Origin of the sequence: Pseudomonas sp. NBRC 100443 (assembly GCF_030268185.1) — a bacterium.
GTDB classification, from domain to species: Bacteria; Pseudomonadota; Gammaproteobacteria; order Pseudomonadales; family Pseudomonadaceae; genus Pseudomonas; species Pseudomonas citronellolis.
In genome coordinates this window covers 1-57,671 of record NZ_BSQE01000034.1, presented here as the reverse complement: position 1 = coordinate 57,671, position 57,671 = coordinate 1, and the positions used below count along the sequence as shown (strand labels likewise).

General features: G+C 61.2%; 48 protein-coding genes and 2 tRNA genes (1 of these 50 running past the window's edge). 47 read left to right on the top strand and 3 right to left on the bottom strand.

Features of this window, described 5'->3' with window-relative positions; translation table 11 throughout:
* The 27 genes from mutY to QSJ95_RS30255 form a co-directional block, all read left to right on the top strand.
* Positions 1 to 71: the end of an A/G-specific adenine glycosylase gene (mutY, locus tag QSJ95_RS30385; RefSeq protein ID WP_058070793.1), read on the top strand. 997 nt of this gene lie to the left of the window's left edge; the window shows 71 of its 1,068 coding nt (coding positions 998–1,068); the start codon falls outside the window, past its left edge; the stop codon is at positions 69 to 71.
* The gene (locus tag QSJ95_RS30380; RefSeq protein WP_009613840.1) at positions 68 to 340 is read left to right on the top strand and encodes an oxidative damage protection protein; all 273 of its coding nucleotides are present in this window, start codon (positions 68 to 70) and stop codon (positions 338 to 340) included. Before mutY ends, QSJ95_RS30380 begins: the two co-directional genes overlap by 4 nt.
* A gap of 77 nt (positions 341 to 417) precedes the next feature.
* Positions 418 to 493 (top strand) — tRNA-Phe (locus QSJ95_RS30375).
* 161 nt (positions 494 to 654) lie between these two features.
* Positions 655 to 1,974 (top strand): tyrosine-type recombinase/integrase, encoded by a 1,320-nt coding sequence (locus tag QSJ95_RS30370; RefSeq protein ID WP_285647392.1) that lies wholly within the window; start codon positions 655 to 657, stop codon positions 1,972 to 1,974.
* Positions 1,971 to 2,735, top strand: a complete 765-nt coding sequence (locus tag QSJ95_RS30365) for a hypothetical protein (RefSeq protein WP_285647390.1) — start codon at positions 1,971 to 1,973, stop codon at positions 2,733 to 2,735. Before QSJ95_RS30370 ends, QSJ95_RS30365 begins: the two co-directional genes overlap by 4 nt.
* A 94-nt stretch (positions 2,736 to 2,829) precedes the next feature.
* Entirely contained in the window at positions 2,830 to 3,057 is a 228-nt protein-coding gene (locus QSJ95_RS30360; RefSeq protein ID WP_285647388.1) for a helix-turn-helix transcriptional regulator, read from the top strand.
* Positions 3,058 to 3,338: 281 nt separating this feature from the next.
* Positions 3,339 to 3,503, top strand: a complete 165-nt coding sequence (locus tag QSJ95_RS30355; RefSeq protein WP_285647386.1) for a hypothetical protein — start codon at positions 3,339 to 3,341, stop codon at positions 3,501 to 3,503.
* Complete coding sequence (locus QSJ95_RS30350) at positions 3,490 to 3,774, top strand: hypothetical protein (protein WP_285647384.1); 285 nt, start codon at positions 3,490 to 3,492, stop codon at positions 3,772 to 3,774. The genes QSJ95_RS30355 and QSJ95_RS30350 overlap by 14 nt, the downstream gene beginning before the upstream one ends.
* A gap of 93 nt (positions 3,775 to 3,867) precedes the next feature.
* The gene (locus QSJ95_RS30345; RefSeq protein WP_502945334.1) at positions 3,868 to 4,788 is read left to right on the top strand and encodes a toprim domain-containing protein; all 921 of its coding nucleotides are present in this window, start codon (positions 3,868 to 3,870) and stop codon (positions 4,786 to 4,788) included.
* Complete coding sequence (locus QSJ95_RS30340) at positions 4,778 to 6,031, top strand: AAA family ATPase (RefSeq protein WP_285647380.1); 1,254 nt, start codon at positions 4,778 to 4,780, stop codon at positions 6,029 to 6,031. The genes QSJ95_RS30345 and QSJ95_RS30340 overlap by 11 nt, the downstream gene beginning before the upstream one ends.
* Positions 6,031 to 6,324: a hypothetical protein gene (locus tag QSJ95_RS30335; protein WP_285647379.1), complete on the top strand. Its 294-nt coding sequence runs from the start codon at positions 6,031 to 6,033 to the stop codon at positions 6,322 to 6,324. Before QSJ95_RS30340 ends, QSJ95_RS30335 begins: the two co-directional genes overlap by 1 nt.
* The gene (locus QSJ95_RS30330) at positions 6,321 to 6,551 is read left to right on the top strand and encodes a helix-turn-helix domain-containing protein (RefSeq protein WP_285647377.1); all 231 of its coding nucleotides are present in this window, start codon (positions 6,321 to 6,323) and stop codon (positions 6,549 to 6,551) included. The genes QSJ95_RS30335 and QSJ95_RS30330 overlap by 4 nt, the downstream gene beginning before the upstream one ends.
* A 114-nt stretch (positions 6,552 to 6,665) precedes the next feature.
* On the top strand, positions 6,666 to 6,878 hold the full coding sequence (locus QSJ95_RS30325; protein ID WP_285647374.1) for a hypothetical protein: 213 nt from the start codon (positions 6,666 to 6,668) through the stop codon (positions 6,876 to 6,878).
* 2 nt (positions 6,879 to 6,880) lie between these two features.
* On the top strand, positions 6,881 to 8,722 hold the full coding sequence (locus tag QSJ95_RS30320) for a ClpP-like prohead protease/major capsid protein fusion protein (protein WP_285647373.1): 1,842 nt from the start codon (positions 6,881 to 6,883) through the stop codon (positions 8,720 to 8,722).
* Between the two features lie 1,108 nt (positions 8,723 to 9,830).
* Positions 9,831 to 10,742, top strand: coding sequence for a hypothetical protein (locus QSJ95_RS30315; protein ID WP_285647371.1), 912 nt, complete (start codon positions 9,831 to 9,833; stop codon positions 10,740 to 10,742).
* Between the two features lie 63 nt (positions 10,743 to 10,805).
* Positions 10,806 to 11,042, top strand: coding sequence for a hypothetical protein (locus QSJ95_RS30310; RefSeq protein WP_285647369.1), 237 nt, complete (start codon positions 10,806 to 10,808; stop codon positions 11,040 to 11,042).
* Between the two features lie 363 nt (positions 11,043 to 11,405).
* The gene (locus QSJ95_RS30305; protein WP_502945333.1) at positions 11,406 to 13,715 is read left to right on the top strand and encodes an LTA synthase family protein; all 2,310 of its coding nucleotides are present in this window, start codon (positions 11,406 to 11,408) and stop codon (positions 13,713 to 13,715) included.
* A 291-nt stretch (positions 13,716 to 14,006) separates the two neighbouring features.
* Positions 14,007 to 14,780 (top strand): ABC transporter ATP-binding protein, encoded by a 774-nt coding sequence (locus QSJ95_RS30300; RefSeq protein ID WP_043268338.1) that lies wholly within the window; start codon positions 14,007 to 14,009, stop codon positions 14,778 to 14,780.
* 14 nt (positions 14,781 to 14,794) lie between these two features.
* Positions 14,795 to 15,547: an ABC transporter substrate-binding protein gene (locus QSJ95_RS30295; protein WP_285647363.1), complete on the top strand. Its 753-nt coding sequence runs from the start codon at positions 14,795 to 14,797 to the stop codon at positions 15,545 to 15,547.
* Positions 15,548 to 15,601: 54 nt separating this feature from the next.
* Positions 15,602 to 16,297 (top strand): ABC transporter permease, encoded by a 696-nt coding sequence (locus QSJ95_RS30290; RefSeq protein ID WP_253392091.1) that lies wholly within the window; start codon positions 15,602 to 15,604, stop codon positions 16,295 to 16,297.
* Positions 16,294 to 16,986 carry an ABC transporter permease gene (locus QSJ95_RS30285; protein ID WP_009613854.1) on the top strand — a complete coding sequence of 231 codons (693 nt, stop codon included), beginning with the start codon at positions 16,294 to 16,296 and terminating at the stop codon, positions 16,984 to 16,986. Before QSJ95_RS30290 ends, QSJ95_RS30285 begins: the two co-directional genes overlap by 4 nt.
* A 68-nt stretch (positions 16,987 to 17,054) precedes the next feature.
* Complete coding sequence (locus QSJ95_RS30280) at positions 17,055 to 18,266, top strand: methyltransferase (protein WP_285647359.1); 1,212 nt, start codon at positions 17,055 to 17,057, stop codon at positions 18,264 to 18,266.
* 402 nt (positions 18,267 to 18,668) lie between these two features.
* On the top strand, positions 18,669 to 19,139 hold the full coding sequence (locus tag QSJ95_RS30275; RefSeq protein WP_043268330.1) for a MarR family winged helix-turn-helix transcriptional regulator: 471 nt from the start codon (positions 18,669 to 18,671) through the stop codon (positions 19,137 to 19,139).
* 3 nt (positions 19,140 to 19,142) lie between these two features.
* A complete protein-coding gene (locus QSJ95_RS30270) occupies positions 19,143 to 20,621 on the top strand; it encodes an efflux transporter outer membrane subunit (protein WP_285647357.1) in 1,479 nt (492 codons plus the stop codon).
* A gap of 12 nt (positions 20,622 to 20,633) precedes the next feature.
* Entirely contained in the window at positions 20,634 to 21,821 is a 1,188-nt protein-coding gene (locus tag QSJ95_RS30265) for an HlyD family secretion protein (protein ID WP_061563041.1), read from the top strand.
* A 13-nt stretch (positions 21,822 to 21,834) separates the two neighbouring features.
* Positions 21,835 to 23,373 (top strand): DHA2 family efflux MFS transporter permease subunit, encoded by a 1,539-nt coding sequence (locus QSJ95_RS30260; protein ID WP_285647354.1) that lies wholly within the window; start codon positions 21,835 to 21,837, stop codon positions 23,371 to 23,373.
* 71 nt (positions 23,374 to 23,444) lie between these two features.
* Positions 23,445 to 23,520: transfer RNA gene (locus tag QSJ95_RS30255), tRNA-Thr, on the top strand.
* Positions 23,521 to 23,871: 351 nt separating this feature from the next.
* Here the strand turns inward: QSJ95_RS30255 and QSJ95_RS30250 are convergent.
* A complete protein-coding gene (locus tag QSJ95_RS30250; protein WP_285647352.1) occupies positions 23,872 to 25,401 on the bottom strand; it encodes a glucosyltransferase domain-containing protein in 1,530 nt (509 codons plus the stop codon).
* Positions 25,402 to 26,223: 822 nt separating this feature from the next.
* Entirely contained in the window at positions 26,224 to 27,210 is a 987-nt protein-coding gene (locus tag QSJ95_RS30245) for an IS5 family transposase (RefSeq protein ID WP_069863073.1), read from the bottom strand.
* Positions 27,211 to 27,561: 351 nt separating this feature from the next.
* Between QSJ95_RS30245 and galE the strand changes: the two genes are divergently transcribed.
* The 18 genes from galE to QSJ95_RS30155 all read left to right on the top strand — a co-directional run bounded on the left by galE (position 27,562) and on the right by QSJ95_RS30155 (position 54,154).
* Positions 27,562 to 28,584 carry a UDP-glucose 4-epimerase GalE gene (gene galE / locus QSJ95_RS30240; protein ID WP_082996410.1) on the top strand — a complete coding sequence of 341 codons (1,023 nt, stop codon included), beginning with the start codon at positions 27,562 to 27,564 and terminating at the stop codon, positions 28,582 to 28,584.
* A 154-nt stretch (positions 28,585 to 28,738) separates the two neighbouring features.
* The gene (locus QSJ95_RS30235) at positions 28,739 to 29,725 is read left to right on the top strand and encodes a glycosyltransferase family 2 protein (protein WP_167361043.1); all 987 of its coding nucleotides are present in this window, start codon (positions 28,739 to 28,741) and stop codon (positions 29,723 to 29,725) included.
* A gap of 337 nt (positions 29,726 to 30,062) precedes the next feature.
* The gene (locus tag QSJ95_RS30230; protein WP_269962113.1) at positions 30,063 to 30,890 is read left to right on the top strand and encodes an ABC transporter permease; all 828 of its coding nucleotides are present in this window, start codon (positions 30,063 to 30,065) and stop codon (positions 30,888 to 30,890) included.
* The gene (locus QSJ95_RS30225) at positions 30,880 to 32,214 is read left to right on the top strand and encodes an ABC transporter ATP-binding protein (protein ID WP_058488098.1); all 1,335 of its coding nucleotides are present in this window, start codon (positions 30,880 to 30,882) and stop codon (positions 32,212 to 32,214) included. Before QSJ95_RS30230 ends, QSJ95_RS30225 begins: the two co-directional genes overlap by 11 nt.
* A complete protein-coding gene (locus QSJ95_RS30220; protein ID WP_269962112.1) occupies positions 32,211 to 34,334 on the top strand; it encodes a glycosyltransferase in 2,124 nt (707 codons plus the stop codon). Before QSJ95_RS30225 ends, QSJ95_RS30220 begins: the two co-directional genes overlap by 4 nt.
* Positions 34,331 to 36,019 (top strand): glycosyltransferase family protein, encoded by a 1,689-nt coding sequence (locus tag QSJ95_RS30215; RefSeq protein ID WP_285647347.1) that lies wholly within the window; start codon positions 34,331 to 34,333, stop codon positions 36,017 to 36,019. The genes QSJ95_RS30220 and QSJ95_RS30215 overlap by 4 nt, the downstream gene beginning before the upstream one ends.
* A 112-nt stretch (positions 36,020 to 36,131) precedes the next feature.
* Positions 36,132 to 39,470 (top strand): glycosyltransferase, encoded by a 3,339-nt coding sequence (locus QSJ95_RS30210; RefSeq protein WP_160329395.1) that lies wholly within the window; start codon positions 36,132 to 36,134, stop codon positions 39,468 to 39,470.
* A gap of 363 nt (positions 39,471 to 39,833) precedes the next feature.
* Positions 39,834 to 40,892, top strand: coding sequence for a dTDP-glucose 4,6-dehydratase (gene rfbB / locus QSJ95_RS30205; RefSeq protein ID WP_269962110.1), 1,059 nt, complete (start codon positions 39,834 to 39,836; stop codon positions 40,890 to 40,892).
* A complete protein-coding gene (rfbD, locus tag QSJ95_RS30200; protein WP_285647346.1) occupies positions 40,889 to 41,785 on the top strand; it encodes a dTDP-4-dehydrorhamnose reductase in 897 nt (298 codons plus the stop codon). The genes rfbB and rfbD overlap by 4 nt, the downstream gene beginning before the upstream one ends.
* Positions 41,786 to 41,793: 8 nt before the next feature.
* The gene (rfbA, locus tag QSJ95_RS30195) at positions 41,794 to 42,675 is read left to right on the top strand and encodes a glucose-1-phosphate thymidylyltransferase RfbA (RefSeq protein ID WP_285647344.1); all 882 of its coding nucleotides are present in this window, start codon (positions 41,794 to 41,796) and stop codon (positions 42,673 to 42,675) included.
* The gene (gene rfbC, locus QSJ95_RS30190) at positions 42,675 to 43,220 is read left to right on the top strand and encodes a dTDP-4-dehydrorhamnose 3,5-epimerase (RefSeq protein WP_058488093.1); all 546 of its coding nucleotides are present in this window, start codon (positions 42,675 to 42,677) and stop codon (positions 43,218 to 43,220) included. Before rfbA ends, rfbC begins: the two co-directional genes overlap by 1 nt.
* Before the next feature lie 107 nt (positions 43,221 to 43,327).
* Positions 43,328 to 45,139, top strand: coding sequence for a sensor histidine kinase (locus QSJ95_RS30185; protein ID WP_285647341.1), 1,812 nt, complete (start codon positions 43,328 to 43,330; stop codon positions 45,137 to 45,139).
* Positions 45,136 to 46,530 carry a sigma-54-dependent transcriptional regulator gene (locus tag QSJ95_RS30180; protein ID WP_285647338.1) on the top strand — a complete coding sequence of 465 codons (1,395 nt, stop codon included), beginning with the start codon at positions 45,136 to 45,138 and terminating at the stop codon, positions 46,528 to 46,530. Before QSJ95_RS30185 ends, QSJ95_RS30180 begins: the two co-directional genes overlap by 4 nt.
* A gap of 590 nt (positions 46,531 to 47,120) precedes the next feature.
* Positions 47,121 to 48,569, top strand: coding sequence for an arginine-ornithine antiporter (gene arcD / locus QSJ95_RS30175; RefSeq protein ID WP_081884577.1), 1,449 nt, complete (start codon positions 47,121 to 47,123; stop codon positions 48,567 to 48,569).
* A gap of 17 nt (positions 48,570 to 48,586) precedes the next feature.
* Positions 48,587 to 49,843 (top strand): arginine deiminase, encoded by a 1,257-nt coding sequence (arcA, locus tag QSJ95_RS30170; RefSeq protein WP_009613904.1) that lies wholly within the window; start codon positions 48,587 to 48,589, stop codon positions 49,841 to 49,843.
* Positions 49,844 to 49,952: 109 nt separating this feature from the next.
* On the top strand, positions 49,953 to 50,963 hold the full coding sequence (locus tag QSJ95_RS30165) for an ornithine carbamoyltransferase (protein WP_009613905.1): 1,011 nt from the start codon (positions 49,953 to 49,955) through the stop codon (positions 50,961 to 50,963).
* A 70-nt stretch (positions 50,964 to 51,033) separates the two neighbouring features.
* Positions 51,034 to 51,966: a carbamate kinase gene (gene arcC / locus QSJ95_RS30160; RefSeq protein ID WP_043268297.1), complete on the top strand. Its 933-nt coding sequence runs from the start codon at positions 51,034 to 51,036 to the stop codon at positions 51,964 to 51,966.
* 283 nt (positions 51,967 to 52,249) lie between these two features.
* Positions 52,250 to 54,154, top strand: a complete 1,905-nt coding sequence (locus QSJ95_RS30155) for a beta-ketoacyl synthase (RefSeq protein ID WP_009613907.1) — start codon at positions 52,250 to 52,252, stop codon at positions 54,152 to 54,154.
* Positions 54,155 to 54,502: 348 nt separating this feature from the next.
* On the opposite strand, the gene QSJ95_RS30150 is transcribed toward QSJ95_RS30155, so the two are convergent.
* The gene (locus QSJ95_RS30150) at positions 54,503 to 55,327 is read right to left on the bottom strand and encodes an HDOD domain-containing protein (RefSeq protein WP_285647399.1); all 825 of its coding nucleotides are present in this window, start codon (positions 55,325 to 55,327) and stop codon (positions 54,503 to 54,505) included.
* Positions 55,328 to 55,570: 243 nt separating this feature from the next.
* Here QSJ95_RS30150 and QSJ95_RS30145 point away from each other — a divergent pair, with 243 nt between their 5' ends.
* On the top strand, positions 55,571 to 56,767 hold the full coding sequence (locus tag QSJ95_RS30145; RefSeq protein ID WP_285647331.1) for a class I SAM-dependent rRNA methyltransferase: 1,197 nt from the start codon (positions 55,571 to 55,573) through the stop codon (positions 56,765 to 56,767).
* Between the two features lie 330 nt (positions 56,768 to 57,097).
* Positions 57,098 to 57,671 (top strand): dihydroxy-acid dehydratase domain-containing protein (locus QSJ95_RS30140; RefSeq protein WP_285647329.1); only part of this gene is annotated, 574 nt, incomplete at its 3' end.

The following is a 57,671-nucleotide window of genomic DNA, read 5'->3' as shown; positions in this document are numbered from 1 at the left end:
GTCTCGCGGCCCCGGTCAAGAAGCTGCTCAAGCGGGCAGCCGACGCGTTGAATGCAGGAGAGATGACATGAGCCGAATGGTGATGTGCCGCAAGTACAAAGAACAGCTGCCCGGCCTCGATCGCCCGCCCTACCCCGGCGCCAAGGGCCAGGACATCTACGAGCACGTGTCGAAGCAGGCCTGGGACGAGTGGCAGAAGCACCAGACCATGCTGATCAACGAGCGCCGGCTGAACATGATGAACGCCGAGGACCGCAAATTCCTCCAGGGCGAGATGGACAAGTTCCTCTCCGGCGAGGAATACGCCCAGGCCGACGGCTACGTCCCGCCGAGCGCGTAAGCTCCGGTATTAACTGAAAATTTTTTCGCGGCACGCTTGACACCCTTTCGGAAAACCTTTTTAATGCGCGCCACGTTGCCCAGGTAGCTCAGTTGGTAGAGCAGGGGATTGAAAATCCCCGTGTCGGCGGTTCGATTCCGTCCCTGGGCACCAAGAACACCGCTCCGAATGATCCTGAATCATCCCGGAGCCCAAGAAAACCGGCCTCTGAGCCGGTTTTTTTGTGCCCGCATGAATCCGTATGGCGATACACAAACCGGATTTTTAGGGGTACAAATAGGGGTACGGCCCGATTCGATATTGAGCGTACCCCTATGGCTCGACCAGTCGTCCCCCTCTCCGACTCCAAATGCGAGGCCGCGAAGCCCCGCGAGAAGCCCTACAAGCTCGCCGACGGCCAAGGCCTATACCTGCTGGTGCGCCCCACTGGCAGCAAGGTCTGGCGGATGAAGTACAACCGCCCCAATGGCCAGGAGAACACGCTGACCTTCGGCGAGTACGGCCGGCAGGGTATATCCCTCGCCAAGGCCCGCGAGGAGCGTCGGAAGGCCCGCGACTTGCTCGCCCAAGGCATCGACCCGGCCGAACAGGCCAAGCTCGAGGAAGCCAAGGCGAAGAACGCCACCACCTTCGAGGCCGTCACCCGCGAATGGCACGCTGCCCAGGTGAAGCGCGGCAAGTGGTCGGCCGGCCACGCGGAGCGCGTGCTGCGCGAAATGGAGGCGGATCTGTTCCCGGCCCTCGGTAAGCGCCCCGTCGAGAAGTTGAAGACCCGCGACCTGCTGGCGCCCCTGCTCGAAGTCGAAGCCCGCGACGCCCTGGACATGGCCGCCAGGCTGAAGCAACGCCTGTGCGCCGTGATGCGCCACGCCACCCAGACCGGCCTGCTCGACTACAACCCTGCCCAGGACCTCGGTGGCGCGATTTCCACCCGCAAGGCTACCCACCGCCCTGCGCTGCCCCTGGAGCGTCTTGGCGAGCTTCTGGAGCGCATCGACGGCTATGCCGGCCGCACGCTTACGAAGTACGCCCTGCAACTCACCCTGCAGGTATTCGTGCGATCGAGCGAGCTGCGCATGGCCAGGTGGCGGGAAATCGACTTCGACCGCGCCCTTTGGATCATCCCGCCAGAGCGCGAGGCCCTGCCCGGGGTGAAGCACTCCACCCGCGGCAGCAAGATGCGCGACGAACACCTGGTGCCGCTGTCGCCCCAGGCCCTGGCCATCCTGCGCCAGCTCCACGAACTCACCGGATCGGGCGACCTGGTGTTTCCCCACGACGCCTACGCCAGCAAGCCGATGAGCGAGAACACCGTGAACGCCGCCCTTCGGCGCCTCGGCTACGACACCAAGGTCGACGTCTGTGGCCACGGTTTCCGCACCATGGCGTGCTCTGCCCTGGTCGAGTCCGGCCTGTGGTCGAAGGATGCCGTGGAGCGCCAGATGAGCCACAAGGAGCGCAACGGCGTGCGCGCCGCCTACATCCACCGCGCCGAACACATCGAGGAGCGCCGGCTGATGCTCAACTGGTGGAGCAACTTCCTCGACGAGAACCGTCGCAAGACCATCACCCCGTTTGAATACGCCCGGCCAGCAGGGAAGAATGTTACGGGCCTACGGAGAGCAGCGACATGAGCCGATTGAACAAGTTCAAACAGTTCCTCACTCAAGAAGAGGCTGCAGCCCTATTGGGACTTCTGATTAACGAAGAAGTATCAGCTTCCGATATCGAGAGACTCCAGAATGACTGGGAAATTGGAAGGGCTGTTCAAATCCCCTATGGCCAACTAGTAAAACTTGAACCATGCAGGGCCACTGTCAAAAGCGCCGAGGTAATGCGTATAGGCGAGGTGGTCGGAGAATGCTATGGATTCCACTACCCATGCGAAACGGTAACTGTAGGAGACGACCTACAGGTCTGCTCGCTTCGGGGCGCCAGCGGCACCTACTATGCCGTAGCAGTGCCGCCTGGAAATCTCATAACACTCGCGGACTATGAAAACTCCGGCATTGAGTCAAAACTAATTGATCCGCGAGAAATTTATAGAATTGCAAAAATAGCGAATGACGACAATCAAACGAAACCATTTAAAGTTGCCCCACTGCTGAACTTTCTGACTGTATGCGAAGAGGAAATTTATGACTTCCTTCCTGGGGAAGAACCGCCGAAGCATGCTCCGCCAAAACTGAAACTAGTTAAGCAGACAAACTCTCAGCTATTGGCCATTGCCTCGCTCATAGATATCGCACGGGAAAGATCAGGGAAGAACAGCACTCAAGATGCACTGATTGAAAAGATACTAAAGCGCGCCGATGGCAAAAGAGGGCTGAGTGAAAGCGGCCTGCAGAAGCTGTTCGCTGACGCGAACAACGCCGCCAAGGACTGGAAGGACTAAGGAGTTTGCAATTGCAAAACGGATTTTTGCAGTTGAAATGACTGTACATCCAGACAGTTAAATCATGCCTCCGTGTTCATACGGAGGCATACAGATGCAACCCACCCCAACCCCGGCCAAGGCCCTGATCCGCAAGAACGCGCTCTGCGCCTGGCTCGATATCACCCCTGGCGGCCTGGACAAGCTGAAGGCCAAGGACGCCACCTTCCCCAAGCCCATCAAGGACAGCCCCACCCGCCAGGCCGCTGCGTATTACGTGGTTGCCGAGGTCGAGGCCTGGCTGCAGCGCAAGATCGCCCAGCGCGACGGGGCGGCCGCATGAAGCCCCTTGCGCAAGCCCGTCGCCGGCGCTATGGTTCGTGCGTCGCGGTAAATCCCGCGATCGACCTTGGCCGGTCGAGTAAATGTAGGCGCACAGGCGCCCAATCTTTCATTGCAGGCGCTTTTTTTGCGTCCGCAGTGCCGTGTTATGGCGGCAGTGCGCGGGACACCTTCGGGTGTGCCGGGTACCTACATTCCCGGTCGGCCAACCCGCGTACTGCTGCCTCCCTCACTCGCTTGGCCGCGAGCGGTGGCAGCTCCCAAAATGTAGGAGCTTCGCCCATGAATGCCCGCAATCCGTCTGCGCACGCCTCCGCCTGGAAGGCCCGCGCTCTTTCCGCCCTTCGCAGTAACTCCTCCCTCTCCGTCCGCCTGGCTCGCTACAACGCCGCCATGGCCCGCGCTCGCGCTCTGGAAGCGCAGGAGGTGGACCATGCTCAGCGCTAAGCATCACGGCTTCATCGATATCGAGGTCCTGGCCGCCGCCACCCTCTCCGGCGAAGACATGGCCTACATGAACGCCGCCCGCGAGGAGTTCCAGAAGCTGGACACCCTGATCCGCCAGGTAGTGATTCCGGCAGCAGGTGGCTACGGGACACCGATGGCCCGCGAACTCGACGCACATCTGGAAAACGTCCGAATGCTCTCGGCCAACTTCTGCTGGCGTCATCGTCACCTTGGGGCCTCCCACAACGCCAAGGAGGTGCGCCATGCGTAACCTCGCCGCCCTGGTCGACTTCGACGACTGCCGTGCACACGAGCTGAAAGCCCAGCCCGCCACCCCGCAAGACCAGGAGTAACCGACATGACCATGAAAAACGGCGCCAATGCGCCGATGGCCCCGCTCGGCCTGGAGAAAGTGGAAATGGCCTTCCGGGACGCGCTGCAGGTTGTGTTCGGCCGGCTCACCTGGCTGCCCCTTGCAGACGGCATCATCCATCGCTTCCACGTCCCGGGCGACCGCGCCGGAAGCCTCAACGGCTGGTATGTGCTGTTCGGTGACGGCTCGCCGGCGGGCGCTTTCGGCAGTTGGAAAACCGGGGAAGCCCACCACTGGAGTGGCGGCGGGAAGGTTTCCTCCGATGGAGTAAACCAGATACGCGAGCGCATCGAGCAGGCTCGGCGCCAGCGCGAAGCCGAGCAGCACCAACGCCAGCAGCAGGCCGCCGAGCTTTCCCACCGCTGGTGGAATAGTGCCCGGTGCGCCGCGCCCTCCCACCCCTACATGCAGGCGAAGCAGGTTCACCCCTACAGCCTGCGGCAGCGTCACGGGGAGCTGCTGGTGCCGCTGTACTTCGACGGCGAACTGGTGAACCTGCAGCGGATCGGCGCGGACGGCAGCAAGCGCTTCCTCCGCGGGGGCCGGATCACTGGCTGCTACTCCCCGCTGGGCAGCATCTCCCCAGGGCGCCGGCTGTACGTCTGCGAAGGTTGGGCGACCGGCGCCAGCATCCACGAGAACACCGGCAGCCCCGTCGCCTGCGCCATGAACGCCGGCAACCTGAAGCCTGTGGCGCTGGCGCTCCGCTCCAAGTACGGCGACCTGGTGGAGTTGGTCATTGCCGGCGACGACGACCGCCAGACCCCGGGCAATCCGGGACGCACCGCCGCGGTGGCCGCTGCACTGGCTGCCGGCGCCCTGGTCACGTTCCCCGACTGGCCTGACGACGCACCGCCCTCCCTCTCCGACTTCAACGACCTCGCCTGCTGGAGGATCGCCCATGTCCGCTGATCCCATCACCATCATGAAGGCGCCTGTGTCGCCTCTTTGGCGCGCCGAACTCACGCCGGCCTCCTCCATCGTTCCCAAGCCGATCCGCTGGCTGTGGCCTGGCTGGATCGCTAGGGGCAAGCTCACTCTGCTGGCTGGTGCTGGTGGCAGCGGCAAGACGACGCTCGCCATGGGGCTGATCGGCACCGTCACCAGCGGCGGGCGGTGGCCGGACGGAGAGCTTTGCCAGGAGCCCGGCAACGCCCTCATCTGGTCCTCCGAGGACGACCCGGCCGACACGCTGGTGCCTCGCCTGATGGCGGCCGGCGCCGACCTCAGCCGCGTGCACATCATCCAGGGGCGGATTAACGCCCTGGGCGAGCGCGAGCCCTTCGATCCGGCCAGCGACTTCGACCTGCTGCGCGAGGCCGTGGAAGCAATCGGCGGCGCCTCTCTGCTCCTCCTTGATCCCGTGGTCAACGTGGTGAAAGGGGACATGCACCGCGCCAACGAGGTCCGGCGCTCGCTCCAGGCCGTGGTGGACTTCGCCGAACAGCAATGGTGTGCCGTGCTGGGCATCAGCCACTTCAGCAAAGGGAGCGGCGGCGCCTCGCCGGCTGATCGGGTGATCGGCAGCCAGGCCTTCGGCGCGCTGGCGCGGGCGGTACTCGTTGCCGCCAAGCAAGAAGATTCGGACGTCCGGGTGCTGGCGCGGGCCAAATCCAACATCAGCGACGACCAAGGCGGCGTTGGCTACCTGGTGGAGACCTGCACAGTCGGCGACGGCCTGGAGACCACCCGCGTGCTGTGGGGCGACCGCATCGAGGGAAGTGCGCGCGAGATCCTGGCCGACGTCGAAGGAAGCGGTGAGGACGACAGGCGCTCGGAAATGGATGAGGCCTGCGATTTCCTCCGCGACCTGCTGGCGGACGGCCCTGTGCCAACGAAGAGGATCAAGGCCGACGCCGATGGCGCTGGCCATGCCTGGGCGACCATCCGTAGAGCGCAGAAGGTCGTAGGCGCGGAAGCCGTCCGAATCGGCGAGGAAGGCAAGAAAGGGGGCGGCACTTGGTACTGGGAATTAAGTTGCTCATCGACCTCTGAGCACCTTAATCGTACTCGGAATGAGCACCTTAAAGACGCCCAGCAACCACGGGGCTTCCAGGCGTATTTGGATGACGACGAAGGGTTAAGGTGCTCAGGAAATACTGTGAGCACCTTAATTGAAAATCCGGTCATTGGGCCGGATGAGGAGGGGTTCTGATGGCCGCCATCGACTTCCTCCGCGATCAAGGTTTGACCGTCCGCCGAGTTGGGATGCGGGTAGTCGTCGGCCCCAAAGGCAGGATCACCGACGACTTCCGAAAGTACGTCAAAGCCCACCGCCTGGAGCTACTAGCCGAGCTGGCGGCGAACGATGGCCAGGAGCGGCGCTGCCACTGGCAGATCACCCTGGGCGGGAAACCGCTCTGCACGATGATCGGCGAGCCCATGACTCACGCCGAAGCCTTGAACGCTGCTCGCTGGCGCTGGCCTGGCGCGGAGGTGTCGCCATGAGCATCGACGACGAGATCCGCGCTCACCTGGAACGCCTGGGCGTGGAGCCGCTTCTCGGCGGACTCATCCCGGAGAACGCGACCGCCGAACTGCTCGGCTACGCCCCTTCCTACCTCCGCCGACTCGCCGCGGCCGGCCAGCCGCCTCTGCCCTTCGTGCGCCGCGGCAACCGCAGGTTCTACAAGGTCGACGACATTCGGAGATTCGTGACGGAAACCGTCGGATGACGGCGGTTTGTTCGATTGAGGCCCCCAACTGCTGCCCTCACCGTAAGGGCAGCAGAAATCTGCTCGGCATGACGCCGGTTAGAAACCTCATATCACCGCCCTGGAGGCTCAAGAATGACCCAAGCAAAAGGGATGACCGTTCACCTGGATGAAGGCTGTGTCGCAGCCCTCACCCAACTGAAGCGGCAGATCGACGCCACTGCACCGGCCGGCATGCCGGTCTTCTCCATCCAGGCCCTGGCCCGCCATGCGATCCGCAAGTGGTGCGATCACGTCGCGGCTCCGGTTCCGCATCCTGCCGACGAGCAGGCCGGCAGCGAGGGCTGATCGTGGACATTCAACTTTATGACGTGATCGACGCGGCGAGCGCCCAGCAGGTGAAGGTTGCCCTGGTCGGCCAAATGCCGGTGACGCTCCACATCAACAGCCCAGGCGGCAGCGTGACCGACGCCCTGGCGATCTACAGCAGCCTGCGCAAGCACCCCGGGTGCGTCACTGCCATCGTCGACGGCCTGTGCGCCAGCGCGGCAACCATCGTCGCCATGGCCGCCGATGAGATCGTGATGGCCGAGCACAGCCTGCTGATGGTCCATAACCCCTGGACAGTCGCCTCTGGTGACGCGGGCGAGATGCGGAAAACGGCCGATGCCCTGGAGAAAGCCGCCAACGAAATGGCCGCGCTCTACACCGAGCGGACTGGCCTGGCCGAGGACAAGGTGTCCGCGATCATGGGCGCCGAAACCTGGTTCAACGCCTACGAAGCCGTAGCCGCGGGCTTCGCGCATCGAGTGGACGAGGCCGAGCGCAGCAAGCCGCGTCTGGCCGCCACCGCCATGACCTTCCTCGCCTCTGTCATCCGGTCGCCGGAGGACATCGCACAGTGCCGCAGCCGCCTGGCGCAGAGCCGGGAGGAGCACCGCCGCAACCTCAATGCGCTCCTCGAGCCCTTCGCGGGCATGCGGGGCATCGACCAGCTACGGGAGAGTAACGAACTGATGACCTACAACACCGACAAGGCCCGCGAGCGTCTACTGCTCGCCCTGGGCGAAGGCACCCAGCCGGCGAACCCGCCCGGCGCGGGCGCCCACATCTTCGCCGGCAATGGCAACATCGTGCGCGACGGCATGATCGACGCCCTCAGCGCCCGCCTGGGCCTCGCTCAATCGCGCGATGCGCGTAACCCCTACCGCACCATGTCGCTGGTCGACATGGCTCGGGCGTCGCTCACTGAGCGCGGCGTGGGGGTGGCCACCTTCGGCAGCAAGATGCAGTTGGTCGGCGCGGCCTTCACCCATACCACCAGCGACTTCGGCCAGGTGCTGATGAGCGTGTCCGAGAAGGCCATGCTGCGCGGCTGGCAGAATAGCGGCGAGACCTTCCCGCTGTGGACCAAGGCCGGCGAGCTGACCAACTTCCACACCGCCCACCGCGTCGGCATCTCGGGCTTCCCGACCCTGCCGAAGATCCCGGAGGGCGCCGAGTACAAGTACGTTACCTGCAGCGATCGTGGCGCCCCCATCGCGCTGGCGACCTATGGCGGCCTCTTCGGCATCACCCGCCAGGCGATCATCAATGACGACCTGAGCGCCTTCAGCACGCTGCCCAACAACCTGGGCCGTGCTGCCAGCCGCACCATCGGCGACCTGGTGTATGCCGTGCTCACCGGCAACGCCCCGTTCGTTGACGGCAAGGCACTGTTCCACTCTGACCATGGCAACACCGACGAGACCGGGGCAGGCATGTCCCCTGCGCTGCTGGGCGAGCTGCGTCGCAAGATGCGCCTGCAGAAGGACGCCTATGGCGACTCGCTGAACATCGCCCCGGCGTTCGTGATCGTGCCCGCCTCCCTGGAGTCTGCCGCCATCCAGGTGCTGCACAGCACGTCCGTGCCTGGCGCTGAGACCAACAGCGGCATAGTCAACCCGGTGAACCAGATGGGTCAGTTGATCGTTGAGAGCCGCCTGGATAGCGCCCCGGCACCGTACTGGTACGTGGCCGCAGAGCAAGGCTCCGACACCGTAGAGGTGGCTTATCTGGATGGCGTCGACACCCCCTACCTGGAGCAGCAGGAAGGCTGGACTGTCGACGGCGTGAACTTCAAGGTCCGCATCGACGCTGGCGTCGCTCCGCTGGACTACCGTGGTCTGGCTCGCGCCAAGTACAGCGCGTGAGCCTGACGGGGCAGGCGGCCGGACCGAACTCCCCGGCCGCCTGCCCTTCTTTCTTTCCGGGTCCTCCCCGGCATCCCCCCGCCAGAGGGTAATTCGAGCCCCGCGCGCCAGCTATGTATGACCAATTTCCGGGTGTTGGTTGTTGTTTAGTCCCGCCGCCAGAACCCGCGCCGCGCCTCACTCCCCGCCGATAGACATACCAACTTAACCCCCACTCGGAACCTGGTCGCTTTCGCTTTCGGTTCCAATGCCACCTTACGATCGCTGCCCTTCGTTTCGCCCCGATGCTTTACCTGCAATGCAGAGCCGATTGCGGTTGCTGCGGTCACGCTGGCACCGTGACAAAGAGGAAGCGCAGCGCGACAGCATGGCCCACAACTGGACCATCCGCGGCGATCTGTCGATCCCGCAGGTTTTGCCCCTATCGCGCAGACAGGCGCTAGATCGCGTGAACCGTTTCCCTCTATCGAGACCAATGGCGGCGCGGCCTGTAGCGACTCTTCGCATCCAACAGAGTGGAGGATTTGGAGCTGGTCGAGATGGCTCCAATCTGAGCTATCTACCCAACACCGCAAAACCGAAGGACATTTCCTCAAATTGAGGAAATGTCACGCCAATCAGCTTTCCTCCGGTGGAGGAAACCCAGGCCAATCCTCAAGCTGAGGCCGGACCCTCGCCAACCTCTGGTGATGGGATAGGTGAAGCCCAGCTCCAAGGTGGAAGCTAACCTGCTCACATCAGCCGCTGGCTGAGGTCTCCACAATCTGCGGAGCCCCATGGCCAACCTGGTGGCGCAGAACTGCGCCACCGCCCCCTGGGTGGGTCCTCCCCAGGGGTAGGGCCGTCGAGGGTAATTCGAGCCCCGATCGCGGACTACATGCCAGCTTTTTGGAGCCGCCCCGCTTCCGGTTCCGGTTTGACCTGAAACTCGCATGGCTTCTGGACTCTACTGCTGGCGTCAACCGGAAGCGCCTCGTCTATGCGGATCGCTTGAACGGCATAAGACTTATGTCAACAGCAGCGCAATCACACTGCCAATACCACACTCCGGAATGGCAGCCGCCGTACGAATACGCTAGATTCGGCGCCACGCAAGGAGAGCATCGCCGTGTCTGAATTGATCACCTATTCCCTACCACTCTCGTTTTACTTTGAGACCAAGCAACCGGTTCCAATTGACGAGCTAGTGAAGTCCCTGTTGGCGCTTGAGAAGCTCGCAGCCAAGGTACCTATACTGCTGGGCGAGCTCAGCGACACGGCAATCGACCTCCAAGAACTGAAAGTCTCGAAGATCGAATCCGGAAGCCTAAAAGAGGTACTGGAGGTGACTCTTTCGTTCCTCAGTGAAGAGGACAAGGCGAAATTCAAGGCATGGGTGAGCGACACCAAAATGGGACGAGCTACGAAACTTGCAGCTGTCGGTGGCCTCGCAGCGCTTGGCGTCTTGCTAGTGGCAAGCTCCGCTATCACCGCGTATGACTCTTTCACGAAAAGCGATACGCCGAGCATTCAGGCCAACAACAACACAATCATCAACATCGGCGCCGATGCTATCGGGGTCTCCGCAGATAGCCTGAAGAAGGCCGTTGATGCGGCCATGGCTGGCGATAAAAAGAGGGTGGTGTCCGCTGCTCTCGACTTCGTTAGCCCTGCCTCTGGTGAAAATGGTGGTGGCATCTACGCAGGAACAGAAAAGGCCGGCGTTTCGTTTTCCCACCAAGCGGCAACAGATGCCCCTGCCCAGGCTGACTTCCGTGCTCGCGACGTAGAGGTTGCCTACGAAAAGACAACCGTGGAGATCAGGGTTCTCGACCGGGATCGTACCGAGGGTGGCTGGAAAGCAACGTTGCCGACGATAACTGGCGATAAGAGGCTGCCACTGTATTTCGCAGACGGTGTACCTGCCGACAAAGCTATGGCTGAAGAAAAGATCAGCTCCGACGTTGTTGTCACCTACGCCCAAGACTTCAACAAGGGCGTTCTGGTCCCCAAAAGCATTCTCGTGAAAAAGATCTACTAATCCGGGACTCCCCAAGCTGCTCTGTCAGCTGAGCCTCCCGCCTGAATACCAAGGAGTCGGTAAATGGCCTTTCAGCGATACCCCAATCTGAGCGGACGCTCGAACGTGGTGGCGTTTGAGATCACTGACGATGCGATCACCGTACAGTTTGCCAGTGGCAGATGCCGATACTACGTCTACAACTCGATGACTCCGGGAGCAATGGTTGTAGCCGAGTTGAAACGTCTTGCGCTGGCAGGCCGAGGCTTGAACAGCTACATCGCCCGCGGACGCGGCTTGCCTTACTACAGCAAGCGCTGAATCGTCGTATAGCCCCCTGGAAGGTGCATTGGAGTTTAGGGGTACGAATAGGGGTACAGCGGAAATTCAAAGCGCCAAGAACTGCGAATAAAGGGCAGCCGAGCAATACTTTCGATTCCGTCCCTGGCACCAAGACTCCGAAAGGCCCCTGCGTTCACCAGAACCAGGGGCCTTTTGCATTTCCGCCCTCAGCCGATCACGGCCGCGCTTCCGCCACTGGTCGCCCGCCCGGCGAAACTCCCGCGGTTTCCGTTGTCTACTGGCGCGTAGCACAACGTTTTTTCAGAATGATGACATTCCGGATGATTTCCGCCCGAGGGATGGGATACTTTCAGGCCCTCGATGCCTGAAAAGGGAGTGCTCGTGCATCCTCTAAAACGCTGGTGGCAACAACGCGGCAACCTCGCGACGCTTGCCATCCTGTTCCTGGCGATCCCGCTGGCCAGCCGCCACGCCTTTGGCTGGGGCAACCTGTATGGCTACCTTTCGGATCTGGCCATCGGCAGCCTGCTGGTCCTGCTGCTGCACCGCCTGCGCCTGTTCGTAGCCCTGCCGATCATGCTGCTGTGGGCGCTGATGACGATCGGCAACGCCGAGCTGGTCAGCGCCGTGGGCCGCATGCCCGATCCCAGCGACCTGCACTTCATGGCCGACCCGACCTTCGTCGGCAACTCCACTCAGGGCGGCGGCATCGCCCACCCGTGGCTGGCCGGCGCGCTGCTCGGCGCCATCGTGCTCTGCGCCGTGCTGTGGCGGCGCCGCGAACAGCGCCTGTCGCGCTTCGCCTATGCCGTGCCGGTGGCCCTGCTGGGCGCCCACTTCGGCCTGCAGTACGTGATCCCCAACGACGTCGACGTGTGGAAGCAGTTCAACCTGCCGCACCGCCTGCTGGCCGGCGCCGCCAGCCAGGGCCAGCTCGCCGTCGAGGACTGGCTGGCCGGCGACCAGGGCGACACCCCGCCCGACGTCACCGGGCTGACCCAGCTCGACCTGTCCGGCACCCCGCTGCTGTCCGGCCCGGGCACGGCGAAGAACGTGCTGATCATCACCATGGAAGGCATCCCCGGCGCCTACGTGGCGACCAACCGCGCGGCGCTGAGCAGCAGCTACGAAGAATCCATGATGCCCAGGCTCAGCGCCTGGGCCGAACGCTCGATGACCACCCCGGACTACGTGGTGCACAGCCACCAGACCATCCGCGGCCTCTACGCCCTGCTCTGCGGCGACTACAGCAAGCTGGACAACGGCACGCCCAAGGGCGTCGAGCTGCTGTCCAACCCCGGCCGCGCCGCCGAGTGCCTGCCGGCGCAGCTGCGTCAGCACGGCTTCAGCACCCACTTCCTGCAGGGCGCCGGCCTGCGCTTCATGGCCAAGGACAAGGTGATGCCGGCCATGGGCTTCGACAAGACCCTCGGCCGCGACTGGTTCAAGAAGAAGCCTTACCTGGAGTTCGCCTGGGGCATGGACGACAAGGCCTTCTTCGAGGGCGCGCTGGACTACGTCGGCGAGCTGCGCAAGGACAAGAAGCCGTGGATGCTGACCCTGCTCACCGTCGGCACCCACCAGCCCTACTCGGCCACCCCGGAATACCTGGCCAGGTACCCCACGCCGCGCCAGGCCGCGGTGGGCTACCTGGATGACGCCGTCGACGCCTTCCTCGCCGGCCTGGAAAAACAGGGCGTGCTCAAGGACACCCTGGTGATCGTCACCTCCGACGAATCCCACGGCATCGACAACGTGCGCCTGGCCTCGTCCTGGGGCCTGAACCTGGTGCTGGCTCCCGAGCAGGCGGCGCTGCCGCCGGTGAAGAGCGGCGTCTACGGCCACGTCGACATGGACGCCTCGATCCTCGACTACTTCGGCTTCACCCCGCCGAAGGACGTTTCCGGCCGCTCGCTGTTCCGCGAGTACGACAAGGGCCGCGAGATGGTCTCCTTCACCAACGGTATGCTGCGCTTCCACGACGGCAGGCAGACCTTCACCGAATGCGACTTCCAGCAGGTCTGCCGGCGCTACAAGAGCGATGGCTTCATCGCCGACAGCGCCCAGTTCGTCGGCCGCTTCAGCGGCCGCGATGCGCGCCTGGTCGCCGCCCGCGCGGGCATCCTGGATCATTCGGTGATCGGTAACCCGATGGGCCGCGAATACCAGTTCGCCACCCAGGAGAAGATCCGCATCAAGCCGCAGGTCACCAACGAGTACACCGACAACCTGATCGGCGCCCAGTACCTGGAGTTCCCGGCCGACAGCCACACCACCGTGAGCCTGAAGATCCGCGCCCTGCAGATGGACAAGGCCGGCGCCAGGGTGCAGCTGAAGACCCGCGAGTTCGAACGCCCGGTGAACCTGCCGATCCCCGAGTTCCCGCTGCTGACCCGCGACAAGCCGCTGCAGGTGACCTTCGGCTTCGACAACGAGCGGGCGCGCAAGGCCTTCTCCTTCCACCTGCTGGCCGAAGGCAAGGGCATCATCGAGATCACCGATTTCCACGTGCAGACGCAGCCGCGCAAATCGGCCATCGATGCCAGCGAGCATCCCACCCGCCTGGCCGACGGCAGCGTGCTGCCCGGCCCGCGCATCGGTGGCCGCCCGGCGCTGATGGCCGGCCAGCTCGACCAGCTCGACGAAGAGAGCCGCGACAGCAACGCCGCCGAGCCGCAGATCACCCAGTGAACCCGGGCCCCGACCAATGTCGGGGCCTGCGGTCTTTTCCCCCGTCGGCGAAGCTGGCACTATCGCGCCCCTCGTTTCGCCGGCCCCCTCGTCAGGCTTCCGGGCCCCCGGTGTTCAGCCCAGGCGACAAGGCACTGCGGCAATGCGACAAGATGCCACCATCCAGGCCCGGCGCGGCCCCCGGACGCTTGGCGCCCCCCGGGTCGCGTGATAGGTTGCGTTCGCCAGGAAGGCCCTACCCCCTGCCGCGGCGCGCCGCGAAGCATCCGAACAACAATAGAGGAGCCCCCAATGGCCGAGGCCATACCCGCACTGGAAATCCGTAACCTGCACAAGCGTTACGGCGACCTGGAAGTGCTCAAGGGCATTTCCCTGACCGCCCGCGAAGGCGACGTGATCTCCATTCTCGGCTCCTCGGGTTCCGGCAAGTCGACCTTCCTGCGCTGCATCAACCTGCTGGAAAACCCCCACCAGGGCCAGATCATCGTCGCCGGCGAAGAACTCAAGCTGAAGAAGGCCAAGGACGGGGCGCTGGTCGCCGCCGACAACCGCCAGATCAACCGCCTGCGCAGCGAACTGGGCTTCGTCTTCCAGAACTTCAACCTCTGGCCGCACATGAGCATTCTCGACAACATCATCGAGGCGCCGCGCCGCGTGCTGGGCAAGAGCCGCGCCGAAGCCATCGAGATCGCCGAGGCCCTGCTGGCCAAGGTCGGTATCGCCGACAAGCGCCACAGCTTCCCCGCGCAGCTCTCCGGCGGCCAGCAGCAGCGTGCGGCCATTGCCCGCACCCTGGCCATGCAGCCCAAGGTCATACTGTTCGACGAGCCCACCTCGGCACTGGACCCGGAAATGGTCCAGGAAGTGCTCAACGTGATCCGCGCATTGGCCGAGGAAGGCCGCACCATGCTGCTGGTCACCCACGAAATGAATTTCGCCCGCCAGGTTTCCAGCGAGGTGGTGTTCCTCCACCAGGGCCTGGTCGAGGAACAGGGTTCCCCCGAGCAGGTCTTCGGGAACCCGCAGTCCGCGCGCTGCAAGCAGTTCATGTCCAGCCACCGCTAACGGAGCAACTTTGCATGAAGAACTATAAGAAGATCCTTCTGGCCGCTGCCGCCACCCTGGCCTTCGGCGCCCACGCGGTCGCCGCCGAGAAGCTGCGCATCGGCACCGAAGGCGCCTACCCGCCCTTCAACGGCATCGACGCCAGCGGCCAGGTGGTCGGCTTCGACCTCGACGTCGGCAAGGCCCTGTGCGCCAAGATGAAGGTCGAGTGCGAGGTGGTCACCTCCGACTGGGACGGCATCATCCCGGCGCTGAACGCCAAGAAGTTCGACTTCATCGTCGCCTCCATGTCGATCACCGACGAGCGCAAGCAGGCGGTGGACTTCACCAACCCCTACTACACCAACAAGCTGCAGTTCGTGGCGCCCAGGTCGGTGGACTTCAAGACCGACAAGGGCTACCTGAAGGGCAAGGTGATCGGCGCCCAGCGCGCGACCATCGCCGGCACCTGGCTTGAGGACAACATGTCCGACACCGTCACCATCAAGCTCTACGACACCCAGGAAAACGCCTACCTGGACCTGTCCTCGGGCCGCCTGGACGGCGTGCTGGCCGACAAGTTCGTGCAGTACGACTGGCTCAAGAGCGACGCCGGCAAGGACTTCGAGTTCAAGGGCCAGCCGGTGTTCGACAACGACAAGATCGGCATCGCCGTGCGCAAGGGCGACCCGCTGCGTGACAAGCTGAACGCCGCCCTGAAGGAAATCGTCGACGACGGCACCTACAAGAAGATCAACGACAAGTACTTCCCCTTCAGCATCTACTGATGCCAGCCCGGCGCGCCCTGTGACCCAGGGCGCGCCCCTTCAGGCGCGATCCCCATGATTTTCGACCTGCACGGTTTCGGCCCGCAGCTGGCGGCCGGCACCCTGATGACGCTCAAGCTGTCCCTGGCCGCGGTCTGCCTCGGCCTGCTCCTCGGGCTGCTCGGCGCCATCGCCAAGACCTCGAAGAATGCCTTGCTGCGCATGCTCGGCGGCGCCTACACCACCCTGGTGCGCGGCGTGCCGGAAACCCTCTGGGTGCTGATGATCTATTTCGGCACCGTGGCCGGGCTGAACGCCGTGGGCGACCTGTTCGGCAAGCCCGACCTGGCCCTGAGCCCCTTCGCCGCCGGCACCTGCGCCCTGGGCCTGTGCTTCGGCGCCTACGCCACCGAAGTCTTCCGCGGCGCCCTGCTGGCCGTGCCCAAGGGCCACCGCGAGGCCGGCCAGGCGCTGGGCCTGTCGGCCCCGCGGATCTTCTGGCGCATCGTCCTGCCGCAGGTGTGGCGCGTGGCCCTGCCGGGCCTGGGCAACCTGTACCTGATCCTGCTCAAGGACACCGCCCTGGTCTCGCTGATCACCCTTGACGAGATCATGCGCAAGGCCCAGGTCGCCTCCAACGCGACCAAGGAGCCCTTCACCTTCTACATGACCGCCGCGCTGATCTACCTGGGCCTGACCGTGTTCGTCATGGCCGCCCTGCACTTCCTGGAGCGCCGCGCCGGCCGCGGTTTCGTGAGGAACGAGCTATGACCGACATGGAGCTGATCCTCAAGTGGCTGCCGAAGATGCTCCAGGGCGCCGGGCTGACCCTCGAGCTGCTGGCCTTCGCCGTGGTCGCCGGCCTGGCCCTGGCCGTGCCGCTGGGCATCGCCCGCGCCTCGCGGCACTGGTACGTGCGCGCGCTGCCCTACACCTACATCTTCTTCTTCCGCGGCACCCCGCTGCTGCTGCAGCTGTTCATCGTCTACTACGGCCTGGCGCAGTTCGACTCGGTGCGCCAGGGCCCGCTCTGGCCGTACCTGCGCGACCCATACTGGTGCGCGCTGCTGACCATGACGCTGCACACCGCGGCCTACATCGCCGAGATCCTCCGCGGCGCCATCCACGCCATCCCGGTGGGTGAAGTGGAAGCCGCGCGGGCCCTGGGCATGTCGCGCCGCCAGGCGCTGCTGCACATCATCCTGCCGCGCGCCGCGCGCATCGCCCTGCCGGCCTACAGCAACGAGGTGATCCTCATGCTCAAGGCCAGCGCCGTGGTCTACACCGTGACGCTGTTCGACATCATGGGCATGACCCGCACCATCATCGCCCGCACCTACGAGGCCATGCTGTTCTTCTGCCTCGCCGGGGTGTTCTACCTGGTCATCACCCTGGTCCTCACCCGCCTGTTCCGCCTCGCCGAGCGCTGGCTGCGGGTGGACTCCATGCAGGGGCGCTGACCGGCGCTTCCCGGAGGTGGCGGGGCCGCTATAATCGCCGCCCCGCCACTCACTCCCAGCGCACCGCCGTGGCCAACCGCCTCACCGACGACGTCCTGCTCCAGCGCTTCCAGGCCCTGGACGCCTTCCTGCTCGCCCACCAGGGGCTGTGGCGGCCCAAGCCCTTCACCCTGCCGGAGCTGCCCTGGGAAGCCGAACACCGGGAACTGGCCGCCTGGCTGCGCGGGCGCGAGCTGGAACAGGCCGACGTCGCGCACAACCAGCCCGAACGCCTGCCCGCGCCGGCGCCCTTCCCGGAGCTGGCGAACCGCGCCGCGCAACTGAGCGAAGTCGAGGACCTGCCGTCACATCCGCTGCCCAGGCTGCCGGCGCAGTTCCAGGTCGACGTGCCTGGGCGCAAATGGCATCAGATCGAGGCCTTTGCCAGCCGCCTGGACTTCGCCACACCCTCCGTGCAGTGGCTGGACTGGTGCGCCGGCAAGGGCCACCTCGGACGCCTTCTGGCCCATGGCGGGCAGCCGCTGCTGAGCCTGGAGCGCGACCTCGCGCTGGTCAGCGACGGCCAGCGCCTGAGCGACCGCCTGGGCCTGCGCGCCATGCACGTCGAGCAGGACGTGCTCGCCGAAGGCGCCGCCCGCTACCTGCATCCCGGCCAGACCGCCGTGGCCCTGCACGCCTGCGGCGACCTGCACGTCCAGTTGCTGCGCCTGGCGGCAAGTAAGCGCTGCCGGCAACTGGCGGTGGCGCCCTGCTGCTACAACCGCATCGCCAGCGAGCACTACCAGCCGTTATCCACAGCCGCGGGCGCTTCCCGCCTGAAGCTGGATCAGGACGACCTGCGCCTGCCGCTCGCCGAGACGGTCACCGCCGGTGCCCGGGTACGGCGCCAGCGCGACAACTCCATGGCCCGGCGCCTGGCCTTCGACCTGCTGCAGCGCGAGCTGCGCGGCGAGGACAGCTACCTGCCGGTGCCCTCGGTGCCCACCGACTGGCTGCACAAACCCTTCGCCGACTACTGCCGCGACCTGGCCGCGCTCAAGGGCCTGCCCCGCCCCGCCGAGCGTGACTGGAGCGCGCTGGAGGCCCAAGGCTGGCGGCGCCTGGCCGAGGTGCGCAATCTCGAACTGGTGCGCGGCCTGTTCCGCCGCCCGCTGGAACTCTGGCTGCTGCTCGACCGCGCGCTGTTCCTCGTCGAACAGGGCTACCGGGTACGCCTGGGGCGCTTCTGCGCCAGCCAGGTCACGCCGCGAAACCTGCTCATTCTCGCCGAGCACGTCTAGTACGAGCGTTCCAGAGAGAAGCCCACAGAACCTGTGGATAACTCTGTTGAGAACACCGGGAAAATCGCTCACGCGGCCCGCTGCTGGCCTGTCGGCGCGGCTCTGTTCGAATTTTGAACAGACCAGATAATTTCTTTTAAAAACACATACTTAGGTAAAAACTGGAAAACGCTGAGGCTTTTTTAGCACTAGCCGCCAAGCCATGCCCCGGCATTGTGCATAAGCACTGCTGCCGGGGCCGCGTCGCACACCGAGCGGGCACATCCTGTTTCGCGGAACGCTCGCATAGTGCTTTCAGGAACGGATTGTTGCCCATTTGCAACAATCCGCTATTTGTCATTAGCTGCCTAGGCAGTATTATTTCGAAACAGATTTCCTGCCTAGACAGTTATTAGCCTTGCCATGGATCACTACCGCGTCACGGACTTCCCGTTCAGGGGCTCGATCGGCCAGTTGCTGGGGCTGGCGGCCATCCTCAAGGACCGCCTGCTGGACAAGCACCTGATCCACCTGGACATCACCGCCGCGCAGTTCAAGGTGCTGTTCTTCATCGGCCAGAACCGCGCCAACACCCCGGGCGAGCTGTGCCGCGAGCTGTCCATCGACAGCGGCTCGATGACGCGCATGCTCGATCGCCTGGCGAAGAAAGACCTGCTGCTGCGCCAGCCCTGCCCCAACGACCGGCGCAGCGTGCGCCTGCAGCTCAGCCCCGCCGGCGAGGCGGTGAACGCCCAGGCGCCACAGATCGCCGTGCGGGCGATGAACGAACTGGTCGGCTGCCTCAGCCCCGAGGAACTGCTGACTCTCACCCGGCTGCTGGACAAGATCCTCGCCAGCCATGGCGTCGCGCCCGGCGCGACCCAGGAGAAGTAGGCCATGCGTGCATTCCGCTTACCCGCCGCCACCCTGCTGGCCAGCGCCGTGGCGCTGGCCGGTTGCGTCAGCTCCTCGGGCCTGGCGCCCAACGGCAAGGCGCTCGACAGCGCCTCGCTGCAGGCTGGCCGCAGCCTCGACGGCACACCGCTGTCCAGTGCCGCCTGGCCACGCCGGAACTGGTGGAGCAGCCTGGGCGACGCCCAGCTCGACAGCCTGATCGACGAGGCCCTGAAAGGCACGCCGGACCTGCAGATCGCCGACGCCCGCGCGCGCCAGGCCGCCGCCGCGGCCAACGCCGCCGATGCCGAGCGCATGCCCACGCTCAACGGCAAGGCCAGCTATGCGGGTATCCGCGCGCCCACCAGCGTGCTCCCCGCGCCAACGGGCGGGCATTATTCGGCGGTGAAGTACCTGTCCCTGGGCTTCAACTACGATTTCGACCTCTGGGGCGGCCAGCGCGCCGCCTGGGAAGCCGCCCTCGGCCAGGCCAACGCCGCCGAGGTGGACCGCCAGGCCGCGGCCATCACCCTCTCGGCCAACGTCGCCCGCGCCTATAGCGAGCTGGGCCACGCCTTCGCCGTGCGCGACCTGTCCCGCGACGAGCTGGAACGTTCGCAGCGCCTGTTCGAGCTCAGCCGCAAACGCATGGACGCCGGCCTGGACAGCAAGGTGCAGTTGCAGCAGACGCAAACCCAGGTGGCCAGCGCCCGCCAGCAGCTGGCCGCCGCCGAACAGCAGATCGCCAGCGACCGCATCGCCCTGGCTGTGCTGCTCGGCCAGGGGCCGGACCGCGGCCTCGACCTGCAGCGCCCGCAAGCGCTCAAGACCGACGCCCTGAGCCTGCCGCCGAACCTGCCGGCGGAACTGCTCGGCCGCCGCCCGGACATAGTCGCCGCACGCTGGCGCGTCGAGGCCGCGAGCAAGGACATCCAGGCGGCGAAGACGCAGTTCTACCCGAACCTCAACCTGGGCGCGATGGTCGGCCTGGCCAGCATGCACACCAGTGACCTGCTGGAGGCGCCGAGCCGCTTCTTCCAGGTCGCCCCGGCCATCTCCCTGCCGCTGTTCGACGGCGGCCGCCTGCGCGCCAACCTGGCCGGCAAGGATGCGGACTACGACCTGGCCGTGGCGCAGTACAACAAGACCCTGGTCGGCGCCCTGGGCGAGGTCAGCGACGACCTCAGCCAACTGCGCTCGCTGGAGCAGCAACTGGTCGACCAGCGCGAGGCCCGCGACATCGCCAAGTCCAACTTCGAACTGGCCATGCGCCGCTATGGCGAAGGCGTCGGCAACTACCTCGACGCCCTCAGCGTGCAGCAACAGCTGCTGCTCGCCGAGCGCCAGCTGGCCAACCTGGAAGCCCAGCGCATCGACCTCTCCGTCCAGCTGGTGCAAGCCCTGGGCGGCGGCTTCCAGGCCGACTCCGTTCCCCCGTCTTCCGCCCCGCTCGCCCAGGCGGGCGCAGCTGCCGTGCACTAAGAGGCAACCGCCATGACCACCGATACCCAAGAAACCACCGGCGGCAACCCCCAGCGCAAGCGCTGGCTGCTGATCCTGCTGGTCGTCGTCATCCTCGCCGGCATCGCCGCGGCGCTCTGGGAGTTCCTCTACGGGCGCTGGCACGAAGACACCGACGATGCCTACGTCAACGGCAACGTGGTGCAGATCACCCCGCAGATCACCGGCACCGTGGTCAGCATCGGCGCCGACGACGGCAACCTGGTGCACAAGGGCCAGGTCCTGGTGAAGTTCGACCCCAGCGACGCCGACGTGGCCCTGCAGCAGGCCGAAGCCAACCTGGCGCGCACCGTGCGCCAGGTGCGCGGGCTGTTCAGCAACGTCGACGGCTACAAGGCCGACGTCGCCGCGAAGAAGGTCGCCCTGGCCAAGGCCGAGGCCGACTTCAAGCGCCGCCAGCACCTGGCCGACGACGGCGCCATCTCCCGCGAGGAGCTGGCCCATGCCCGTGACGCCCTGGACACCGCGCGCAGTTCGCTGACCAGCGCCGAGCAGCAACTGGACACCAACCGCGCGCTGGTGGACGACACCGTCGTCGCCTCCCACCCCGACGTCAAGGCGGCCGCCGCCAAGCTGCGCCAGGCCTACCTGGACGACGCCCGCGCGGTGATAGTCGCGCCGGTGACCGGCTACGTGGCCAAGCGCACCGTGCAGGTCGGCCAGCGCGTGCAACCGGGCACCGCGCTGATGGCGGTGATCCCGCTGGAGCAGGTGTGGATCGATGCCAACTTCAAGGAAACCCAGCTGCAGCACATGCGCATCGGCCAGCCGGTGGAAATCCGTTCCGACCTCTACGGCAGCTCGGTCAAGTACCAGGGCAGCGTGGAAAGCCTGGGCGTGGGCACCGGCAGCGCCTTCTCCCTGCTGCCGGCGCAGAACGCCACCGGCAACTGGATCAAGATCGTCCAGCGCGTGCCCGTGCGCATCCGCGTCGACGCCAGGCAACTGGAAGAACACCCGCTGCGCATCGGCCTGTCGATGGACGTCAACGTCGACCTGCACGACCAGAGCGGCCCAGCCCTGTCGCAGCAGCCGCCGAAGGAAGCGCTGTTCTCCACCGACGTCTACCAGCAGCAGCTGGCCTCGGCGGACCAGCTCATCGAGCAGCTGATCCACGCCAACATGGCCGACGGCCGCGGCCGCAGCACCGCCGCGCGCTGAGTCCGGAAGCATCATGAGCGAGAACAGCAGCAACGGCGCCTTCAGCCCGCCCAGCCTGGTGATGGCCACCATCGGCCTGTCCCTGGCGACCTTCATGCAGGTGCTGGACACCACCATCGCCAACGTCGCCCTGCCGACCATCTCCGGCAACCTCGGGGTGAGCGCCGAGCAGGGCACCTGGGTGATCACCTCCTTCGCGGTGAGCAACGCCATCGCCCTGCCGCTGACCGGCTGGCTGAGCCGCAAGGTCGGCGAGGTGCGGCTGTTCATCGCCGCCACCCTACTCTTCGTGATCGCCTCCTTCCTCTGCGGCGTGGCCCAGCAGATGGGCATGCTGGTGGGCTTCCGCGCCCTGCAGGGCTTCGTCGCCGGGCCGCTGTACCCGATCACCCAGACGCTGCTGATCTCCATCTACCCGCCGGCCAAGCGCGGCATGGCCCTGGCGTTGCTGGCGATGGTCACGGTGGTGGCGCCCATCGCCGGGCCGATCCTCGGCGGCTGGATCACCGACAGCTACAGCTGGCCGTGGATCTTCTTCATCAACGTGCCGATCGGCCTGTTCGCCGCCTTCGTGGTCTACCAGCAACTGAAGAAACGCCCGGTGGTGATCAAGCACGCGCCCATGGACTACATGGGGCTGATCCTGCTGGTCCTCGGCGTGGGCGCGCTGCAGATCGTGCTCGACAAGGGCAACGACCTGGACTGGTTCGAGTCGAACTTCATCGTCGGCGGCACCGTGGTGTCGGTCATCGCCCTGGCGGCCTTCGTCATCTGGGAACTGACCGACAAGCACCCGATCGTCAACCTGCGCCTGTTCGTGCACCGCAACTTCACCTTCGGCACCCTGGCGCTGGTGGGCGGCTACGCCGGCTTCTTCGGCATGAACCTGCTGCTGCCGCAATGGCTGCAGACGCAGATGGGCTACACCGCCACCTGGGCGGGCCTGGCCGCGGCGCCGATCGGCATCCTGCCGGTGTTCCTCTCGCCGCTGGTCGGCCGCTACGCCAACAACTTCGACCTGCGCATCCTCGCCGGCCTGGCGTTCCTGGTGATGTCCGTCACCAGCTTCATGCGCGCCGCCTTCAACACCGAGGTCGACTACTACCACATCGCCCTGGTGCAGACCCTCATGGGCCTGGGCGTGGCCTTCTTCTTCATGCCCATCCTCAGCATCCTGCTCTCCGACCTGCCGCCGGACCAGATCGCCGACGGCTCGGGCCTGGCCACCTTCCTGCGCACCCTGGGCGGCAGCTTCGCGGCCTCCCTCACCACCTGGATCTGGGATCGCCGCGCCACGCTGCACCACGCCCACCTGACGGAAAGCCTGAGCACCTACGACCCGGCCACCCGCGACGCCCTGGACCTGCTCGGCGGCGCCAACCAGCACGGCGCGGCCATGCTCGACCGCATTGTCGAAAGCCAGGCCTACATGCTCTCCACGGTGGAATACTTCACCCTGCTCGGCTGGCTGTTCCTGACCCTGCTGGCCATCATCTGGCTGGCCAAGCCCCCCTTCGGCGCCAAGCCGGGAGCCGCCGCCAGCGGCCACTGAGCGAACGGGCACAGGCTGAAAAATCAGAGGTTTACACCGCCCGGCGCGTGGCTATAATGGCGTCCCTCCTTGCCGGTATAGCTCAGCTGGTAGAGCAACTGACTTGTAATCAGTAGGTCCCGGGTTCGACTCCTGGTGCCGGCACCATTTCAAAGGCCTCGCAGCAATGCGGGGCCTTGTCATTTTCGCCGAACGTACAATTAGACGTACAAAATCGGCTTTCTCGTCCATGCCCTATTGGCGTGGAGTCACTGAGACGTTGTACTCTCCTTTCTGCCCTTTTGCGGCCGTGAACTAGAGCAAGTTCGTACGTTACGTCGAAGGCAGATATCTGTTGATCAACGACAACCGTACCGCCTACCCCCCTCCCTGCCTGTTAGGGAAACTCTGAAAAAGCCTGCCTTTTTCGAGTTTGCAGGCCTGTAAGCCGCGTGGCTACTGGGGCGCATTTTCGAGTAGGGGCTTTTTCAGACCATCCTTAGGAATACTTATTAAATCCTACCTTTCAAGGCAAACTACGGCTAACTCACCACGAACAAATACAGAGTCCTTATCTGGCCAAGGACTTCTTTCCGCACAAAGTTCAGTGCCAATTTTTATATCGGTAGCAGATGGACGACCAAAATTATATCCAGTGGACTCGAGAACCAATGGCACTTTAGACCACTCTGCGGAAAACGCAGAAATATTCATATCACCCTGAAGAGTCCTTAGGCCAATCGGATAGCCCCATCCCCCCCCATTCACATACAATCTCTCTATATCTTTAAAGTCTGGCATTCCTTCGAGCCTCCCAACAATGCGATTCACCTTAAAGCGATCCCACTGGGCAATTTTTTGCTGATCGGCAAACACCTGATTATTTATAAAAACAAACCCAAGCAATATCAGAGATCCACCGACCATAAAGAATCTACCAATTAAGTTACACGCCCCCTGAGAGATGGTTTTTTCGGCTGCAAGAAAAAGCAGACCAAATAGTAATGAGACATGAGCAAGAACCCTGGGAACAGGCCACCAATCATTGAAAGGGATTATTATTCCTATGGATAACAGCGGAATCAATGACAGCAAAAACAACCCAAAAACCAAATTCCAATAATTACGAAAACCTCTTAGCAAATTAGCCAAAACAAGCAGAATAGCGGTGAGAGTTATAACCATAAAAACTGCTTTCAAACCAATCGGAAAAATCGGTTCTGATTTTAAAAAAATTATATACAGAGCACTGGATACCTCTTCAACCCTTTTTGAAAGCTGATTGATCCCAATGAATTTAGCTCGCGCGGTGACATCGCCAACTAAACCGAGATGCTTTACAAGGGATAGCGTAGCCAAGAATAAAGCGGCCCCTAAAAAAGAAAACAGCAGAAGCCACCATCCCCGGGACCTCATGGCATGGTACTCAAGCTCGCTCTCAGTGTCTTTCCTCTTGAATATGACACTCATAAGCAAACAACCATAGGCAGCAACCAATAGATAATTCAAAGAGGCTTGATAGGTCATTAGCGCGGCAGCAATAGACAGCATCGCAACAACTTTAACCCCAAATCCCTTGGAGCCCTCCCTAGCAGACTCAATTGCAATTATGGTAAAAACGAGCGCCAGCGCGTAAATTGGCAGAATCACTTTAAAGGTCAGTAGTTCGGCAGAGTAAGGATACAGCGAAATCAATCCGCCGATTATTCCAGCACTAATTAATGATGAATACCCAACAAAACGCATCACAGAAACAACAAGAGCCGCCTGCAAGGCGATCACAAGCAAGGCCGACGCGAAATATGTATCATTGAGATTTACCCCAATGGCATCTATGACATACGCAGTAAGCCACCCCAGAAACCTCCCCTGGGTTAAGAAAAGCTCAAGCTGTTTATCTGAAACGCCTAAGGAAAACGGGTAATCATCTATCGACACGCCCCGGAATGCCGCCGCTCCCTTGGCAATAATAGAAAAAAAGAATATTAGAGCGAAGAGCCTCATATCATCTCGAGACCATACAAAATAAAGATATTTTTTATTAATCATTAAGATCTCCATCCAAGAGTCGCAACACAAGCTACGAAAGCAGTTAGCCTCACACGACAAAAAACATGGCTTCTGAGGACACCTTAGTCATTTCAGATATTCTTTGGCCATATTAGTATCGGATTTCTTAAGCCAATCAATCCATCATGCTCAATATCATCGCTACGGCCAGCATCTCCTCTGCTACGGAACACTCACTTATAACCATCTACAAATTTCGGCGCGCCATTCAACGTTTCGACAGAGCGAACAAGCTGATTCATTTACGTCGATTTTTTGGACGCCCCCTTCCCGCAACACGCTTTAGTGTAGCCAAACTGCCGTTTGATCACGCGACAGTTTGATCTTGGAGACGAAACTGGGCTTTGGCGTTCTCGATTTTGCGCAGTACCTTGCACGAGGGGCATCCTTGCCATACGTCTTGTACTGGGCTAAGTCGCGACCTGCCAGACGACTTGGCGACCCACAGGTCGCTCGACTCCAGTACGGTCGGCGTCAGCAAACACCACACTTTCCTTGCCGTATAGCTATTCGCACACTAGCGCCATACGCCCCCTTTATCGGAATCAGTACGGGCTATCGTATCCAAGTAATACTGATTCTCCTTCTTGGCTTGGTGTGTCTCCGGGTTACGCTTGCCGCCCTGATCCTTGATCGAGCTCGGCGCCCAGATGAGCAAGGCGCCGCGACGGACCTTGCTCCCCTAGGGAAGCTCCGAACAAGTCAGTCACACGCAACTGATTGGCGACCTGACTCCTTTTTCAGCCCAGCCTTCGGGGGCTGATTCACCCGAAGCCAGGCTTTTGCCCTGGCTTCTGTGTTTTACAGGCGCACCTCTCCTGCGCCGGCCAGCAAGTGCCGACGGGCCATCCATAGGTTCGACAGGGCGAACAGCGTCACCAGTTGCGCGGTGTTCTTGGCCAGTCCCCGGAAGCGCACCTTGGTGTAGCCGAACTGGCGTTTGATTACCTGGAATGGATGTTCGACCTTGGCCCGTACCTGCGCTTTGACCTTCTCGATCTTGCGCCTGGCCTTGTATAGAACACTGCGCTTGCTCAGGCGCTGGTAGGTACTCCGCCGTGCCGCGATCTGCCAGATGACCTCACGCCCTTCATGTTCCGGGCGTTTCTCCACGCCGGTGTAGCCCGCATCGGCACACACCCCGTTCTCCTCGCCGTGCAACAATCGGTCGACCTGGGTGACATCGGCCACGTTGGCCGCCGTCCCCACCACGCTGTGCACCAGGCCGGACTCGGCATCGGCGCCGATATGCGCCTTCATCCCGAAGAGGTGCTGGTTGCTCTTCTTCGTTTGGTGCATCTCAGGATCGCGTTTGCATTCCTTGTTCTTGGTCGAGCTCGGTGCATGGATGATAGTCGCATCGACGATGGTGCCCTGGCGCAGCGACAGCCCTCGCTCGCCCAGATGGCCATTGATTACAGCCAGGATGCCCGCCGCCAAACCATGCTGCTCCAGCAGGTGGCGGAAGTTCATGATCGTCGTGTCTTCCGGGATGCTGCCCTGGGTCAGCGACAGCTTGGCGAACTGACGCAGCGAGGTGATCTCGTACAGCGCTTCCTCCATCGCCGGATCGCTGAGGGCGAACCCGCTTTGCAGCAGGTGGATGCGCAGCATGGTTTCCAGCGGATACGGCGGACGACCATTGCCAGCTTTGGGATAGGACGGCTCGATCAACTCCAGCAACCCAGCCCAAGGCACCACTTGCTCCATCTCTGCCAGAAAGCGCTCGCGCCGGGTCTGTTTGCGTTTGCCAGCGTACTCGGCATCGGAAAAGCTCATTTGGGTCATGCGACAGGGCTCGGGTTCAGCGGGGGTGCCATTTCATCAGATCAGCCGGGACTTTTCCGGAGTTTCCATAGAGTCAAGCCAAAAACCTGGCGCAAGGGAATGCCTCGTACAGTTCATCCTTCATCGTCGGATCGCTGCAGCCACACCAGTTCAGCTGCTGAGGTATACGATCATCAGCGGCCCGGAGGACCTTGGCCAGGAGATGACGACTTGTTCTGAACTCTCTTGACGAGGCGCACTACTTCGTACAGCCGTCTCTAATAGATCAATGGTTAGCTCGGGGCAGAACGCTCCCTAGTCGGAGGATGGATAGCCGGGTTAAGATATCACCTTTTTAAAGTGGGACTTTCGATGATTTTCGTCACTGGTGGCGCCGGCTATATCGGCTCGCATACCTGCCTAGAATTGCTGGCATCTGGCCACGAAGTCGTTTGTTTCGACAATTTCTGCAACAGCCACCATGAATCGTTGCGCCGAGTAGAGGAACTGACCGGCAAATCACTCATCGTCGTGGAGGGTGACATACGCGATCAGGCGGCCATCGAATCCGCGCTACAAGCTTACAGTTGCGATGCAGTGATTCATTTTGCCGGCCTGAAGGCTGTCGGCGAATCAGTCGAACAGCCACTCGCCTACTACGACAATAATGTCGTCGGCACACATCGACTACTCAATGCAATGAATAATTGCGGGGTACGTCGATTGGTATTCAGTTCATCAGCCACCGTATATGGTGAGCCCCAGCGATTACCGCTGACCGAAGACCACCCACTATCGGCCACCAATCCCTATGGCCGAAGCAAACTGATCGTCGAAGATATGCTGCGCGATCTATATTGCTCCGACCCTTCATGGCAGATAGCCATCTTGCGTTATTTCAATCCAGTTGGCGCCCATCCAAGTGGACGCATTGGCGAGGATCCGCGAGACATTCCGAACAATCTGATGCCTTTCGTCGCACAGGTCGCCGTTGGTCGGCGCGAGCAGTTGATGGTTTGGGGCAGTGATTACCCTACACCAGACGGAACAGGTGTACGCGACTACATTCATGTAGTCGACCTAGCACACGGCCACCTGAAGGCACTAGAGCGGTTGGACCACCCACAATGCTTCGAGACTAACCTTGGCACCGGCACCGGTTACAGCGTACTCGACGTGGTTCGTGCTTTCGAACAGGCTAGTGGCCGACCTATTCCTTATCAGCTAGCGAACCGACGCCCCGGCGATGTTGCTTCCTGCTATGCCGATCCGAGTCATGCCGCGCAGTATCTTGGCTGGCACGCAGAGAGGGACTTGTTAAGCATGTGCATTGATGCTTGGCGCTGGCAGACGCAAAACCCGAACGGCTATCTAACCGGTCTAGACGAGTCCTGAGGAAACCAAAGACGTGAAATTTTTCATTGTTTGACGAAATGAACACTGCTTTGAAAGGTCGTGGTAGCAAACTTTGCCTCTCGTGGGCCTCCATCCGGATAACCTCTGTACGTGTTATCGGGAAAGAGAACACGAGAGACTCATGGAGCGTTTAATGCCTGCCGCCAACCGACAAGAAAATCATCAAGTGGTAGATTGCCCCCACACACATACTGGAACATTGCCGAAAGTAGCAATTCTTCTGGGAACTTACCAAGGCCAATTGTACCTACCGGAGCAACTTGATTCATTTGCCACCCAGACACACAGCAACTGGGAAGTTTGGGCCTCAGATGACGGATCCAGTGATGGAACACATGCAGTCTTTGAGGCCTATGCACAACGATGGTCCACTGACCGCTTAAGGATACTCGAAGGACCAGGCAAAGGGTTTTCTGCTAATTTTCTATCATTGACTTGTAACGCTGATATCAAAGCAGACTATTACGCCTATGCCGATCAGGATGACATTTGGGAGGCGGATAAGCTGGCGCGAGCCGTACTATGGCTAGAGACCGTTTCCACCGACAAACCTGCTTTATATTGCTCCCGCACCAGACTCGTTGATGCAGATAACAATGAAATCGGCTTATCACCACTATTTTCTAAACCCCCCTGTTTTGCTAATGCACTAGTGCAGAGCATCGGCGGTGGTAACACAATAGTCTTCAACAATGCAGCCCGAGCACTGCTCAGCGACGTAGGATGTGACACACCCGTGCCCTCCCATGACTGGTGGTCCTACCTTGTGGTTAGTGGTTGTGGCGGTTCGGTCTTTTTTGATCGATATCCTTCTCTGCGCTATCGTCAGCACGACAGAAACCTAGCTGGCATGAATACAACTTGGCAAGGGCGCCTCAAGCGGATTAGCCAATTAAATAAGGGCCATTTCAGTCGTTGGAATGACGCCAATGTCGCGGCACTTTATAAGCTCCAAGACAAGCTGACGCCACAAAACCTGGAAATACTTGAGCATTTCAATAAAGGACGTCATATGAGCCTTGTGCCCCGCCTATATCATCTAAAGCACAGCGGAATCCATCGTCAAACCTTGCTGGGAAACCTTGGACTGGTCGTTGCAGCAATCTTTAAAAAAATATAGTCCATGCTAATTCTAGTTACCAGCAGGGTGGATTTTATTGACAGTAATTTCGTATTGGCCGACTGGTCATCTTCAAGAGATTCGTTACTAAAAAACATATCTTGACGCTATCGCGGCAAAAATTGGAACACATAAACCAGACAGTCCAGAATAAAAATACATAGAGCCAGGCTGATTTAAAACATAGAATGCAGAGTAAAAATAAAATTAAAGCCTATGTGAGCAAAGCCAATTATGACTAACGCACACATCGGCAAGAAAACTAGACGACAACAGCTCGATGAATATGCAGCATGTTGCTGGCCTATTGGCACTCTAGAAACTCAAAGGAATATATATGAACCCCCATGCTATCAGATCAATATCGCCATTGGCTTTTGGGCGTTCGATCTTGGCCCACCGAAGCCTGATACTCAACTTAATCAAGCGTGAAGTTATTGGAAAATATCGCGGCTCGGTAATGGGGCTTTTATGGTCATTCTTCAACCCAATATTGATGCTAACAGTTTATACATTCGTGTTTAGCGTAGTTTTCAAGGCGCGCTGGCAAGGAGGAGGCGGTTCGCGGGTCGAGTTCGCCCTGGTATTGTTTGCTGGCCTGCTGATATTCAATCTCTTTTCCGAGGTGGTCAACCGGGCACCAAGCCTGATTCTAAGCAACGCGAATTACGTCAAGAAAGTCATTTTTCCATTGGAAATATTACCGGTAATTTCCTTGGGAGCAGCGGCATTCCATATGATGATCAGTTTAGTCGTATGGCTCGGCTTTTACTTGATTTTCTTTGGCATACCACATGCGAACATATTGGCTTTTCCACTAATCCTGGTACCCCTTTGCCTACAAATTCTAGGGGTCTCATGGATTCTCGCCTCACTAGGCGTTTACTTGCGCGACGTGGGCCAGTTCATCGGCGTAGTGACGACCGTCCTGATGTTCTTGTCTCCCATTTTCTACCCCATAGGAGCATTGCCGGAGAAATATCAATGGTTCATGCATTTCAATCCACTAACATATATCGTTGAAGAAGCCCGCAACCTCATGATCTGGGGCAAAAGCATCGACTGGTTCGAATGGACCATATGGACTGTACTGTCCCTGACCTTTGCATGGCTGGGATTCAGCTGGTTCCAGAAAACACGAAAGGGCTTTGCCGATGTCCTCTGACTTTTCCATCCGTGTTCAGAATCTGGGGAAGTGCTACCAGATTTACGATAAGCCCCATCATCGCCTGCTGCAGATGCTCTTGGGACGATTTGGAAAGCGCTATTTCCGGGAGTTCTGGGCAATGAGGGACGTATCGTTCTTCATTCCCAGGGGCAAGGTTCTCGGCATTCTTGGTAAGAATGGCGCGGGCAAGTCGACACTCCTGCAGATGATCTGCGCTACGCTGTCACCGACTCACGGCGACATCGAAGTCAACGGCAGAGTAGCCGCACTTCTGGAACTGGGGTCCGGCTTCAATCCTGAGTTCACCGGCATCGAGAATATTTATCTCAATGCGCAGATTCTGGGGTTGACCCAAGAAGAGGTGAGCAGAAAGCTAGACGATATCCTCGCCTTTGCGGATATCGGTGATTTTGTTCATCAGCCTGTCAAAACCTACTCCAGCGGTATGTTTGCTCGGTTGGCTTTCTCGGTGGCCGTCAACGTGGAACCCGATATCCTGATCGTGGATGAAGCTTTGAGCGTAGGGGATGCTTGGTTCCAGCACAAGAGCATGGCCAGAATGCGCACATTGATGGAAAGTGGCTGCACTGTTCTTTTTGTCAGCCATTCCATCGATGCCGTACGCGCACTCTGCGACGAAGCAATATGGCTGGAGAGCGGTACTATCAAAATGCAGGGCGGCGTCACTGAAGTGACCAATGCTTACATGAACGACGTGTTCATTGAGCATAACCGCATTACCCTGCAAACCGCCCGGCACGATGAGGAGCAACAAGACGGCAATATTCAAGAACCAGCACTTCCAAAGCAAACTGATCATACTGCCAATACTGAAACCGCTGTAAATTCTCCTTCAGCGACCACTATGCTGGATGGCGGGTCTGTTCTATCGGTTAGTGCCAAGCGACTTAGAAACTCTCAAGGCCAAATAGTTGATTATTTGCAACAGGGAGAGAGCTTCTCTCTGGAATTTGAGCTGGAGCCTCATCAGACTGTCAGAAATATCAGTGTCGGCTTCCTAATCAAGGATCAGTTTGGCCAGGAACTGACAGGGGAGAGCTATTTCAACACCCACCGACACAGCCTCAACTTTTCTGCCGGCCAAAAGGGACTATTCATCTTCAAGTCTAGTATGTCTTTACGGGGAGGACAGTCTTATTCGGTCGCCCTCCGGGTCAATCAGGTCAGCAGATGGGATCGCAGTGACAATGTGGTGGTTTTTGCCGATGAGTTAGCCATGGTGTTTGACGTGTTGACCGACACGGAAAACCCCATGTGGTTCAAGTTCAAGATGCCTTTTGAAGTTACATGCCAACTATGAAAATAGACGTCAGTGTTGTTCTGAATATTCACAGAGAAGCCCTGTACTTAAGGCCTACGCTGTATTCATTGGATACCTGTGCTACCGAGGCGGCACAGCATGGAATCATTGTCGAACTGGTGGCCGTCTTCGACCGGAGCGATGCGGCAACCAGGGCTGTATTCCAATCCACGCCGCTCACGGGCTTTGCCGCAATCAAGAGTGTTGAGATTGACGTGGGCTCGCTAGGCTTGGCACGTAATGCCGGTGTAGAGCTTGCAGAAGGCGAGTTTGTCTGGACTGCCGATGCCGATGACCTGGTCTCCCGAAATGCGCTCATTCAGCTTGTGCGGACAGCACGCAATCACCCTCACAAGAACGTCGCAATCTTTATCGAATATCTTGCTGCATTTGGCGAGCAGTATCACGTTGTGCGCTATGTTGGCTCGGAATGGCTGACCGCAGCAGATTTTGCATATCAGCACCCGTATGTATCCCGCATTTTCTTAAGAGCGTCAATTTTCAAAGAGCTACAGTATCTTGATCTTAAGGTTACAACCGGCTTTGCCTATGAGGACTGGGACTTCAACTGCCGACTTTTTTCATCCGGAACTACGTTCCTAATAGCACCCGATACTGTATTTTTTTACAGACAACGAAACAATAGCCTACTGAGGCAAGCTAATGCGGTTTCGGCTCGTCTGATTCCGCATTCGACGCTGTTCGAACCATCATTTTTCCGCACACTCATGACGAACTCTCGAAAGGAGCATCCCGATTGGAATGGCTTCTTGGCTGGACGTCGACGCTTTCATGAGAGAGATCTAGCAAAAGAGCTACTAGACTCGGCAGGTATGACGGATTATATCGCTGAAGCCGCAGCACTGGATCCCGAGGTAGAGCCATATCGCATAGAAAGCGCTCCTAGCTATTACCCTATTCCTTGGGATGGGCAACACTGGGGATTCCGGCTGGAAAGATTATATGAGTTACTTGGATCTCACTCCTTTACTGATGTAGTACTACTGCCATGGTTAAGGCCCGGCGGGGCAGAAAAATATATACTTCAAATACTTGGAAAGTTACAGGCCCAAGGACTCTCAAAACGGATACTGGTTCTAACTGGCCAAAGTGCAAGTAAACATGAATGGACCTACTTGTTACCAAAGGGTAGCGTTTTTATAGACTTATTCAACACATTTCCATCGCTGAGCGATATGGACAGAAACACTCTTGCTGTCCGTGCAATACTCGCGACCGCTAATGAGGGTGCTCGGCTCCACCTCAAGTCAAGCAAGTTCTCCCACCAAATCATGGACAGCTTTAGCCCAGCACTATCAGCTCATTTGAAGATAGTTTATTATCGCTTCAGTGATGGCATCTATGATTGGGAACAGCACAGAATTCACGGACCTTGGGGTATTAAATTCCTGCGCCAACATTTTTCCTTCATTGATAAAGTCGTATCAGATTGCTATAGCATCGTAGAAAAAGATGCGGCAGCCTTGGGACAAAATGATCAAAAATACAATGTAATTTATACAAATTGCAAAATATCTAAAAAGCATAAGAAAAATACGACAGCCCCCTGCATGCGTTTACTATGGGCATCACGCATTGCTACAGAGAAACGTCCCGAATTAATACGCTTAGTGGCCTCCAGGTTATCCCAAGAGATCCCGAACATCAGTATTGATGCCTATGGAACGATCGACCCTGGCTACGACAGCAAAATATTTGATGCTCCAGGACTTACTTGGCGAGGCGAATTCTCAAACTTCTTTGATCTCCCGATCGACCAATATGATGCCTTCATCTATACCAGTAAATTTGACGGGTTGCCGAATATAATTCTGGAAGCTATGGGAGCAGGTCTTCTCGTCATTGCTCCAGACGTGGGAGGCATCGCCGAAGCAGTTATAGACGGTGACACCGGATATCTAATTCCAGACCTTATCGATGACACAACTCTAGTAGAAGCTTATGTGCAAGCCGTGAAGCAGATGTATGCTCGGTGGGAGCATACATCTTCTATGCGTGAGCGTGCTCGAGGGCTGATACAAGAGAGACATGGCGAACATGCATTTTCCGAACGAGTCGCCCAGACCTTTGGAGTAACAACGGTGCAGGAGAAACCATGAGCAACATCTATCTCTATGCAGATGAGACTAGTCTCGACGTGCTGGCAAATGAACAGCAGAAACTAGTACTGATCGGCAGTGACTTTGGCTATGGTAATTTCGGTGATGTGCTGCAGCACCTGAATGCCATTCGCCTTGTCAAAGAAACTAGGCGCTATGCTACTGTTTCAGTAATGGCTGCAAATGCGATCGGCTTTGCCGCTTTCCCCGACTGGGCCCAATCGGCATATGGCACCGATGCCATTCTCTATGTTGCTGATTACCCTCTCATCCTCGATGAGAATTCTCCCAGGCTGAAAGCCGTTGGCGAAATTCGAAATCTTGCTGCAGTTCATCTTTATGGGGGAGGATTTCTCAACCACATGTGGGGCGACTTCGTGCTATCGGTCGCAAGCCACTTCCTACGTTTGGCACCCGGGATTAGCTATTTCGTCTCCGGACAGCAGATCACGGATCCCTATCAAGAAAAGGTTACCAACCATATCAAGGAGTTTGAGCCGCTGTTGTTTGGGGTGAGAGATGAACTCTCTCAACAATTGCTGCTAGAGTCGGGGTTCGAGCCGCATTTTTCCTTTGATGATGCAACTGAAGCCTTGCAGGATCTCACTCAATGCACTCGTTTGAGACGAGGAGAAGGTCTGCTGCTGCATCTTAACTCGTCTGATTACACGGCCAATCTTTCTCTACAGGCCGAGCTATCTGCTCTGAAGGCTACGTCATCCGCTACGGAGCCAGTTACGATATTTCAAGCATTCCGAGATACTCGCCAAGAGGTTGTCGATACGCTCGAAACAATCAAGAAGCTCGATGCTCAGTTTCCATTCTATGATACTCGGCTGATTAATTTGACCAGCCTTATTTTTGGCAATTCGGGAAGCAGTAATCAGCAGGGAATTACTGGCCAGTTCGGCTATTCTTGCTCCTATCATGTAGCGCTCTGGCTGCAGCTTGCAGGCATTCCGTGCTGGTTACGTAGTAGCAACCCATTCTACGATCAAAAATCAAGGGCCCTCCAAGTAACACAAGAACTAGAGGAATTCATCCGAGAGCCGAAACTGGCAGACCACGGGATGAACCTTGAAAGACGATCCAGTTGGCGATCCCTGCTATCAGACGCGCTGTTAAATGTTGCGGAAGTTAATAATTCTTGCTCCATTCCCGACAACTCTGGCGGACCAGCTCCTTGGCCATTTCTCTTTAAAGGAACACCTACGCTGCAAGAAAGGCTTACCGAGTCGGAATCACAAAGAGCCCACCTTGCAGCACGAGTCAGCGAAGCACAATCCGAAAGAGACATTCTCATCGGCAGAATAAATGCACTCACCGCACAGATCACCGAAATTTGGCATGAGGTACATCAGCAACGTGCCCGGGCGGAGATACCAGAGAGCAACCTTCAAAGCTCCCAAATAGAAATAGCTAACCTGGTCAGGCAAACCTCTATACTACCTGAACATCAGACACACTTTGCAGAATCAACATTGGCAGAGATATATCGCAGCCGCTCCTGGAGATTTACGCGACCACTGAGAGGAATAACCCGTTTCGTCCGCGCTGGTCATTTCGACTCTCGGGGTGAAGTCGGGATATTCGCAATGATGCAGCGCGTGGCTCGCCGCTTGCCGATACCAGCGCAAGTCAGGTCCAGAATCGGTCGTTTCCTGCAGCGTTTCCGGCGAAAATGATTCCAGTAATTTTTAGCTATTTTTTCAAGTCGTTTAGTGGAAGGTCGAGTTGATGAGTTTTTTATCGCCAAGGTTCTATGCAATAGCGCGAAGGGCTTACCACCAACTCCCCTTGCCGCAGGCAATCAAGTGGCGTTTGAGAGAACGCATTGTCCCCCTGTTGCAGGCAATCAATTCTGACCCCACTCCACGAGCAATAATCAGGGCATTGCGAGCCGCACTGCTGCCCACCGAGAACGGGGTTGCACTTCATAACCGAGATACAGAACGGGAAGTTGCCCTGGCCAATATCCTTCAGGCAATCAGCAAGCATGCCCAGCAATATGGCCCCCCGGACAACTGGATCGCTTTGCCATTTCTGGCGACCGGTGGCGCCGAAATGGTGGCCCTGAACTTATGCCGCGCGTTGCGTCAACTGCGACCCGATCAATCCGTAGTCTTGTTGGTCACTGATCGAAAAGTTGTGAGTGAGCGCATGGTTGTGCCTGAAGGGGTACATCTGGTGATATTTGATGACCACTTGGGCGAGGACCTGAGCTATGCCCGCAAGCAGGCCTTACTGCGAGACCTGCTACTGGCGGCACAACCCGGAAGTTTCCACAACATCAACAGCGAGGTGGCATGGCACCTGATCCTGGCTGAAGGGGAACGTCTGAAGCGTTTTACGCGACTCTTCGCCAGCATCTTCGCTTTCCAGTTCACACCTGATGGCCAACAGAAGATCGGCTACGCCGCGTACTTCCTGAAGAAGGGCATGCCTCATCTGACGGGCCTGTTGTCGGATAACCAACGCTTCGTTGACGACGCTGGCCGGGAGTACGAGTTGCCGACCGAGGAGCGGGCACGCATGGCTGTTTTGTATCAGCCCTGCCGCCTGCTTCACGGTACAGGACGTGAACTGGGCCGCCAGCGCCTGGCCCAGCGTCACAAACATTGGCTGGAAAAGCCTGGCCAGAAGAATGAACGTCCCCAGATTCTCTGGGCGGGTCGACTCGACGCCGAGAAGCGGGTCGATCTGTTCCTAGATGTGGTACGCCGTTGTACCTTTGCCGACTTTCGCGTATTCGGCCAGGTTGTGCTGGAGGCAGGGGCCATACTGCCGGCCTTGCCCAACCTGAGCTACGAAGGGCCTTTCTCATCCCCTCTGGAATGGCTGGATCGGTTCGACTTTGATGCCTTCGTGTTCACCTCCCGCTGGGAGGGTATGCCCAATATCCTGATCGAGGTTGGCGCACTGGGTATTCCTGTGATCGCCCCGACGGTGGGAGGAGTGGGTGAACTGGTCTCCACGGAAACAGGCTACCCGTTGCCGGAGCGCCCGAGCGTGAGCGACTACGAGCAGGCACTACAGGCCATAAGCCAGAGCCCTCTGGAGGCCGAGGCAAGAGCGGCCCGAATGCTGGAGCGGATACTGGCACGCCACAGTTGGGAAAGCTTTGTCACCAACCTGAAGGATGTTCCTGGCTATGTGGGAACGCTCTCGACTACTCCAGAACAGGCAATACCTGCTCCTTGCTCCGAGCCCGGAGGACCACTCATCTCAGTGGTGATGCCTTGCTACAACCAAGCGCGCTACCTCCCGCAATCGATTGCTTCGGTTCTTGCCGCATCACGGCACCCACTGGAAATCATCGTGGTAGATGATGGCAGTACAGACCCACGAACGGAGCGGCTTCTGGCTGAAGCTGAACAAATGGCCCCAGGTGTCGTGCGCATTCATCGGCAAACTAATCAGGGACTATCCGGAGCACGCAACAGTGGCATTGCCCTGGCCCGGGGACAGTTCATCCAATTGCTGGATGCAGACGACCTTCTGTCCCCAGGCAAACTCGATGCGCAGGTAGCGCAGTTACAGGTGAATCCGAATCTGGACGTCTCGGTCTGCAATTTCCTGCTATGCGACGAATCGCGCTCTGATTTCTCGAAGCCAGGCGAAGCCATTGCGCAGTTCGACCTGACCGAGCAGGATTTTCTTTACCGTTGGGAGCGAGGTTTCTGCATTCCCATCCATTGTGGTTTGTTCCAGCGCAGGGTGTTCGGGGAGTCTCCATTCGACACCCACGCCCGGGCCAAGGAGGATTGGTTGTTCTGGACGTCGCTGGCCTTAGGCGGAGCGCGGTTCGGCTATATTCACGGCCACTGGGCCATATACCGCCAGCACGATGGCAGCATGCGGCGTTCTTACGTCAACATGGGGCGGTCCTGGCTGCAGACCGGACTCAAGATCGAGGGAATGCTATCGGGACGCGAACCTCTCTTTTTCGAATCGGTAGTGGCCTGGTTCGAGCAGTGCTATCGCGCGAATCCGAGCTACCGGCAGGAAATCGCCGCCCTCCAGTCTCAAGCCCAGTCGACATCGCAGCATATGACCCTGGCGATACCCGATAGACCTGCCACGGTCGATCCGCAGCAAATCCTGCAGCGACTGGATGTACTACCCCGTGATACCCAGACTCCGCTGATTTCGGTGGTGATTCCGATCTACGGGCATTATGAATATCTACCTGGTTGCCTCGCATCGTTGGCGGAGCAAGGTGATGTGTCCATGGAAATCGTTTGCGTGGACGACGCCTCGCCCGACCCACGCGTGGCTACCTTGCTGAACGCGCTGATAGATTACCACCCACGGCTGAGAATTCGGATCCAACCCTCCAATAAGGGGATCAGCGAGACGCAAAACGTGGCCGTCAACCTGGCACGCGGAGAATTCGTGGCGTTCCTGGATTGCGATGACGAACTGGAGCCAGGCGCATTGGCGACGGTGCGCGACTGTTTGCAGAAGCATCCCGACGTGGACTATGTCTTCACGGACCGAATCGACGTGGATGAACGGGGCAAGCCAGTGCGTGTCGCCCGTTACGGCGGCTATGCCAATCTGCATTTTTCGACGCAGGAGCGCATCCGCACCGACCTACTCGACGGCATGGTAGCCTCGCATCTAAAGGTCATTCGTCGGTCCGTGTACCAAATGGTCAATGGAAGCAATGCCGAATTTTCAGGTGTGCAGGATTGGGATTTGGCACTGAAGATTGCGGAGAAGCACCGACTCCATTACCTGGGCAAGCCTTTGTACCGGCATCGGGTACACGACGGTTCGGTCACGCGTGGCGATACCGTTGCGCAATTCAGAAAAACCAACTTGGTTCGCCGCCACTACTCCACACGTTGGCTGAGGAATGGGGGGGAAAAGTTCCACTGGGAAAACTACAAGATCTTCACAACTCAGGACTTCCCCTTGCCTCTCGACTCACTCAAGGCATGCTGGGAAAATGGACTTTTTTGTGTAGTGGATTCTCGGGGAGCCAATATGCAGATAATAAACTTCCTACGGGAATTCAATTCCTATTTCGATGGTATTTTGTGGAATGACCCCTGCCTCCCCGTAGCGCTATATGGCTATCTTTGGGATGACTCGATCCTGGTCAGAGCGGATGAGCCGGTAAAGGTTTGATTCTGCTATGGCTGAGGCTGTTCATGGGGTAAGGCATACGAAATGGTCTACCGTGCCCATCCCCCATGACGGCGTGCCATCGTGAATGAAATGAAATGCCCCACCAGGACACAGCAGACACCCCATTCCCTGCCCTGAATGAACGGAGCTCGGCAGGGCAGCAGTCATCTACCCTCTTAACAGCCCGGCCAGCCCTCCCATCTGCTCTGAATAGGGCAATGAAGTATCTAGCAGATCACTGGGGGAAACTCATGCACTCTATTCCGCCCGTCGATAGCAACTGTGTCCTAAGCACTTCCGCTCCCTTGTCAGCTATCGAGAGCCCCCAGGTTTTCTCCAAATTCACAGAGGGTTCAGCACACCATGACGATCCTAGTAACCGGCAGCGCCGGCTTCATCGGCGCCAACTTCGTTCTCGACTGGCTGGCAGGCAGTGACGAAAAGGTCATCAGCCTCGACAAGCTGACCTACGCCGGCAACCGCCAGAACCTGGCCAGCCTGGACGGTGACGAGCGGCACGTATTCGTGCACGGTGACATAGGCGATGGCGAACTGGTCTCCCGCCTGCTGGCCGAGCACCAACCCCGCGCCATACTGAACTTCGCCGCTGAATCCCACGTCGACCGCTCCATCCACGGCCCGGAAGACTTCATCCAGACCAATATCGTCGGCACCTTCCGCCTGCTGGAAGCGGTGCGCGCCTACTGGAACGGCCTTGGCGACGAGCCCAAAGCCGCCTTCCGCTTCCTCCACGTCTCCACCGACGAGGTCTACGGCTCGCTGGGCCCGAACGATCCGGCCTTCCGCGAAAGCAACAAGTACGAACCGAACAGCCCCTACTCGGCCTCCAAGGCCGCATCCGACCACCTGGTCCGCGCCTACCACCACACCTACGGGCTGCCGGTGCTGACCACCAACTGCTCGAACAACTACGGCCCCTATCACTTCCCCGAGAAGCTGATCCCGCTGGTCATCCACAACGCCCTCGCCGGCGAGCCGCTGCCGATCTACGGCGACGGCCAGCAGGTCCGCGACTGGCTGTACGTAAAGGACCACTGCGCCGCCATCCGCCGCGTGCTGGAAGCCGGCCAATTGGGCGAGACCTATAACGTCGGCGGCTGGAACGAGAAAGCCAATATCGACGTGGTCCATACCCTGTGCGACATCCTCGACCAGGAGCAGCCGCGGACCGACGGACGGAGCTACCGCGAGCAGATCACCTTCGTCAAAGATCGTCCCGGTCACGACCGCCGCTACGCCATCGACGCCACCCGCCTCGAACGCGAGCTGGGCTGGAAGCCGGCGGAAACCTTCGAGACCGGCATCCGCAAGACTGTCCGCTGGTACCTGGACAACCAGGCCTGGGTGAACAATGTCACCAGCGGCGCATACCGCGAATGGGTAGGTAAGCAGTACGCATGAACAAGATTCTTCTACTCGGCGCCAACGGCCAGGTCGGCTGGGAACTCCAGCGCGCCCTCGCGCCCCTCGCGCAACTGGTGGTCTGTGACCGGCAACGGGCCGACCTGAGCGACCTCGCGGGGCTGGCCAGGCTGGTCGCCGAAGAACGTCCCGACGTGATCGTCAACGCCGGCGCCTACACCGCGGTGGACAAGGCCGAAAGCGACATCGACGCCGCCCGCCGGATCAATGCAGAGGCAGTCGCGACTCTGGCCCAGGCTGCGCGGGAAATCGATGCCTGGCTGGTGCACTACTCCACCGACTACGTCTTCGACGGCAGCGGCGACACGCCCTTCGAGGAAGACGCTGCCACCGGCCCCCTGGGCGTCTATGGCCAGACCAAGCTGGAAGGCGAGCTCGCCATCCGCGAGAGCGGCTGCCGCCACCTGATCTTCCGCACCAGTTGGGTCTATGCCGCGCGCGGGGCGAACTTCGCCAAGACCATGCTGCGCCTGGCCAAGGAGCGCGACGAACTGCGCGTCATCGCCGACCAGGTGGGCGCACCGACCAGCGCCGAACTGATCGCCGACGTTACCGCCCTGGCACTGCAGCGCCTGGCCCATGATGCCGGCCTGCGCGAACGCGCCAGCGGTACCTATCATCTGGTGGCCAGCGGCGAGACCAGTTGGCACCGCTATGCCCAGTTCGTCATCGGCGAAGCCATCCGCCTGGGCGCCGGCCTGCGCGCCACGCCAGAACGCATCGCCCCCATCGCCACCAGCGAATATCCGCTGCCGGCGAAACGCCCGGCCAACTCGCGCCTCGCCAACGACAAGCTGCAACGCACCTTCGGCCTGGTACTGCCCACCTGGGAGTACCATGTCCAACGCATGATCCGGGAACTGGTAGACTAGGGAGCAATATGAAACGCAAAGGCATCATCCTCGCCGGAGGCTCCGGCACCCGCCTGCATCCGGCGACCCTGGCCATCTCCAAGCAGCTGCTGCCGGTCTATGACAAGCCGATGATCTACTACCCGCTCAGCACCCTGATGCTGGCGGGCATCCGCGACATCCTGATCATCTCCACCCCGCAGGACACCCCGCGCTTCGAGCAACTGCTCGGCGACGGCAGCCAGTGGGGCCTGAACCTGCAGTACGCCGTGCAACCGTCCCCGGACGGCCTGGCCCAGGCGTTCCTGATCGGCGAGGAGTTCATCGGCAACGACCTCTGCGCCCTGGTGCTGGGCGACAACATCTACCACGGCCACGACTTCCAGGAACTGCTGGTCAACGCCATGCAGCGCACCTCCGGCGCCAGCGTGTTCGCCTACCACGTGCATGATCCGGAGCGTTACGGCGTGGTCGAGTTCAATGCCGACGGCAAGGCCATCAGCCTCGAGGAAAAGCCGGTCAAACCGAAGTCCAGCTACGCGGTGACCGGCCTGTACTTCTACGACAACCAGGTGATAGACATCGCCAAGAACATCAAGCCCTCCGCCCGCGGCGAACTGGAGATCACCGACGTCAACAAGGCCTACCTGGAAGCCGGCAAGCTTTCCGTGGAGATCATGGGCCGCGGCTACGCCTGGCTGGACACCGGCACCCACGACTCGCTGCTGGAAGCCAGCCACTTCATCGCCACCCTGGAAAACCGCCAGGGCCTAAAGGTCGCCTGCCCGGAAGAGATCGCCTTCCGCCAGAAGTGGATCAGCGCCGAGCAGCTCGAAGCCCTGGCCGCCCCGCTGGTCAAGAGCGGCTATGGCCAGTACCTGAAACGCCTGCTTGTGAATACCGTATTCTGATGAAGATCACCCGACTTGCCATTCCCGACGTTGTACTGATCGAGCCGAAGGTCTTCGGCGACGATCGTGGTTTCTTCTTCGAAAGCTTCAACCAGCGCAAATTCGAGGAAGCGATCAACCGCTCGGCGCCCTTCGTTCAGGACAACCACTCCCGCTCGCTCAAGGGCGTACTGCGCGGCCTCCACTATCAGATTCAAAACCCTCAGGGAAAGCTGGTTCGTGTCGTGGATGGCGAAGTATTCGACGTCGCCGTCGACCTGCGTCGATCATCGAAGACCTTTGGGAAATGGGTTGGTGCGCTACTGAGCGCGGAGAACAAGCATCAGTTGTGGGTACCCGAAGGTTTTGCCCATGGCTTCCAAGTGCTCTCCGAACAGGCCGAGTTCCTCTACAAGACAACGGATTACTGGGCACCAGAGCATGAGCGCTGTATAGCCTGGGACGACACGGACCTGGCAATTGAATGGCCGCTGTCGCAAGAGCCCACGCTCTCCGACAAGGACCGCCAGGGGCAGCGCCTCTCTGAAGCTGATGTATTCGACTAGCAGCGGCGAAATGCCTTGTCGAGCCGATTACCGGTGCTCCGGCCGCAGGGGAACTGCTGCCGGTCAAGCCTCAAGGGTGTAGCATTCATGGCGGACGTTTCCGAGCGATGACCGTCACCTTGAATCACTACCTATCCCGTTGGCGCACGCTAGCGATAGTGGCCGGTCTGTTCTCCCTGCTCCTCTGGCCCCTCCACCACCTCGCCGAACGCTACTACAGCGAACAACTCGCCGAGCAGAACCAGCAGACCCTAGACCTCTACGTCGGCAACCTGCTCGGCACGCTGCGACGCTATGAGGACCTGCCGCCGGTTCTGAGCGAGTTGCCTACGCTTCGCGCCACACTGCAGCACACTGACAACATCCAGACCCGTGACGCAGCCAACGCGAGACTGGCGGACATCCGCCAGCGCACCGGTGCCGACGTCATCTACCTGATGCGCCCCGACGGGCAGACCCAGGCCGCCTCCAACTGGGACCAGCCGGACAGCTTCGTCGGCCGCAACTTCGCCTTCCGCCCTTATTACAAGGACGCGATCCAGGGTAAACCGGCGCGCTTCTTCGGCCTCGGCACCACCTCCAACCGGCGCGGCTACTACTTCGCCAGCGAAGTCCGGGATCCCGACAGATTGCTGGGCGTGCTGGTGGTCAAGCTGGACCTGGAACACATGGAACAGCTCTGGGGCAATACCCCGGAGCAACTGCTGGTCACCGACAGCAATGGCGTGGTCATCCTTTCCTCCAACAGCGCCTGGCGTTTCCATGCCAGCCGTCCGCTGTCGCCGGCCAAGCGGCGTGAGATCGCCGAGAACATTCCCTATCCGGTGCTCGATCCCAAGCCGCTGCGAATCGATGAGAAACGCTGGATCAGCCTCAGCCGCGAACTTCCGGAAACCGGCTGGACGGTGAGCATCTACACGCCGAAGGCGCAGATCGACAGGCCAGTACGCAGCGTGCTGCTGATAGGCGGCGCAACCCTCATGACCCTGCTGCTGTTGCTCGCCCTGCTGAGCATCAGCCGCCGTCACTATCTCGAGCGCATCGCCCTGGAGGCCCAGGCCAAGCGCCAGCTGGAGATGCGCGTACTGGAGCGCACCCAGGAACTGGAAGATGCCAACGCCCGTCTGCAGCAGGAGGTACACGACCGCGAGCAGGCTCAACGCGAGTTGATGCACGCCCAGGACGAAGTGGTCCAGGCCGGCAAACTGACTGCCCTGGGCACTATGTCGGCGAGCATCAGCCACGAGCTCAACCAGCCGCTCGCCGCCATCCGCAGCTACGCCGACAACGCCCGGGTGCTGCTCGACCACCAGCGCCTCGACGACGCCCGCGGCAATCTCGATCAGATCAGCTCACTGACCGAGCGCATGGCCTCGATCATCGCCCATCTCAAGGCCTATGCCCGCGGTGCGCGGCGTGCGCCGGAGAACGTAGCCCTGCAACCGGCGATCAACGATGCCCTGGCCCTGGTGGCCAGCCGGCGCCAGGCAATGAACGTCGAGTTGCAGCGTGACCTGCCCGACGCGCCGATCTGGGTGCAGGCCGGGGAAACGCGCTTGCGGCAGATCCTCGCCAACCTGCTCTCCAACGCACTCGACGCCCTCAGCGAGAAGGCCCCGCCGCGGCGCCTCTGGCTCACGGCCGAGCAGAAGCCGGACGGCATCGTCCTGTACCTGCGCGACAACGGCCCAGGCTTCTCGGAACAAGCCCTGGCCCACGCCCGCGAACCCTTCTTCACTACCAAGACCAGCGCCAAGGGCCTGGGCCTTGGCCTGGCCATCTGCGATACCCTGCTACGCGCCCTCGGCGGCCGCCTGGAACTGGGCAATCACCCCGAGGGCGGCGCTCTCGTACAATTGCACCTGTTGCCGGGAGTCCCCGGCGTGATGCCGACGCCCCAGGAGGAAACCCGCGCATGACGAGCAGCGCCGCATTCGCCGCCGATACCCAGGTCCTGCTGATCGACGATGACCCGCACCTGCGCCAGGCGCTGGGCCAGACCCTCGACCTCGCCGGCTTCCGCGCCACCAGCCTGGGCGATGCCCGGGAACTGGACGCCAGCCTCGCGCGCGACTGGCCGGGCGTGGTGGTGAGCGATATCCGCATGCCTGGCGTCGACGGCCTGCAGTTGCTGGAACAGTTGCATGCCCAGGACCCGGAGTTGCCGGTGATCCTGATCACCGGGCATGGCGACGTGCCCCTGGCGGTCAAGGCCATGCGCGCCGGCGCCTATGACTTCCTCGAGAAGCCCTTCCCCAGCGACGCCCTGCTCGACAGCGTGCGCCGTGCCCTGGAGGTGCGTCGCCTGGTGCTGGAGAACCGCAGCCTGCGCATGGCCCTGGCCGAACGCAAGGAAGTGCGCGGGCGCCTGGTCGGGCAATCGGCCGGTATGCAGCGCCTGCAAGAGCAAGTAGCTGCCCTGGCCGGGCTGCAGGCCGATGTGCTGATCCTCGGCGAGACCGGCTCCGGCAAGGAAGTGGTGGCCCGTGCGCTGCACGACCTGTCCAGCCGGCGCAACGGTCCCTTCGTCGCCATCAACGCCGGCGCCCTGGCCGAGTCGGTGGTGGAAAGCGAGCTGTTCGGCCACGAGCAGGGCGCGTTCACCGGTGCGCAGAAGCGCCGCATCGGCAAATTCGAGTTCGCCAACGGCGGCACCCTGTTCCTCGACGAGATCGAGAGCATGAGCCTGGACGTGCAGGTCAAGCTGCTGCGCCTGCTGCAGGAACGGGTGGTCGAGCGGCTGGGTTCGAACCAGCTGATTCCGCTGGACATCCGCATCATCGCCGCGACCAAGGAAGACCTGCGCCTGGCCGCCGACGACGGACGTTTCCGCGCCGACCTCTATTACCGCCTGAACGTCGCCAGCCTGCGCATTCCGCCGCTGCGCGAGCGCGGCGAAGACATCCTGCTGCTGTTCCAGCACTTCTCCGAACTCGCCGCACAACGCCATGGCATCCCTTCGCGCAGCCTCGCCAGCACGCAACGCGCACAACTGCTGGGCCACAGCTGGCCGGGCAATGTGCGCGAGCTGCAGAACGTCGCCGAGCGCTTCGCCCTGGGCCTGGACCTTGGCCTGGACGAACAGGCCGCACAGGTGCCGGCGGCGATTTCCGGCAACTCCCTGAACGAGCAGGTGGAAGCCTTCGAGCGCGCCCTGATCGCCGCGGAGATGGCCAACCAGCACGCCTCGCTACGCAGCCTGGCCGAGGCCTTGGGCATCCCGCGCAAGACCTTGCATGACAAGCTGCGCAAACATGGGCTGCTGTTCAGTGGCACTGGCGGGAATCCCGCCGAAGAAGCCGACGCATAAGCGGAATCTTGCCGACGCCGGCCCTACCCACCTGCTGAACCCCAGGCCACATGGGCGCTCCAGCGCACCTCGCGTATGGCACGGAGCTTGCGATACGCCTCCCCGGTGCCTTGCGCATCCTTCTCGCCCCGGCCCCGCGTCGTGGCGCCCGCCAGGCCACAAGCCCGGCGGTGTCCCTTCGGCCACCCGGCCCTGCGCCCCTCCGCACGGTGGGCGCGCCGCCTGTGCAGCGACCCTGTATGGGCATCTCCTTATAGAAAGCAGCCCGGCCATGCCGGGCTTTTTTCTGCCTCTCTGAAGCCTGCAACAAGTTCTGACAGATTTTTCCGATTCATGCCCCGACGCGGGAATCCATTCACGCAATCAATAGAAAGCCTGACGGTCACCGAAACGCCATCCGGATTTCACATGAATCCCCTCTAAATCAGGCGATATCGGCAAACCTCTCCTATCGTTCCTATTCATGCGGCCCGGCACCGCTGCGCAGTTGGAAACATTTGTTAGCAGGCTATTGATTTAGGTCAGGGGGGTTCCCTGACAGTCGGCGCCTAATGACTACACTCTCCAACTCCTATAGGGAGATTCCGAAAATGTCGCAAGAAAGCAGCCAAAAACTACGACTTGGGGCACTTACCGCTCTGGTCGTCGGTTCCATGGTCGGCGGGGGGATCTTCTCTCTCCCGCAAAACATGGCCGCCAGTGCAGACGTCGGCGCCATTCTCATCGGTTGGGCCATCACCGCGGTCGGCATGCTGACCCTGGCCTTCGTCTTCCAGACCCTCGCCAACCGCAAACCCAACCTCGACGGCGGTGTGTATGCCTACGCCAAGGCCGGTTTTGGTGACTACATGGGCTTCTCCTCGGCCTGGGGTTACTGGATCAGCGCCTGGCTGGGCAACGTCGGCTACTTCATGCTGCTGTTCAGCACCCTGGGTTACTTCTTCCCGGTCTTCGGCAAGGGCGACACCCTCCCCGCGATCATCGCGGCGTCGGTGCTGCTGTGGGCCCTGCACTTCCTGGTGCTGCGCGGGATCAAGGAAGCGGCGTTCATCAACACCATCACCACCATCGCCAAGATAGTGCCGCTGTTCCTGTTCATCCTGATCTGCCTGTTCGCCTTCAAGCTGGACATCTTCACCTCCGACATCTGGGGCAAGAGCAATCCCGAGTTGGGCAGCGTGATGAACCAGGTGCGCAACATGATGCTGGTCACCGTGTGGGTGTTCATCGGCATCGAGGGCGCGAGCATCTTCTCCTCCCGCGCGGAAAAACGCGCCGACGTCGGCAAGGCCACGGTCATCGGCTTCATCACCGTGCTGTTGCTGCTGGTGCTGGTGAACGTGCTGTCCATGGGCGTGATGACCCAGCCGGAACTGGCCAAGCTGCAGAACCCGTCGATGGCGCTGGTGCTGGAGCACGTGGTCGGTCACTGGGGCGCGATACTCATCAGCGTCGGCCTGCTGATCTCCCTGCTCGGTGCCCTGTTGTCCTGGGTGCTGCTGTGCGCCGAGATCATGTTCGCCGCGGCCAAGGACCACACCATGCCGGAGTTCCTGCGCAAGGAGAACGCCAACCAGGTGCCGGCCAACGCCCTGTGGCTGACCAACATCTGCGTGCAGGTCTTCCTGGTCATCGTCTTCTTCACCTCGGGCGACCCGAGCGGCATGGACCCGTACACCAAGATGCTGCTGCTGGCCACCTCGATGATCCTCATCCCGTACTTCTGGTCCGCGGCCTACGGCCTGCTGCTGGCGGTGCGCGGCGAGACCTACGAGAACGATGCGGGCGAGCGCAACAAGGACCTGATCATCGCGGGCATCTCGGTGATCTACGCCGTCTGGCTGATCTACGCCGGCGGCCTGAAATACCTGCTGCTGTCGGCGCTGCTGTACGCACCAGGCGTCATCCTCTTCGCGAAAGCGAAACGTGAAGTCGGCCAACCGATCTTCACCAACGTCGAGAAGCTCATCTTCGCAGGTGTCGTGATCGGCGCGCTGATCGCGGCGTATGGCCTCTACGACGGCTTCCTCACTCTGTGACATCACTGGAGACACTCATGAGCACGGAAAAAACCAAACTTGGCGTCCACTCCGAAGCTGGCAAATTGCGCAAAGTGATGGTCTGCTCGCCCGGTCTTGCCCACCAACGCCTGACCCCTAGCAACTGCGACGAGTTGCTGTTCGACGACGTAATCTGGGTAAACCAGGCCAAGCGCGACCACTTCGATTTCGTCACCAAGATGCGCGAGCGCGGCGTCGACGTCCTGGAAATGCACAACCTGCTGACCGAGACCGTCCAGAACCCCGAAGCGCTGAAATGGATCCTCGATCGCAAGATCACCGCCGACAGCGTCGGCCTGGGCCTGACCCACGAACTGCGCGCCTGGCTGGAAGGCCTCGAGCCGCGACGACTGGCCGAATTCCTCATCGGTGGCGTGACCGCCGACGACATCCCGGAAAGCGAAGGCTCCAAGCCGCTGAAGATGTTCCGCGACTACCTGGGCCACTCCAGCTTCCTGCTGCCGCCGCTGCCCAACACCCAGTTCACCCGCGACACCACCTGCTGGATCTACGGCGGCGTGACCCTGAACCCGATGTACTGGCCGGCGCGTCGCCAGGAAACCCTGCTGACCACCGCCATCTACAAGTTCCACCCGGAATTCACCAACGCCGAATTCGAAATCTGGTACGGCGACCCGGACAAGGACCACGGCTCCTCCACCCTCGAAGGCGGCGACGTCATGCCCATCGGCAATGGTGTGGTGCTGATCGGCATGGGCGAGCGGACTTCCCGCCAGGCCATCGGCCAGGTCGCCCAGTCGCTGTTCGCCAAGGGCGCGGTCGAGAAAGTCATAGTCGCCGGCCTGCCGAAGTCCCGCGCGGCCATGCACCTGGACACCGTGTTCAGCTTCTGCGACCGCGACCTGGTCACCGTCTTCCCCGAAGTGGTCAAGGAAATCGTCGCCTTCACCCTGCGCCCGGACGAGAAGAGCCCCTACGGCATCAACGTGCAGCGCGAGGAGAAGGACTTCATCAGCGTGGTCGCCGAGGCCCTGGGCCTGAAGAAACTGCGCATCGTCGAGACCGGCGGCAACAGCTTCGCCGCCGAGCGCGAGCAGTGGGACGACGGTAACAACGTGGTCTGCGTCGAGCCCGGCGTGGTCATCGGCTACGACCGCAACACCTACACCAACACGCTGCTGCGCAAGGCCGGCGTGGAAGTCATCACCATCAGCGCCGGCGAGCTCGGCCGCGGCCGTGGCGGCGGCCACTGCATGACCTGCCCGATCATCCGCGACCCGATCGACTACTGATCGCCACAGTCCACCCTACTCAATGCGGCGGCCCCGGCCAGGGCCGCCCGCCCCGCCAGCCACAAGCTGTACTGACGAGGGCCGATCCCATCCCACAAGGAGAAAGAACATGGCTTTCAACATGCACAACCGCAACCTGCTCAGCCTGATGCACCACAGCACCCGCGAGTTGCGCTACCTGCTCGACCTGTCCCGCGACCTCAAGCGCGCCAAGTACACCGGCACCGAGCAGCAACACCTCAAGGGCAACAACATCGCCCTGATCTTCGAGAAGACCTCCACCCGCACCCGTTGCGCCTTCGAGGTCGCCGCCTATGACCAGGGCGCCAACGTCACCTACATCGACCCCAACTCCTCGCAGATCGGCCACAAGGAGAGCATGAAGGACACCGCCCGCGTGCTCGGCCGCATGTACGACGCCATCGAGTACCGTGGCTTCAAGCAGGAGATCGTCGAGGAACTGGCGCAGTACGCCGGCGTACCGGTGTTCAACGGCCTGACCGACGAGTACCACCCGACGCAGATGCTGGCCGACGTGCTGACCATGCGCGAGCACAGCGACAAGCCGCTGCACGACATCGCCTACGCCTACCTGGGCGACGCCCGCAACAACATGGGCAACTCCCTGCTGCTGATCGGCGCCAAGCTCGGCATGGACGTGCGCATCGCCGCGCCGAAAGCGCTGTGGCCGAGCGACGAACACGTCGCCGCCTGCAAGAAATTCGCCGAGGAAAGCGGCGCCCGCATCACCCTCACCGAAGACCCGAAGGAAGCCGTCAAGGGCGTGGACTTCATCCACACCGACGTCTGGGTTTCCATGGGCGAGCCGGTGGAAGCCTGGGGCGAGCGCATCAAGGAACTGCTGCCCTACCAGGTCAACCTGGACATCATGAAAGCCGCCGGCAACCCGCGCGTGAAGTTCATGCACTGCCTGCCGGCCTTCCACAACAGCGAGACCAAGGTCGGCCAGCAGATCGCCGCCCAGTACCCGAACCTGAAGAACGGCATCGAAGTCACCGAAGACGTCTTCGAATCCCCGTACAACATCGCCTTCGAGCAAGCGGAGAACCGCATGCACACCATCAAGGCGATCCTCGTTTCGACCCTCGCCGACATGTGATCGACGGATGCGCTCCCCGGGCCCGGCTTGCCGGCCCGGGGGGCGTCTTCAGCTTCAGGAGGAAATGACTATGCGTATCGTCGTCGCATTGGGCGGCAACGCCCTGCTGCGTCGTGGCGAACCCATGACTGCGGCCAACCAGCGTGAAAACGTAAGGATCGCCGCCGAACAGATCGCCAAAGTGGCGCCTGGCAACGAACTGGTGATCGCCCACGGCAACGGCCCGCAAGTGGGCCTGCTGGCCCTGCAGGGCGCCGCCTACGACAAGGTCACGCCGTATCCGCTGGACGTCCTCGGCGCCGAGACCGAGGGCATGATCGGCTACATGATCGAACAGGAAATGGGCAACCTGCTGCCCTTCGAAGTGCCCTTCGCCACCATCCTCACCCAGGTCGAGGTGGACGCCAAGGACCCGGCCTTCCAGCATCCGACCAAGCCGATCGGCCCGGTCTACACCAAGGAAGAAGCCGAAGCCCTGGCCAAGGAGAAAGGCTGGAGCATCGCCCCGGACGGCGACAAGTTCCGCCGCGTGGTGGCCAGCCCGCGACCCAAGCGCATCTTCGAGATCCGCCCGGTGAAATGGCTGCTGGAGAAAGGCACCATCGTCATCTGCGCCGGCGGCGGCGGCATCCCGACCATGTACGACGACTCCGGCAAGAAACTCTCCGGCGTCGAGGCGGTGATCGACAAGGACCTGTGCTCCTCGCTGCTGGCCCAGGAACTGGATGCCGACATCCTGATCATCGCCACCGACGTCGACGCGGCCTACATCGACTGGGGCAAGCCGACGCAGAAGGCCATCGCCCAAGCCCACCCGGACGAACTGGAACGCCTCGGCTTCGCCGCCGGCTCCATGGGCCCGAAAGTCCAGGCCGCCGCCGAATTCGCCCGCGCCACCGGCAAGGACGCGGTGATCGGCTCGCTGGAAAACATCGTGGCCATCACCCAGGGCAAGTCCGGCACCCGCGTCAGCACCAAAAAACCCGGCATCGAGTACCGCTGAGTCCGTTCTGCAACCCCGCCCGGGAGCCACACCGGCTCCCGGCGTCTTCGCGCATCCGTTCCACCCCTCCTTCCTGGCAAGTTCGTCGCCTTTCGCCGTCAATCCCTGGCCAAAAGCGTGACTCGGCAGTCATCATCCTCGTCAGCATAAGCATTCCAATCACAGAGCTGCCGCCGGGCTTGTGCCCCTGATCCGTGATGTCGCCTCTCTGCGCCTCGCGTGCACCCTGGTCGCGCCATCCGGTCCTGCACAGGACGGGCCTATATGAAGGAGTTTGCGAGAGATGTCTCGACTACCGGTCATCGTTGGTTTTGGTGGGTATAACGCCGCGGGTCGCAGTTCCTTCCACCATGCGTTCCGTCGCACCGTCCTGGAGTCCCTGGACGAGCAGGCCCGCCAGCAGACCCTCGCCGGCCTGGCCGTGATGATGAAGCTGGTGAAGTTCGAGGACGGCCACTACCTGGACGCCGCCGACGGCGCGCGCCTGGACCTGGCCGCCATCGAGCGGCGGCATGCCGCGCAGATCCTCGGCTCCACCCTGATCCGCCGCATCGAGAAGCAGTACTTCGACGTCGATGCCGCGCACTGGCACAAGAACCTCACCCTGGAAGCCGACGGCGCCCAGCCGCTGAGCTTCACCACCGCGCGCAAGCAGCTGCCCGAGCCGCTGCCGGCCAACTGGTCGGTGGAAGAACTGGCCGACAACCAGGTGCGCGTCACCCTCCACGACAGCGTCGAGGTCAAGGTCGACAGCTACCGCGAGATGCCGGTGAAGTCCGCCGGCCAGCTGCCCACCGGCTTCGAGCCGGGCGAGCTGTACGCCTCGCGCTTCCACCCGCGCGGCCTGCAGATGGCCGTGGTGGGCGCCACCGACGCGATCCGCTCGGTGGGCATCGACTGGCAGCGCATCGTCGACCGCGTGCAGCCCGACGAAATCGCCGTGTTCTCCAGCAGCATCATGAGCCAGCTCGACGACAACGGCTTCGGCGGCCTGCTGCAGTCGCGCCTCAAGGGCCACCGCGTCAGCGCCAAGCAGCTGCCGCTGGGCTTCAACAGCATGCCCACCGACTTCATCAACGCCTACGTGCTGGGCAGCGTCGGCCTCACCGGCAGCGTCACCGGCGCCTGCGCCACCTTCCTCTACAACCTGCAGAAAGGCATCGAGGCCATCACCTCCGGCCAGGCGCGGGTGGTCGTGGTGGGCAACAGCGAAGCGCCGATCACCTCGGAAATCGTCGAGGGCTACGCGGCCATGAGCGCCCTGGCCACCGAGGAAGGCCTGCGCAACATCGAGGGCCGCCCGGACGTGGACTTCCGCCGCGCCAGCCGCCCGTTCGGCGAGAACTGCGGCTTCACCCTGGCCGAATCCAGCCAGTACGTGGTGCTGATGGACGACGCCCTGGCCCTGGAGCTGGGCGCCGACATCCACGGCGCGGTGACCGACGTCTTCATCAACGCCGACGGCTTCAAGAAATCCATCTCCGCCCCCGGCCCAGGCAACTACCTGACCATGGCCAAGGCCGTGGCCGCCGCCATGCAGATCGTCGGCGAGGAAGGCGTGCGCCGCCACAGCTTCGTCCACGCCCACGGCTCCAGCACCCCGGCCAACCGCGTCACCGAGTCGGAAATCCTCGACCGCGTGGCCAAGGCCTTCGGCATCGCCGACTGGCCGGTGGCCGCGGTCAAGGCCTTCGTCGGCCACTCCCTGGCCACCGCCAGCGCCGACCAGCTGGTCTCCGCCCTGGGCACCTTCAAGTACGGCCTGCTGCCGGGCATCAAGACCGTCGAGACCTTCGCCGCCGACGTGCACAAGGATCGCATCGCGCTGTCCAACAAGGACCGCCGCCGCGACGACCTGGACGTCTGCTTCATCAACTCCAAGGGCTTCGGCGGCAACAACGCCACCGGCGTGCTGCTCTCCCCGCGCCTGGCCGAGAAGATGCTGCGCAAGCGCCACGGCGCCGCCGCCTTCGACGCCTACCAGGCGCGCCGCGAACAGACCCGCGCCGCCGCCCAGCGCTACGAGGAACAGGCGCTCAAGGGCCAGTTCGACATCATCTACAACTTCGGCAACGACATGATCGACGACCGCGACATCCGCATCGGCGCCGAGGAAATGAGCGTGCCGGGCTTCGCCCAGCCGCTGGTGTACAAGAAGGACGAGCGCTTCAGCGACATGCTCGACTAAAGCGCCGCGCTCATGAAAAAGCCGGCAGATGCCCGGCTTTTTCATTGTGCTGTCCCGCGCCTTGGCGCACTTCGGTCGGCTCTCTTGCACCTGTAGGAGCGCGCCCTGCGCGCGAATCGCGGGCAGGGCCCGCTCCTACGTTGTTTTCTGGGCTCCCGGGGGTATGAGGACGGTGCCTGGCTTCGACGCCGCTCAGGGCAGCCCCCTCTCCCGCTTGCGGGAGAGGGTTGGGGAGAGGGCGCTCTTAAAGGGCATCGGTATTCCTGCCAACGGCGGATAACCGCGAACGGTTATACGCCCTACGTTGCGGGGAAGCACGATGATAGGAACGGACTCCGTCCGCGATCCCTAATAGCTCCCCTGCCCCACGCCCAGCTCGAGGATGCTCGACTTCAGGTTCTCGAAGTCGTACTCGGTCAGCCCCACGTAATCCAGCACCAGGGAGCGGATGCTCTCCCACTCGTGATCCTCCGGCTGGTTGCCGAGGATGCGGTGCGAGCCGCAGATGTGCTCGGCCATCTTGAGGATCGCCAGGAGGTTCTTCAGCTGGGTGTTGCGGCTGCTTTCCTCGCTGAACACCGTGAGCGCGTTGTGGTGGTTGGCGATGGCCTCGCAGACGTGCTCCGGCAGGCGCCAGGAACGCGCGGTGAAGTAGCCGACCACGGCGTGGTTGGTGTTCAGCACGCGGTTCTCGGTGTCCACCACGCGGCGCTCGTCGCTGGCGCTGGCATAGGCCTCCTCCAGCACCGCCATGTAGTGCGGGAAGCGCTTGAGCATCAGCGGGATGCCGCAATTGTGGAACAGCCCCAGGGCATAGGCCTCGTCCACCGACTCGTAGCCGATGCGCTTGGCCAGGGTCAGGCAGCTCATGGCCACGTCCTGGGCGGTGTCCCAGAAGCGGTTGAGGGTGACGATGGTGTCGTCGCTCATCTCGCCCTTGATCGACTGGGCGTTGATCAGGTTGATCACCGAGCGGCTGCCCAGCAGGTTGACCGCGCGCTGGATCGAGGTGATGCGGTTGGCCAGGCCGAAGAACGGCGAGTTGACCAGCTTGAGCAACGCGCCGGACAACCCGGGGTCCTGGCTGATGAGCTTGGCGATGGCCTTCAGGTCGGGGTTGGGCATGACCTGTTCCATCTGCAGGTCGACCATGATCTGCGGTTGCGGCGGCACGCTGATGCCCTGCAGGGTCTGGCGGATCTGTTCGGCGGAGAGTTCTTGGACCATGGGGACGGTCTGGAAAAGTTGACGGGGCGCACAGTTTACCCAGACGGACGACTTCTGGAACTGCCGATTTAGACAGAACCGTATCGGCAGCCGCGGCGCGAACTTTATGCCTGCTCGTCACGCCCGCGCGGCATCGGCAACCCCGGCGGCCAGCGGTTATAATCTCGCTCTTTTTCCCGGAGCACCGCCATGACCCTGCCCAGCTTGCGTCTGAAAGCCAACGCCGAGCGCCGCCTGCGCGCCGGCCACCTGTGGGTCTACAGCAACGAGGTGGATGTCCAGGCCACGCCGCTGAACGCCTTCGCCGCCGGCGACCAGGCGATCCTCGAGATGGCCAACGGCAAGCCGCTGGGCGTGGTGGCGCTGAGCCCCAACAACCTGATCTGTGCACGCCTGGTTTCCCGCGACACCAAGCACGTTCTCGACAAATCGCTGCTGGTACACCGCCTCAACGTCGCCCTGAGCCTGCGCGAGCGCCTCTTCGACAAGCCCTTCTACCGCCTGGTCTACGGTGACGCCGACCTGCTCCCCGGCCTGGTGGTGGACCGCTTCGGCGACGTGCTGGTGGTGCAGCTCGCCTCGGCGACCATGGAGAAGCACCGCGACGACGTGCTCGCCGCCCTGCTGCAGGTGCTCAAGCCCGCTGCCGTGCTGTGGAAGAACGACTCCAGCGCGCGCGATGCCGAAGGCCTGGAGCGCTACGTGGAGAATGCCTACGGCGAAGTGCCCGAATGGGTCGCCCTGGAAGAGAACGGCGTGCGCTTCGAGGCCCCGGTGCTGGCCGGGCAGAAGACCGGCTGGTTCTACGATCACCGCATGAACCGCGCGCGCCTGGCGCCCTACGTGAAAGGCAAGCGCGTGCTCGACCTGTTCAGCTACATCGGCGGCTGGGGCATCCAGGCCGCGGCCTTCGGCGCCAGCGACGTGATGTGCGTGGACGCCTCCGGCTTCGCCCTCGACGGCGTGGAGCGCAACGCCACCCTCAACGGCCTGTCCGACAAGGTCGCCTGCGTGGAAGGCGACGTGTTCGACGCCCTGCGCGAGCTGAAGGCCGCCGACGAGCGCTTCGACGTGGTCATCGCCGACCCGCCGGCCTTCATCAAGCGCAAGAAGGACCTGAAGAACGGCGAGGCCGCCTACCGCCGCCTCAACGAACAGGCCATGCGCCTGCTCTCCAAGGACGGCATCCTGGTCAGCGCCTCCTGCTCCATGCACCTGCCCGAGGACGACCTGCAGAACATCCTGCTCGGCAGCGCCCGCCACCTGGACCGCAACCTCCAGCTGCTGGAACGCGGCGGCCAGGGCCCGGACCACCCGGTGCACCCGGCCATCGCCGAGACCCGCTATATCAAGAGTCTGACGGTGCGGTTGTTGCCCAATAGCTGATAGCTTCAAAGCTGGAAGCTGGAAGCTGGAAGCTGGAAGCTGGAAAAGTATTCCAGGCGCCGCTCTTTCTTCAAGCTTCCAGCTTCAGGCTTCCAGCTGCCCCCCCGCCGACCATCAGCCTTTCCCTGACGGCGGCGGCCGGCGTAGAATCCTGCACATCCCTCGCCAACATCCCCCGGCGGGCCCGTGAGCCCCGGCCGCGCGGGCGGTGACCCCGCCCCGTCTTGCAGCCCCCTCCGAGCATGCAGCTCCATCTGCCGTTTGCATGTGCCTCGAACGACGCTCACGATAAGACTCTTACCGATGCCTGATTAGCCGCAGGAACTCGTCATGCCCGATTACCGCTCGAAAACCTCCACCCACGGCCGCAACATGGCCGGCGCCCGCGCCCTCTGGCGCGCCACCGGGATGAAGGACGAAGACTTCAAGAAACCGATCATCGCCATCGCCAACTCCTTCACCCAGTTCGTGCCCGGCCACGTACATCTGAAGGACCTGGGCCAGCTGGTCGCCCGCGAGATCGAGAAGGCCGGCGGCGTGGCCAAGGAATTCAACACCATAGCCGTCGACGACGGCATCGCCATGGGCCACGACGGCATGCTCTATTCCCTGCCGAGCCGCGAGATCATCGCCGACTCCGTGGAATACATGGTCAACGCCCACTGCGCCGACGCCATCGTCTGCATCTCCAACTGCGACAAGATCACCCCCGGCATGCTGATGGCCGCCCTGCGCCTGAACATCCCGGTGGTGTTCGTTTCCGGCGGGCCGATGGAGGCCGGCAAGACCAAGCTGGCCAGCCACGGCCTGGACCTGGTCGACGCCATGGTGGTCGCGGCGGACGATTCCTGCTCCGACGAGAAGGTCGCCGAATACGAGCGCAGCGCCTGCCCCACCTGCGGCT

What these genes read in the sequence shown, in the direction of transcription:
- QSJ95_RS30380 (WP_009613840.1), top strand. Translation starts at nt 68, where the DNA reads ATGAGCCGAATGGTGATGTGCCGCAAGTACAAAGAACAGCTGCCCGGC.
- QSJ95_RS30370 (WP_285647392.1), top strand. Translation starts at nt 655, where the DNA reads ATGGCTCGACCAGTCGTCCCCCTCTCCGACTCCAAATGCGAGGCCGCG.
- QSJ95_RS30365 (WP_285647390.1), top strand. Translation starts at nt 1,971, where the DNA reads ATGAGCCGATTGAACAAGTTCAAACAGTTCCTCACTCAAGAAGAGGCT.
- QSJ95_RS30360 (WP_285647388.1), top strand. Translation starts at nt 2,830, where the DNA reads ATGCAACCCACCCCAACCCCGGCCAAGGCCCTGATCCGCAAGAACGCG.
- QSJ95_RS30355 (WP_285647386.1), top strand. Translation starts at nt 3,339, where the DNA reads ATGAATGCCCGCAATCCGTCTGCGCACGCCTCCGCCTGGAAGGCCCGC.
- QSJ95_RS30350 (WP_285647384.1), top strand. Translation starts at nt 3,490, where the DNA reads ATGCTCAGCGCTAAGCATCACGGCTTCATCGATATCGAGGTCCTGGCC.
- QSJ95_RS30345 (WP_502945334.1), top strand. Translation starts at nt 3,868, where the DNA reads ATGAAAAACGGCGCCAATGCGCCGATGGCCCCGCTCGGCCTGGAGAAA.
- QSJ95_RS30340 (WP_285647380.1), top strand. Translation starts at nt 4,778, where the DNA reads ATGTCCGCTGATCCCATCACCATCATGAAGGCGCCTGTGTCGCCTCTT.
- QSJ95_RS30335 (WP_285647379.1), top strand. Translation starts at nt 6,031, where the DNA reads ATGGCCGCCATCGACTTCCTCCGCGATCAAGGTTTGACCGTCCGCCGA.
- QSJ95_RS30330 (WP_285647377.1), top strand. Translation starts at nt 6,321, where the DNA reads ATGAGCATCGACGACGAGATCCGCGCTCACCTGGAACGCCTGGGCGTG.
- QSJ95_RS30325 (WP_285647374.1), top strand. Translation starts at nt 6,666, where the DNA reads ATGACCCAAGCAAAAGGGATGACCGTTCACCTGGATGAAGGCTGTGTC.
- QSJ95_RS30310 (WP_285647369.1), top strand. Translation starts at nt 10,806, where the DNA reads ATGGCCTTTCAGCGATACCCCAATCTGAGCGGACGCTCGAACGTGGTG.
- QSJ95_RS30300 (WP_043268338.1), top strand. Translation starts at nt 14,007, where the DNA reads ATGGCCGAGGCCATACCCGCACTGGAAATCCGTAACCTGCACAAGCGT.
- QSJ95_RS30295 (WP_285647363.1), top strand. Translation starts at nt 14,795, where the DNA reads ATGAAGAACTATAAGAAGATCCTTCTGGCCGCTGCCGCCACCCTGGCC.
- QSJ95_RS30290 (WP_253392091.1), top strand. Translation starts at nt 15,602, where the DNA reads ATGATTTTCGACCTGCACGGTTTCGGCCCGCAGCTGGCGGCCGGCACC.
- QSJ95_RS30285 (WP_009613854.1), top strand. Translation starts at nt 16,294, where the DNA reads ATGACCGACATGGAGCTGATCCTCAAGTGGCTGCCGAAGATGCTCCAG.
- QSJ95_RS30275 (WP_043268330.1), top strand. Translation starts at nt 18,669, where the DNA reads ATGGATCACTACCGCGTCACGGACTTCCCGTTCAGGGGCTCGATCGGC.
- QSJ95_RS30270 (WP_285647357.1), top strand. Translation starts at nt 19,143, where the DNA reads ATGCGTGCATTCCGCTTACCCGCCGCCACCCTGCTGGCCAGCGCCGTG.
- QSJ95_RS30265 (WP_061563041.1), top strand. Translation starts at nt 20,634, where the DNA reads ATGACCACCGATACCCAAGAAACCACCGGCGGCAACCCCCAGCGCAAG.
- QSJ95_RS30260 (WP_285647354.1), top strand. Translation starts at nt 21,835, where the DNA reads ATGAGCGAGAACAGCAGCAACGGCGCCTTCAGCCCGCCCAGCCTGGTG.
- QSJ95_RS30250 (WP_285647352.1), bottom strand. Translation starts at nt 25,401, where the DNA reads ATGATTAATAAAAAATATCTTTATTTTGTATGGTCTCGAGATGATATG.
- QSJ95_RS30245 (WP_069863073.1), bottom strand. Translation starts at nt 27,210, where the DNA reads ATGACCCAAATGAGCTTTTCCGATGCCGAGTACGCTGGCAAACGCAAA.
- galE (WP_082996410.1), top strand. Translation starts at nt 27,562, where the DNA reads ATGATTTTCGTCACTGGTGGCGCCGGCTATATCGGCTCGCATACCTGC.
- QSJ95_RS30235 (WP_167361043.1), top strand. Translation starts at nt 28,739, where the DNA reads ATGCCTGCCGCCAACCGACAAGAAAATCATCAAGTGGTAGATTGCCCC.
- QSJ95_RS30230 (WP_269962113.1), top strand. Translation starts at nt 30,063, where the DNA reads ATGAACCCCCATGCTATCAGATCAATATCGCCATTGGCTTTTGGGCGT.
- QSJ95_RS30225 (WP_058488098.1), top strand. Translation starts at nt 30,880, where the DNA reads ATGTCCTCTGACTTTTCCATCCGTGTTCAGAATCTGGGGAAGTGCTAC.
- QSJ95_RS30220 (WP_269962112.1), top strand. Translation starts at nt 32,211, where the DNA reads ATGAAAATAGACGTCAGTGTTGTTCTGAATATTCACAGAGAAGCCCTG.
- QSJ95_RS30215 (WP_285647347.1), top strand. Translation starts at nt 34,331, where the DNA reads ATGAGCAACATCTATCTCTATGCAGATGAGACTAGTCTCGACGTGCTG.
- rfbB (WP_269962110.1), top strand. Translation starts at nt 39,834, where the DNA reads ATGACGATCCTAGTAACCGGCAGCGCCGGCTTCATCGGCGCCAACTTC.
- rfbD (WP_285647346.1), top strand. Translation starts at nt 40,889, where the DNA reads ATGAACAAGATTCTTCTACTCGGCGCCAACGGCCAGGTCGGCTGGGAA.
- rfbA (WP_285647344.1), top strand. Translation starts at nt 41,794, where the DNA reads ATGAAACGCAAAGGCATCATCCTCGCCGGAGGCTCCGGCACCCGCCTG.
- rfbC (WP_058488093.1), top strand. Translation starts at nt 42,675, where the DNA reads ATGAAGATCACCCGACTTGCCATTCCCGACGTTGTACTGATCGAGCCG.
- QSJ95_RS30185 (WP_285647341.1), top strand. Translation starts at nt 43,328, where the DNA reads ATGACCGTCACCTTGAATCACTACCTATCCCGTTGGCGCACGCTAGCG.
- QSJ95_RS30180 (WP_285647338.1), top strand. Translation starts at nt 45,136, where the DNA reads ATGACGAGCAGCGCCGCATTCGCCGCCGATACCCAGGTCCTGCTGATC.
- arcD (WP_081884577.1), top strand. Translation starts at nt 47,121, where the DNA reads ATGTCGCAAGAAAGCAGCCAAAAACTACGACTTGGGGCACTTACCGCT.
- arcA (WP_009613904.1), top strand. Translation starts at nt 48,587, where the DNA reads ATGAGCACGGAAAAAACCAAACTTGGCGTCCACTCCGAAGCTGGCAAA.
- QSJ95_RS30165 (WP_009613905.1), top strand. Translation starts at nt 49,953, where the DNA reads ATGGCTTTCAACATGCACAACCGCAACCTGCTCAGCCTGATGCACCAC.
- arcC (WP_043268297.1), top strand. Translation starts at nt 51,034, where the DNA reads ATGCGTATCGTCGTCGCATTGGGCGGCAACGCCCTGCTGCGTCGTGGC.
- QSJ95_RS30155 (WP_009613907.1), top strand. Translation starts at nt 52,250, where the DNA reads ATGTCTCGACTACCGGTCATCGTTGGTTTTGGTGGGTATAACGCCGCG.
- QSJ95_RS30145 (WP_285647331.1), top strand. Translation starts at nt 55,571, where the DNA reads ATGACCCTGCCCAGCTTGCGTCTGAAAGCCAACGCCGAGCGCCGCCTG.